A 57,671-nucleotide genomic window follows, 5' to 3' on the forward strand; every position below is an offset into this window, starting at 1 on the left:
GGGTTTAAACAAAAACTGCAGCAAATCATTGATGAACCTTATCTGATCGACGGAAATCCTATCTCGATCAGTGCCAGTATAGGATACGAACTCTTTAACGGAGCTAATGAGGCACGCTCCTACAATCAAATCCTAGACGTTGCCGATAGCCGAATGTATGAAGAGAAAAAGCAACGCAAACGCAGATAGGCCTGAAATTACAAAAAATCGCGCAAAAAACACAACCCGAAAATAAAAAAGCCAGTGAGAAAATCTTACTGGCTTTTTATTTTCAAGGCGAATTAAGAATTACAGTGTAAACACTTCAAAGCCATTATCTTTAACCATATCGACCATGGCATTATTGGTCAAAACGGCATAAGAGGCTTTACTCTCATCGAAATAGCGTTCCGCGAGTTCACGCAATTCATCAATTGTCGTTGAAATCACGCCTTGACGATAAGCCATACGAATATCCAAGCTTCTGCCATATAGCTGCTGGAAAAACGCTTTTTGCATCTCACCTGCCGGAGAACCCGGTTTATCCATGGCACTGATCACGTTGAGAATCGCTTCATCCACTTTGGCTTGCGTGGCATCACTGCCCATCAACCATTCTTTAGCGCGAGCAAAATCACTATAGGTTTCCATTAAACGGGGGTCGCGATACGAGTAGAAGACAAAGCCGCTGGCTTCAGCGTTATAAGCCGCACCGCCACCGTAGGCACCACCCTTTTCACGAATTGCCGAGTGCAAGAAACCGTTTCGTAAACACGCACCCAGTACCGCCAGTTTTGGCGCATCTGGGTGATCCGACATAACCGCAGGAAAAGCCATGGCACAGAAGTTAACCTGAGTACTGGTAACCCAAGCTTGCTTGACCGCTTGCTGATTAGCCGCAAAACTAAACGCGGATTGATTAGCATCTGCTGCCGCTTCATTGCCCCAAACACGGTTTAGTGATTCGAGTGCCGTTGGCATTCCTGCTTCATCACTGATCAAAAGCCCTTGCTTATTGGCTTGGCTGATTTTGCCTTGAATCGAGGTTAAATTGGCAGTCAACTCATCCATTGCCGTGGCGTTTTCTTTGAGCGACTCATGCAATTGCTTGATTGTTTTGATGCCGGCAAAACCGCTACGGGCAAATTTCCAACTTGCAGCCGGAGTATAGTTCTGCAACGCCGCCATCATCGCATGGCCGTGACCGTTACCGGTAATACCATGATCGATTGAAGAACGAATTTGCGATAACAGGTCTTTCAGACGCTGTGTTTCATCAAACCGAGGAGATTTCAAAGTTTCATCCATTAACTCGGTCATCGCCTGTTGATTGCGATGCAAAGCCTTCGAGGACAACATAAAATGACTGTGACAGCCATTTTTATCACCCACTTTGCTATGAATGCTGGAACGCGCCGACAACCCACCGGTCACTGCCGCTTGATGCGATTGTGTCTGCATATAATCGCGATCACCGCTACCGACCTCGGTCAAACAAGCGTTGAACAGCGGCATAACCGCCTGTTCACTGTCGCTGAGTGCCGGTAAATCGATAATCAACTGCTGGTAGGTCAAACCGTTGGTACCGCACTGGTAACTGCTGACCGGCATATCGCCAACCTTAACCGGCTCGGCATCATAATGCTTGATAGTGGTTGGAATATCATCCTTGGTGACTTCCGGCAAAATACTCGGGTCATCATGCTGCGCTTGACGTTGCTCCAAAGCAACCGCCTGATCAATAATGGCTTGTTTCTCATCATCGCTCAACCGAGCTTGAATCTGCTCAAGCTTGGCTTTTTCTGCGGCTTCATTGTTATCCGCCAGCTCGGTATCCGGTGACATCACATAACGTACACGATGCGGGTTATCAAGCAACAGCTTTTTAATCAGATTAGGAACGAAGTCGGCCGATTGGACTTCATCTTCCAGGTGTTTCAAAGCGCTATCGGTATCCAATAACGCAATCGGGTCACCATCATGCAAAGCACCACCAAGGGAATGTAAGATCAACTGCAAGCCATAAGGGTAGCTATCACCGCCTACCTCTCGTTGCGACAGTTCCAATTGATGCAACATCGCTTCGACCTGCGACTGCTCGACACCCTTATCGGCAATGCGCTGCAATTCACTGAGAATCATCTGCTCAACGGCATCGGCATGCTCGACTTCCGAACCCTGCACACCGACCACAAAAGCCATCTCTTTATTGGATTCCTCAAAGCCGCAAAGTGGTGATGGCGCATCCGCCAATTCGGTATCTTCCAGAACCTTGCGTAAAGGTGAAGCGCTGTTATCAAGCAGTACCGCAGATAGTAGGTGACCGCGCAATACATTCAATGGATCCTGGTTTTCACCCAAAAGCCACCCCAAAACAATATGGGTCTTTGCCGTGGTATCTTCTTCATCCAGCGCATAAACACCATTGATTTTTTTCGGCTCGCTATAGCGTTGCTCCAAACCGACATGAACCTGCTCAACCTTATCCTGAAAACGCGCCAAGGCGAGCTCTTCAAACTGGGTTTGGTGCTCGAGCGCGGAAATATCACCATAGGTCATGAATACCGCATTTGACGGGTGATAGTGATTTTTATGGAAATCGACCAGCTGCTGGTAGCTCAGATCAGGAATATCCTTCGGATCACCGCCGCTGTTGTAATGGTAGGTATTGGTCGGATAAAGCTCCGCCGAGAAATTCTGCCAAAGTGTCGCAATCGGCGAACTCATCGCCCCTTTCATCTCATTGAACACCACACCCTTATAGGTCAATGGCGAATTCGCATCAGTCATATCCTCAAACTCGAAACGATGTCCTTCCTGTGCGAAATCCAACGGGTCCAAATTCGGGAAAAATACTGCATCCATATAGACTTCAAGCAGATTCTGGAAATCTTTACGGTTTTCGGTCGCAAACGGATAAGCGGTCCAATCACTGGAAGTAAACGCATTCATAAAGGTATTCAATGAACGGCGGATCATCATAAAAAACGGATCACGAACCGGGTATTTTTCACTGCCACACAAGGTGGTGTGCTCTAGAATGTGGGCTACTCCGGTCGAATCCATCGGCACAGTGCGCAAGGCGACCAGAAATACATTCTGTGGATCGTCCGCCGCCAGATGGTAGTGTGCCGCTCCGGTTGTCTTATGTTCAAAATGCTCTACCGTTAAATTCAATGATTCAATGGCGTGAGAACCTTTGAATTCAAAGGCAGGATGACAGTTTGTCGAAAGCTTACTCATAATGACTCAGTTTGTTTTGATCTGTTTTGGCATAAACCTAAGGCTGTTCATACCGAAAAAAAAGGCCATTATAAAATGGCCTTTATAGGAGTTGTAGTGTCAAATAATGACTCAATCTTCAAATTCAAGATTAAAGCTTATTTATCCGCTTCAACCATAGATAGTTTGACACGGCCCTGCTTATCGACATCGATCAGCTTGACGCGAATTGCCTGTCCTTCTTTCAAGTACTGGTTAACATCTTCAACACGCTCTTCAGCGATTTGCGAAACGTGAACCAAACCTTCACGACCCGGCATATAGGCAACAAAAGCACCGAAATCGACGATTTTCTTAACTACCGCATCATAGGTTGTACCGATTTCCGGTTCAGCGGTAATCTCGGCAATTCGCGCTTTCGCCGCTTCAGCCGAAGCATCGTCAGTTGCCGCAATCTTAACATTGCCGTCGTCATCGATTTCAATCACACAACCGGTTTCTTCGGTTAAAGCACGAATAGTCGAACCCCCCTTACCGATGATTTCGCGTACTTTCTCCGGTTTAACCTTAATGGTGAAGAAACGTGGTGCAGTCCCGGCTACCGATTCATTCGGTGCCGAAATAGCCTTGGCCATTTCTGCCAAAATATGCAAACGGCCTTCTTTAGCCTGCTCCAGAGCAATACTCATAATCTCTTCGGTAATACCGGTGATTTTGATATCCATCTGTAGAGCAGTGATCCCTTCATCGGTACCGGCAACCTTAAAGTCCATATCACCCAAGTGATCTTCATCACCCAGGATATCCGACAATACCGCAAAACCGGATTCTTCTTTGATCAGCCCCATGGCAATACCGGCTGCAGGAGCGGCAACAGGTACACCGGCGTGCATTAACGACATAGAGGTACCACAAACCGATGCCATAGAACTGGAACCGTTAGACTCGGTGATTTCAGAAACCACGCGGATTGTGTATGGGAATTCTTCGTCAGTCGGCAACAGTGCCGCCACACCACGACGTGCCAGCATACCGTGACCGATTTCACGACGCCCCGGGCTACCGGTACGACCGCACTCACCTACCGAGAACGGAGGGAAATTATAGTGCAGCATAAAACGGTCATGATAAGCACCGGTTAATTCATCAACGATTTTCGCATCACGCTCGGTACCCAGAGTGGTGACCACCAATGCCTGAGTTTCACCACGAGTGAACAATGCCGAGCCGTGAACTTCCGGCAAGACACCTACCTGACAGTTGATGGCACGAACTGTCTTGGTATCACGACCGTCGATACGAGGTTCACCGGCAATAATACGGCCACGCACGATATCTTTTTGCAGCTTACCGAACATGCCTTCAATGTCTTTTGCATCAAAGCCGTCCGCATTGGTTTCGCTTACGGCTAGCGATTCAATCGCCTTTTGCTTGGCGGCATCCAAAGCCGCATAACGATCCATTTTGTCAGCAATGCTATAAGCCGCTTCCACATCAGAACGAATCAAGCCGAATACCGCATCTTTAAGTTCGGTATTTTCCGCAGCAGGCTGCCAATCCCAAGTAGGCTTACCGGCATCGCTTGCAAACTCTTCAATCGCTTGGATTGCCGCCTGCATCTGCTGGTGACCGAACATTACCGCACCTAGCATTTCAGACTCTGAAAGCTCTGCCGCTTCCGATTCAACCATCAACACTGCATCTTTAGTACCGGCAACCGACAGCTCCAAATCGGACATCTCAAGTTCTTCAGGACTTGGGTTCAACAGATATTCACCGTCGCTGAAACCGACAATCGCGGCTCCGATTGGCCCATTGAACGGAATCCCGGAAATCGCCAATGCCGCAGAAGTACCCAGCATCGCCGCCACTTCGGTACCCACTTCCGGGTCCAGCGCAACCACGGTGGCGATAATTTGCACTTCATTCAAAAAACCTTTTGGAAACAAAGGACGAATCGGACGGTCGATCAAACGTGATGTCAGCGTCTCTTTTTCTGATGGACGACCTTCACGCTTTAAAAAGCCTCCCGGAATCTTACCGGCCGCATAGGCTTTTTCCTGGTAGTTAACTGTTAGAGGAAAGAAGTCCTGACCTTCTTTAGCCGATTTGGCAGCAACCGCGGTCACCAATAAACGGGTATTACCCATTCCAATCATTACGGCACCGTCGGCCTGACGTGCGATTTCACCGGTTTCTAAAGTAACCGTGTGTTTGCCATACTGAAACGTCTTTGTAAATTTAGCCATTGATCTTCCTCTGTCATAGCATTTTGATTTCAAACGGATTTATAAAGTCTTATGCTGTCTGAAACCTGAATCCCTAAATAGCCTTCGACCGGCTCCATAATTCTTATCGAATCGCTTGCTACTTAGGGATTCAGGCTAAACGGTTAAAGCCAACTTTTTGCTTTATAAACGAGCATCCATTCTACTCTGAATTACTGAGCAATTAAAACTAATAGATGGGTTTTTATCTAAAATTCAGGCAAAAAAAAACCCTGCCAGGCAGGGTTTCTTTTGGAAAGCACTTGGATTACTTACGTAGACCTAGGCGCTTGATAAGATCTAGGTATCTCTGACCGTCTTTACGGTGAAGATAATCTAGTAACTTACGACGACGGCTAACCAAACGAAGAAGACCAGTACGAGAGTGGTTATCTTGTTTGTGGCTCTTGAAGTGCTCAGTCAAGTGCTTGATACGAGCAGTTAATAGAGCTACCTGAACTTCAGGTGAGCCAGTGTCATTTTCGCAAGTTGCGTATTCTGCAACGATTTCAGCTTTTTGTTTAGCGTCAAACATTATCTTAATCTCCATTGGATCGGCCTTAATCAAAATCCATTTCCACAGCCGATGATAGAAATGAATTTGTGCATTTTACTGATTTAGCAATCAAATACAAGCGTTTATCTTGTTTTTCGTTAAATAATCAGTGTTTGCCAAAACCATGCATATAGTGGCCAAGTGCTGAAATATCATCACCCATGTGGCGCACAAGGTTATCTAGGCTAACAATCGCGTTTTCCAGAATATTTACCGCAATAAAAGGTTCTTCAACTTTTAGACGGTCATACATAGGACGAGTCAACAACAAACATTTAACCCCTTTCTTACCGGCGGTTAAGCGTAAGTTACGCGGCTTGCGGTCAAAGAAAGACATTTCTCCAACCAATGTCCCTTCGGACTGTTTACCGACTTCGGTAGTGTCTTGACCGTCATTACTGGTCAACTTCACCTTGCCTTCGATAACATAGGCCAGGAAATCACCGATTTCACCTGCATCGGAAATAACCTCACCATCTTCATAACTCTTCTCTAACAGATAATGTGTCAGCTTTTCTACTTCACCAATAGTCAAAGACTCACAAATGTTATGCTCTTTAAAAAATGTTAACAACTCTTCAGCTGACATGTTAATCATTAGTATTCTCCTCATCGCACGCCGGATTGCGTGTTCTCTTCAATAAATATCCATTCAATTTCGAATTTAGCGCCGCAGTGATGTTTTTATAATGGCTTACGCGCTATAAAACTGGCGACCGGACGCCCGTCCGCCAATGTTTCTATTCTATCAACAATTATTTCATAGCCTGCAAAAACTTTTGCCAATTCATTTTTTTGCAAAATGAAGTTAGGGTTTTTCGGTGAGCCGAAAGCTTCAACGCCTTCGACAAATGTCTGCACCAACACTATGCCGCCAGGCTTCACGTGACTCTGTATATAGCCAAACAGTTCACGATTAAGGAAACGAATCATCAATATAATATCGCTGCCCTCTACAGGCAGGCAGTTGTCTTTTTTGACATCACAACATTTGAACTTAACACTGGCACCGGACTGCGTTGCCAATTGTTTGGCGCGTTTAAGCACCTTCTGCTCATGATCGATAGCCAGTACATTCATACGCTGTTTAGCCAGAAAAATGGCATCGCGTCCACCACCGCAGCCGATATCCAAAACCTGCGCGCGCTGCGAAGGTTGCAGAGGCAACTGTATGACTTGCTGCTCCAGCATCTCCACCAGATCTTTCACCAACGGACAGGGTTGCCATAAAGTCCTGCTCTGCTTGCCCGGTTCAAAGGCATCCGGCATGCTCTGCATCCACTGCTCGATGGCAGCGGCAGAATCCAATACCATCGAGCCGATAACCTGATAGTTTTTACTATCGAGTAAAATGCTCGCCGCTTCGATTTCGTCTTTGCTGCCAACCAGATACAAACTTGCCGGTGGTGCCGGTAATGCATTCAGGCTTTGCGCTAAATCGTTCCACGCCAACCAGGTCGAATTTTTAATATGCCCGGCGATAAAATCGGCACGAGAACGTAAATCCAAAATGCCGTCGGCTTTATCAAATACTCTCATCAATGGTTTTCCGCCCCAGAGGCCTGTGCTGCAGCAGTATCAAGGTTAAATACGCGCTTTGGTTTGAGCACGTGTTTATCATGCATCCACTCACCGACGGCAATACAGACATCATCAAAATAAAAACGCACCAAATCGGTCTTCGGTTGCGGCAATGCCAATTTACCACCATGACGAACCAGATTGGCTTGCTCGGCATTTAAATCGATACGCTGCAAATGACTTATGGCGATATCGATCGGCTGTAAACAATTATCCAACTGCTCTTCAATCTGCTCCAGACTGAGCATCTGGTCACCACTAATGGTACCGGTTTGGGTACGGTGTAGCGCGGTTAAGTGACCGACCGTACCCAATGCTTTGGCGATATCCTCACCCAAAGTACGCACATAAGTGCCTTTCGAGCACTGCACATCAAACACGATCTGATCGGCGCTGAATTCAACCAATGCCAACTGATAGATATGAATGGCGCGAGGTGGTCGCTCAATTTCAATTCCCTTGCGGGCATAATAATAAAGCGGTTTACCCTGATACTTGAGTGCCGAATACATCGGAGGAATCTGTTCAATATCGCCGAGGAATTTTGCCAAGGCTTGTTCAATCAATGGCTTGCTTAACTGCGGAACCGCCAAGGTTTCAACAATTTCACCTTCGGTATCACCAGTATCGCTACGCTCGCCCAGTTTTAAGGTGGCGGTATAGCGTTTATTGGAGTCCAACAACAAACTGGAAACCTTGGTGGCCTCACCCAAGCAAATTGGCAATAAGCCGGTGGCAAACGGATCCAGTGCCCCGGTATGCCCGCCTTTATTGGCGTTAAAAGCACGAATCACCTGCTGCAGAATGCCGTTGGAAGAAACGCCTGCCGGCTTGTTTAGCAATACGATACCGTTAACGTGACGGCGCGGCTTACGGCGTCTAGGCATTTGCTTGGCTTTTTTGGTCGGCTTTGTCGCCACAGCCGAGACCGGCTCATCAGAGCCGTTCTGATGCTGTTCAGAGTTCATATTTTCAGATTCAATCATAATCAATTGCGAATTAGGATTTCAGCGCCTTATTAATCAAATCTTCAATATACTGAGCATTCTCCGGCACTTCGTCATAATAGAAACGAATCTGCGGCACAATGCGCAAACGTAAACGGTTGCCGATTTCGGAACGGAAAAAGCCTTGTGCTTTCTGCAAAGCGGCCAAAGTTTCCTGCACCTCCGGATCGTCTTTTTTATGCCCCATCAATGCAAAATGGATTTTAGCGATACTTAAATCCTTACTGATTTTACAATCGGTAATACTCATTTTTTTAAAACGCGGGTCTTTCGATTCATGCACCAACAATTCGGCAATGGTACGGCGAATCTCTTGCGCCACGCGAGTTGGGCGACTGACACTTTGATTACTCATAAATTTACTTCTCTTAAATCAAAAAAGCCCCATTGATTGTTTGGCAATCAAGGGGCTGGAACAAACCCATAAACGGGTTCGCTAGTGTTCAAAGGTTAATTAATCCAATGTACGCTTAACTTCAACGCGCTCGTAACACTCGATCTGGTCTCCAACCTTAACATCGTTGTAGTCCTTAACCCCGATACCACACTCGATACCTTTCTGTACTTCGTTGACATCGTCTTTAAAGCGGCGAAGTGACTCAAGCACACCTTCGTAGATGACCACGTTATCACGTAATACACGGATAGGGTTGCTACGCTTAACAAGACCTTCGGTGACCATACAACCGGCAATCAAGCCGATCTTAGGCGCCTTAAAGACGTCACGAACGTCAGCCACACCAACAATGCGCTCTTGAACTTCAGGAGCCATACGACCTTCAATCGCACGTTTCACTTCATCAACGATCTCGTAGATGATGCTGTAGTACTTCAACAGGATACCTTCGTTATCGATAATGCGCTTGGCAGAGGCATCGGCACGAACGTTGAAACCGAAAATCAAGGCTTCAGACGCTAACGCCAAGTTAGCATCGGTCTCAGTGATTCCACCCACACCAGATGAGATTACGTTTACACGTACTTCATCGGTAGACAGTTTCGTTAACGCATCAGCAATCGCTTCGATAGAACCTTGTACGTCCGCTTTCAGAATGATGTTAACGTTCTGAATATCGCCTTCGGCCATCTTGTTGAACATGTTCTCAAGCTTCTGCTTCTGTTGACGGGCAATTTTCAATTCTTTGAACTTACCTTGACGGAATGAAGCCGCTTCACGCGCTTTACGCTCGTTCTCAACGGTGATCATCTCATCACCGGCAACCGGCACACCAGATAGACCCAACAACTCTACCGGAATAGATGGACCTGCTGATTCAACGTTTTCACCCGAATCACCGATCAAGGCTCGAACACGACCGTATTCCATACCACAAAGCACGATATCGCCTTTGCGCAAGGTACCCGACTGAACCAGTACCGTTGCGACCGCACCACGACCCTTATCAAGACGCGATTCAACCACGACACCTTTAGCATGACCTTCAACCGGCGCTTCTAGTTCAAGAATTTCCGCCTGTAGAGAGATCGCATCCAATAGTTCATCGATACCCATACCGGTTTTCGCCGATACCGGAACGAACTGGACATCACCACCCCATGCTTCTGGAACCACCTCTTCGGCAACCAGTTCTTGCATAACGCGATCCATATTCGCGGTCTCTTTATCCATTTTGTTAACGGCAACCACAATACCGACACCCGAAGCTCTAGCATGCTGGATCGCTTCTTTGGTCTGCGGCATTACACCGTCATCGGCGGCAACTACGATAACCACCACGTCAGTGATTTCGGCACCACGTGCACGCATGGCGGTAAACGCGGCGTGACCCGGAGTATCGATAAAGGTAACACCACCCATATCGGTATCGACATGGTAGGCACCGATATGCTGGGTAATCCCACCGGCTTCACCGTGAGCAACCTTAGCTTTACGGATATAGTCAAGCAACGAGGTCTTACCGTGGTCAACGTGACCCATAATGGTAACGATTGGCGAACGCTTAACCGTTTCACCGTCGTATTCCTGGTTAACCACTTCGTCTTCGACCGTGACTTCGTTGAAAGCGACCGGCTTATGCCCCATCTCTTCAACAATTAACATCGCCGTTTCCTGGTCAAGCACTTGGTTGATGGTCGCCATAGTACCAAGCTCCATCATCATAAACTTGATAACTTCACCGGCTTTAACCGCCATTTTTTCTGCAAGTGAAGACAAGGTAATGCTTTCAGGAACCTTAACTTCGCGAACAACCGCTTCGGTAGGCTGTTGGAAACCGTGCTGGTTTTCAGCTTGCTTGGCAAATTTCTTATTACCGCCACGACGCATTTTAGGAGTACGGTTGTCATCAACAATACTACGTCCTTTGCCCTTGCCAGCAGCTTTTTTATGACCGCCTTTTGGTGGGCCGTCATTGCCATCATTTACCTTGCGGGTTTCATGATGTTTCTTATCTTTTGCCTTTTTGGAGGCATTCGAATGATCTTCTTTCGGGGCCTTCGGCGCAACATCAACGATGTCCTTGCTATCGACCTTGCCGTCTTTTTTAGCGTCTTTGCTATCTGTCTTTGCAGCAAAAGCTTTATCTTCGGTTGCAGCAACAACCGCTTGTTCAACAACCGGTGTTTCGACAACCGTTTCTTCAACGGCTACTTCTTCTACCGGTGTTTCTTCAACAACTTCTTCCGCCACTTCAGGCTTTTTCACGTAAGTACGCTTCTTACGTACTTCAACATTAACGGTTCGCTTACCGCTACCTGAACCTGCTGATAGATTCAAAGTCTGCTTACGGCGTAAAGTCACCTTCTTAGGCGTGTCCTCTGCCTTTTCACCGTGCAAACCTTTAAGGTAGCTTAAAAGTGTACGCTTTTCTTCTTCAGATAAAGAATCGCTTTCTTTCTTACCTTTGATACCTGATGCGTCCAGCTGTGAAACCAGTTTTTCAACAGAAAGGTTGAGAGTCTCTGCAAATTTTTTTATTGATACTTCGGCCATTACTCTTCCTTTTATTGTTATTCAAACCATGGTGCACGCGCTTTAAGAATCAATTCTCCAGCAGCCGCTTCATCCATCTCTACGTATTCTAATAATTCATCTGTGCCTAGCTCAGCCAGGTCTTCTTGAGTAATCACACCGTTTTTAGCTAACTGCTTAGCCATTTCCGGGGTCATACCTTCTAATGCCAACAAGTCTTCTGCCGGCTCAGCCATCGCGGCCTTTTCTTCTTCGGCAATCGCTTGAGTCAACAAGGCGTCTTTGGCACGCTGCTTCAATTCAGTGACCAAGTCTTCATCGAAACCGTCGATTTCCAACATTTCCGCTGCCGGAACATAAGCCACTTCTTCAATGGTTGTGAAACCTTCGGCAACCAATACGCTAGCGAAGTCTTCATCAATATCCAAAGCGTTGGTGAAAACATTGATCTGATCCTGAGATTCGGTTTCATGTTTTTCAGCCATTTCCGACTGAGTCATCACATTCAGTTCCCAACCGGTCAGTTCCGATGCCAAACGGATGTTCTGACCGTTTTTACCGATCGCCTGAGATAGCTGTTCGTCTTCGACCGCCAAATCCATGGTGTGCTTATCTTCATCAACCATGATCTGCGTCACTTCAGCAGGCGCCATCGCATTGATGACGAACTGCGCATCGTTCACATCCCAAAGGATAATATCGATACGTTCACCAGACAATTCATTGGTAACGGCCTGAACACGACCACCACGCATACCGACGCAAGCACCGATTGGATCTAGTCGAGGATCGTTGGCACGCACCGCAATTTTCGAACGGAAACCGACATCACGCGCCGCACTCATAATATCGATCAAATCATCACTGATCTCAGGCACTTCGATCTTGAACAATTCTATAAGCATTTCATTACAAGAACGTGACATAAACAGCTGAGGGCCACGTGGACGGAATTCTACGTTCTGCAGATAAGCACGGACGCGATCGCCGATGCGGAATGTCTCACGACCAACAAGTTGGTTACGGGGGATAATCGCATCAACGTTATCGCCCATATCCAAAATCACATCACCACGGTCAACACGTTTCACCTGACCGGTTAGGATTTCGCCTACGCGCTTCTCGTAAATTTCAACAACCTTCTTGCGCTCGGCTTCACGAACCTTCTGGATAATAACCTGCTTGGCCGTCTGAGCACCGATACGACCGAAATCAATCGATTCCATCGGTTCTTCGATATATTGACCTACTTCGATATTTGGATCGATATCCACCGCATCCATTTCACGGATGTACCAGCCAACGTTGTCTTCGATCGCTGTATCGTCTTCGATAACTTCCCAACGACGGAAAGTCTCGTAATCACCTGTGTGACGGTCAATGACGACACGAGCGTCAAGTTCATCGTCATGGCTTCTGCGTGTCGCAGTTGCAAGGGCTGTTTCAATCGCGTCAAAGATAATCTCTTCATCGACACCCTTTTCGTTTGCCATAATCTCTACAACAGCTAATACTTCTTTGCTCATTTCAGTCTCACTCTAAAATCTAGTTATTTTGTGCAAATATTCTTTTAAAATTTCGGTACCACATTGGCCTTTTCGATCAGGTCAAATTCTATTGGATAGATTTCACCGTCGACTTCTAACTCTATACCGCTTTCGGTCACCTGAGTCATAATGCCTTTGAAACGTTTACGACCTAGTACCGCAATGCTACTGCGAACTTGAACTTCCGAACCTTGGTAGCGTTCGAACTGTTCCGGAGTGAACAATAAACGGTCCATCCCCGGTGAAGACACTTCCAAACGGAATTCACTGCTAATAATGTCTTCAACATCCAATACAGCACTGATTTGTTTACATACAGCATAGGTCTCATCCGAGTTAATGGTGCCGTCTTCTTTTTCGATAAAAATACGCAATAACGTATGTCTACCTGCCGGAAGATACTCCATACCCCACCAAACAAAGCCCATGCCTTCTACTGTAGGCTGTAAAGCATTTTGAATTTTTTCTTCAATTGTCACTGAATTTGTCTACCAATAATTCGAAGTTTAAATAACAAAAAACCCCGTAAAAACGGGGTTTTTAAAAATTCAGGCCACAGCTAAATGACTTGATTTAGCTATCCCTGAGAAAACTTTTTAAAAAATCTGCGGAAATTGTAAAGCCTTTTCCCGTTTTGTCAAGGCTTATCATGCGCAGGACAACCCTTACCGCAAACAAAAAACATTATATTTTAATAACTTAGAAAATAACAAGGATTAAATAAAATATAAAATTCACGCTTTTCTGCTGAAAACAGGTTTATCTTAACCCCATCTTTTGCAGTTTAACAAAAATCAACGCCGTCATTAACGCATCATTAGCGGCGTCATGCTGGCCGAAATTCGGCAGCTGCAAATGCTTTAGAATGCTATCAAAACGCAAATCGATATTCGGTTCTATACAGCTGCGCTTAGCCTCCCGTCTGGCATATAAATAATACAGCTCGGACACTTCTATTTTAGGGTTGGGCAGCTCAATACCGAGCCAAGGCTTAATCACGCGATTGACCATAGCGACATCGAATTCCAAATAATACCCCACCAGTGTCGCACCGCGAATAAACGCCAAAAACGCTTTGATCGCATCTTGCTCGGTTGCATAAGCACTCTTGCTATCCTCAACATCGATATTACGAATCTGATGCACCAAAATGCTTTGCTCGGCAATTTCCTGTTCTTGTTTAACCACCAGATTCAAACCTTGACTGGTAAGAATTTCATCGCCAACGATTTTCACCGCACTTAAAGTGATAATACGGTCATTATTGCGATCTAAACCGGTGGTTTCGCAATCAAAGCAGACAAAGCACCCAGCTTGAGCCGGTTCAAACAGATAAGCGTAGGCATCATCTTTTAGCGCGGCCTTTTGTTGATTGAGGCGCCGTTCATTTAACCAGGACTTGATCGTGTTGAACATTACATCATGCTCTCAAGCTTAAAGTGCTGAACAATGCGCTTTTTAAAGACATCAACCACCGCAAAGCTTTGCTTAAGGATATCCTGCTGGCGATGATTCAAGCTCGCCAAGCGCACTTTGTTATCCGGAATTTCCACACCTTCTGCGACCTGCGCCAACATCGACTCTAAACGCAAGGTATTCAGGTAGTTAAGGGTTTCCCCAAGCTCGATACCGAACTCCTGCTTGAAAATCCCCCTATCCATCAATGCCTTGATGCGCCAATGGGTATTGGTCTGCTCAATCCCGGCTTCCAGCGCATAACAACGTACCCCATGGACTATCGGGAAAATCCCGCCTTTTTTAATATCGATCAGATTCTGTTCGCGATCTTTACCGCTATCAGCCTGCAAGCCACCAAAAAAACCCACCGGAGTATTAAATTGCAAAGCGCCTACGGCAAAATGGCGTAAAAAAACAGGATAGTCTTCCTGTTTTTGTCGCAATGTCTGCTTTATTTCGGTTAACCACTCGTGCTGCCCATAAACCGCTTCACCATCCAACAAAATGGCTGCATACATAAAATTGGTGTCCGAGGGGTTCTTGAACCAGTTTTCGACTTTGAGCTTAAAATCGCTGATACTCATACGCCATTCGGGGTTAGACAACATGATATTGCCCGGACAAGGCGGAAAACCGATTTTCTGCATCGCCGCAGTAAAATCGGCTGCAAATTGGTCAAGCAACGACAACTGATCTGCAGCCAAATCGTCACTGTAAACCAAGGCGTTATCCTGGTCGGTGCGAATCACCTGCTCGGAGCGGCCTTCACTCCCCATGACAAAAATACAAACCTCATCTTGCAAAACTTGCGGCAGTAAAATCTCAATCAGTTTATGAATCATCTTGCGATGCAACTCGTTGACCAGCTTGGCGATATAGTGCGTTTTAATACCCTTACGGTTCAAACTGTTAATCAATTCGTCAATCTGTGGGCCGATGACCACCAAATCATCAATCGATTCGACCTTCTCGACCTTAAGCAATACTAAGCCAGGCTGATTGGCAAACAGCGTCATTAAATCTTTCTGATGCAAAAAACCGGCAAAGCCATCATCGCGTCGCACCACCAAACGGTCGATTTGGTAACGGGTCATTTTTAATAACGCATTAAACAGGTAATCGAATTCATGCACCGAATGCACCGGTTTATTAGCGATTTTACCGACCACACCGGGTTCGGTTAACAAGCCATGGGGTTCGCAGGCAACCATACGTAGGATATCGGCATTGGTGACAATTCCCACTGAACCATCATCATATTCCACCAAGCAGGCATCGGAACGCACCGCCAGCATTTTTTGCGAAACCTGCAAAATCGTGGCTTGTTCCTTAACACTGACGTGCTTTTGAATCGGAGCATTGCACACCGTATTCATCATCATTTCAGTGGATGCTGCCGCTTGCATGGTTTGGTGAACACGATTAAGTTTATCGACAATCGAAGTATTGAAGAAGCCGCTGAACTTAGCATGGCCTTCAAGGTTTTTTAAAAAAATGGCCGCAGGCATTTTATAGGCAATGGTTTCTTCCAACACTTCATAAAAAACCTTTTTATCGGCTTTGGCGAAAATCTCCGCATCACCAAAAAAACCGCGCACACTGTAATGCGAAATAATCGCACCATCCCTTATTTCGGCCACCTTACCTTTGATAATGATATACAGATAACCGCCATGCGCTGAAGAGGTTAAATCAATTTTGCTATGTTCAGGAAAATAGCTGACATCCATGCTGTCGGCCAGCTTGTATAAATCGGCTTGCGGCAGTTCGTCAAAAGGTGTGATTTGGGAAAGAAAATCGCGTTGTTGTGCTTGAGCCATCCTAACCTCTTTGTCCGTAACAATAGACCAATCATAACGTGAAACGATTTTGTTAGGGTAAAAAAAAAAGGGTGCCGAAGCACCCTCTTTTTCATCAGATAATAATCGAGTGATTATTTTCCGTGAGCTTTCGCCATGAACTCTTCTGTGTCACCACGATCACTTGTCATCAAGCTGACAACAACAGTAACCAATACCGCAGCAGGAACAGAATAAAGTGCTGGGTTAACCAGTACGTCTAGTCCTAGCATTGTTGTTTCACCGAAGAACTTACTGAATGTGAACAGTAGAGATAGAACAAGACCAACAGCCATACCCCAGATAACAGCTTGGCTAGTTAGCTTCTTCCACCATACAGCAAATACCAGAGCCGGAGCAAAAGTAGAAGCGGCAATACCGAAACACATACCAACAAGCATCGCTACGTTTTCAGACTTCAACCATACAGACATCGCGATAGCAACGATTGCCAGGAAGAAAGCACCCATTTTAGCGAACTTAAGTTCTTGCTCATCAGTTGAATCAGGGTTGATAACACCTTTATATAGGTCGTGCGCCAACGAAGATGTCGCAGAAATCAATAGACCTGCAGAAGTGGAAAGCATCGCTGCCATCGCACCGGCTGCAATCACACCCATCAGGATCTGACCACCCAACATGTCACCCAACATAGGCATTGTCATGTTTTTCGCTTTACCAACTTCACCCGCAGCAATCATTTTTAGTAGCTCAGGGTATAGCGCATACATAGCGATCAGACCTACGAAGAAGATAGCTGCATAAAAGATCGCTAGACCCCAGATAGTGATTTCAGCTGATTTACGAGCTTCAGTCGCATTAGATACGGTATAGAACTTGATCAGGATGTGAGGAAGACCCAACACACCCAAGAACAATGCAAGCACCAGAGACGCTTGGTTAGCGAAGTCACGCAGACCGACACCCGGAGTTACCGCAGAAGCCGCTTCTGGCATCAATGCACGAACTGCATCTACCGCTGCACCGGGATCAGACGCTGCCGCCGCTGCCGCTACTGCTGCTGGGTTAGCTGCTGCCAATTTAGCTGGAACCATGTGCTCAGACGCTTCGATAACACCCGCTGGGTTACCACCGAATAGGTGAATAATACCGAATATCAATAAGAACAGCATCGCACCGAAAAGGATCGCGCCCTGAATCGCTTGGTTATAAGAAGTCCCTTTCATACCACCAACGATTACGAATAGCGCCATCAAAGAACCTGTTACCAATACAGTCGGCAGGTAATCCCATCCAAGTAGTAGACCAAACAGGTGACCGGCACCAACGATCTGAGGAACAAGATACATTACACAAAGTACTAATGTTGAAAGCATGGCAACAGTACGGATTTGCTTGGCGTTATTACCGAAACGCGCATTCAGTACATCTGCAACGGTAAATTTACCAACGTTTTTCAACGGGCTGGAGATCGCAATCAAAACCACAATCCAAGCCGCGAAGAAACCGATAGCAAGCCACCAGCCATCTACACCAGACAACGCAACCGCACCGGCCACACCCAAGAAACTTGCCGCAGAAGCATAGTCACCCAGCATAGCTAGACCGTTAACTTTTGGCGAAAGTCCGCCCCCAGCAACATAATAGTTAGCTGTTGAAGCCGTAGAACGACGGTGATAAAAACTGATGTAGACAGATAGTAAAATACCCAGACCTACAATGGTCAATGCAACCAAATTTTCCATTAGTTAGACTCCTCTTCATCCATCTTTTTCAGATAAAGACGGGTAATGATGACACCTGTGACAATCACCACCAGGCCTCCCCAGATTGCTAGTGGAAGACCAGCAACATCAGCCGCTGCAACATCTTTGAAGCTAGCACTTACCATCAGCGCAACCCCAAAGTACAGGACTGTGTAAATAGCCAATAAAATGGCTCCATACTTCACTTTACTTTGCATAAAGCTCCTCTCCTCGTAAACAATTGTTTTTATAGTGATTAAGTCCATCAATCAGCCTTCAGGGCATTACCCCAAAAACCAATGGACGCACTTAAAGACCATACAATTATGGCTTTTAAAAATACGTAGTTAAAATAAGTATTTTTAATCTATAGATATATCCGGCATCGGAAAATTTACGTAATCCACCAATTTAGGATATAACAGCTCAAACCCGCCTGTATGCACAGGCAGATTCTTGCATTCTTTTGACAGCTAAAGACGTTACTCTCAAGCTATTAGGAAATCTCCTACTTTTGAAATTGTTCCAGAATGGATGGATCTTCTAAAGTAGAAGTGTCTTGCGTGATCTCTTCGCCTTTGGCGATAGTTCTCAGCAGACGTCGCATGATTTTACCGGAGCGCGTTTTCGGCAAGTTGGTACCGAAACGGATATCATCCGGTTTAGCAATCGGACCAATCTCTTTGGCAACCCAATTGCGTAGTTCTTGAATCAGTGCATCACGTTCAGCGCCTTTTGGGATATCGACATTCAATACCACAAAGGCTGCAACCGCTTCACCTTTCACATCGTGAGGTCGACCCACTACCGCCGCTTCCGCGACCTTTTCATGGGCAACAAGTGCCGACTCGATTTCCATGGTTCCCAGACGGTGACCGGAGACGTTCAATACGTCATCGACACGACCTAGAATCCAGAAATAACCGTCCTCATCCTGGTAAGCGCTATCGCCAACCACATAATAAGGCACGTTTTCCAACGGGAAATAAGTCGATTTATAACGTTCAGGCTGACCCCAAACGTTACGAATCATTGATGGCCATGGTTTTTTGATAACCAATAGACCACCTTCACCACGGCCCAGCTCATTGCCCTCTTCATCAAGAATAGCGGCATCGATACCTGGTAATGGCTGCGTACATGAACCTGGTTTTAACGGTGTGACCGGGAAAGGGGCAATCATATGAGCACCGGTTTCCGTCTGCCACCAAGTATCGATAATCGGACATTCACCGCGTCCGATAACATCGTGATACCACATCCAGGCTTCAGGGTTGATTGGCTCCCCTACCGTACCAAGCAAGCGCAATTTAGACAGGTCATACTTGTTCGGCAGATCGGCACCGAATTTCATCAAAGCACGAATCGCAGTTGGCGCTGTATAGAAAACCGTCACATTATGGTCTTCACAGACTTGCCAGAAACGGCCTGCATCAGGATAGGTCGGCACACCTTCGAAAATCACAGTTGTCGCCCCCACAGACAGAGGACCATAGGCAACATAGGAGTGACCGGTAATCCAGCCCACATCGGCGGTACACCAGAAAACGTCATCGTCTTTCAGGTCAAACATCCATTCATTGGTCAAATGGGCATTTAATAAATAACCACCGGAACTGTGCTGAACACCTTTTGGTTTACCGGTAGAACCGGATGTATAAAGTAGGAACAATGGATGTTCGGCATTGACTGGAACCGGATCATGGTAGTTGCTCATACCGGCTTCGGCTTCCATCCAATCCATATCACGGCCTTCTTGCATCGGCACATCCAGATCGGTACGGCGATAAACGATCACCTTCTTAACATGGTCACAGCCTTTTTCCAAAGCTTCATCAACCGCGTCCTTCAAAGGAATTGTCTTACCACCACGCAAACTGGCGTTAGCGGTAATCACCATTTTGGCACCGGCATCTTCAATACGGTCACGCAAGGCTTCAGCGGAAAAACCACCGAACACCACCGAATGGATCGCACCGATACGCGCACAAGCCTGCATAGCGAATACGGCTTGCGGGATCATCGGCATATAGATGACAACGCGATCACCTTTTTCAACGCCCTGCGCTGTCAAAGTGTTGGCAAAACGGCAGACCTGATCATGCAGTTCTTTATAGGTATAGGTTTCCACGCCGCCCTGATCACCTTCGAAGATAATCGCGTTCTTGTCGCTCTTGGTAGCCAAGTGGCGATCGATACAGTTATAGGAGACGTTCAGTTCACCGTCAGTGAACCATTTGAAAAAAGGAGCTTCGGATTCATCCAATCCGACTGTGAAAGGTTTTGTCCAAGACAGTTTTTCTTTAGCTAAATCCGACCAAAAACCAACATTATCCTGTTCAGCTTTGGCCCTCATTGCCGCTAAGGTGTCTTCATCTATCGCGACCGTCTGTTTGACTTTCTCATTTGGCTGAAAAAGACGAGTTTCGGTTAAGATCGATTCAATATTAGACATGGGGTCTCCTGCAATAATTATTCTTATATGAGACCAGCAAGAAATATCGAAAGAGGAGATTGGTAGCAGTCTAAGTTACACCACCGAATACCCTATTATAACCACTCGACTATTCTGTTAGCGCCGAGCGTTATATCCTTCAACGTCTCAGTGCTAAGTCTCCTAATTATATTTAGGATACTCGGACCAGCTACTTAGGACTTGGAGAATCACTTCAAATTGTAATGCGTGATTAATTGGCTTTTTCGCCAAAAATTTAACTTCACGCGAAATTAGTGCAAAGTTTACCATCGAAAATTTAAATTGAAAGAGCAAGCCGCGACTTTCTCCCTGTTAATTCAAGGCTTTTCAACAAAAATAATTTATCCGCTAAGAAAACTTTTTAAGTCCAACCGCCAAACTTTTTGTTGATTAGCCTTTATCTCGACCATAAGTAAGTTATCATTTATTGCATTAACCCCATGATTCAACTAGCTTTAAACAATCTTTAAACGACTAAAACACTGCACTTCCAATTAATTATCAGTAAAAAGAGTTCAGGATTTTTTATGCGTTGCTTTATTGCCCTACCCATTGACCCTAACACCCGTGGCACTTTGCATAATTGCTCCCTGCGACTGCAAACCCAACCCTGGGCACACCATATCAAATGGTTCAACGCCGACAACTATCATCTGACTTTACAGTTTATCGGTAGCAAGGTTACGGCTGATAAAGTCGACCAAATCACGCAAGCAATGGATAACTGGCTAGAGAACATTCCCGCCTTTGAGATTCGCATTAAGCGCATCGAGCTGTTTCCCGATAACAGCGCCCCGCATACCATTACTGCAACAATTGAAAACAATCCCCGCTTGAACCGGCTCGCCAAATTAATCGCAGACAAACTCTCCACCATCGGTTTACAACCAAGCCAAAAAAGCTTTCGTCCGCATATTAGTCTGGGACGAATAAACACTAAAGCCGGTAGCAAAGACTTTTTGATTCCGCCAGCGCTTAATCAAGTAAGCCAATTTGATTTAGCCTTAAGAGTCGATACAATCACCCTCTATCGAAGTGAGCTGACGCAAACAGCGCCAATTTACACCGAACTGAAAAGCATTTATTTAAACAACCATTAATCAACAAAATCATTAGGCCTATATCCATGAATGTTAGCCAAGCCATCAAACAACGTCACTCCTGTCGCGCCTTTACCGAACAAAGCGTTGCTATTGATACCATTAAAACGATTATCGATACCGCCAAATACGCGCCATCCGGTGTTAATACTCAGCCTTGGCAGGTAGCGGTGTTAAGCGGTGAGAGCAAACAAAAGCTGTCCGAAAAAATGGTCGAGGCGTTTCGCAATAAACAAACCGAGAGCATGGATTATCACTATTACCCGCAAACCTGGACCGAGCTCTACAAAAAACGTCGTGTCGCCACCGGTATCAAACTTTATGAAGCCTTGAATATTCAACGAGAAGATAAAGCGCGTAGATTGACGCAATGGGAAGCCAACTATCGCGCTTTCGATGCCCCGGTGATGTTATTGTTCTTTATCGACAAATCACTCGAGACCGGCTCTTATCTGGATTACGGTATGTTTTTACAGAACATTATGCTACTCGCCGAAGAACAAGGCCTAGCGACTTGCCCACAAGGTGCTTTAGGAGAGTTTCCAAGCATTGTCAAAGCGCACTTGGAGATTGCCGAGAACTGGAATCTTTTAGGCGGCATGGCATTGGGTTATGAAGATAAAGAACATCCGGTCAACTCTTATCGAACCGATCGTGTCGAATTGGAAGAGTTTTGTCAGTTCTTCGAATAAAAAGTAAACCTCTTAAACTTCTCTTTTTATTTTTTAAGGAAAAACAATCGCCTCACACAGTTTGAATTTATTCGAGAAATTTGATGAAATCGAGGTTAGCAGCCTGTTTTTTTATATCAAAAAAACGATTTATCTGCATCAGCGTAAATTCCATTTAAATAAACTGGGAGTTTAAAGATGAGCAAAAAATCAACCCTTAGCAACCTTCAAAAAGCTTTATCAATGGAGTTAACTGCAGCACACCAATATCAGTTACACGCCAGCGTTTTATCTGATTGGGGAATTGATATCCTCTCTGAACAGATGCGTAAAGAGATGAGCGAAGAGCTCGGACATTCAGACGCATTTATGGAACGCATCATGTTCTTGAAAGGCAAACCAGTTCTCAAAATGGCGAATACACCTGTTATGGCGGAATCTCTGGTTCAGATGTTCAAGACCGATTTAGCGGATGAAAAAGAAGCGATTAAGTTTTACACCAAAGCCGCACAGCAAGCTGCCGAAGAAGGAGATATCGGAACAAGAACCCTGTTTGAAAAGATCGTCATGGATGAAGAAGGTCACATGAGCTGGTTAGAACTACAGCTAGACCTAATCAAACGCATGGGTGAGCCGGCCTATATAGCTAAACATATGTCGGCTATAAACAACCATTAGACATAGTTGTGAAGCCCTTTAAAACTTAGACACAACCACTAAGTTAATCTAACGGGCTTCTCCTTACCTTTTCTCGATTCTTCAGCCGAGTTCGTTGTTTGGTCACTTTATTTGGGCAAACAAATAAAGTAACGTGAAGCCTATTCGGTTCAGCTAAGACAAAGAAAGAAAATTAAAAAAGACTTCGCAACCAACACACCAAATTTAATTGTACTCTTATCCTAATTGTCTAAGTTCGTTGCGAGGGCTTTTTAATATTTTTAGAACCTTGATTTTATCTAAAGCCCTCACCTTACTTTGTTGCTTGTCCAACAAAGTAAGCAAAAAAAGACACCCTGCTCCATAAATAGGCAGGTTCTAAAACTCATTCACTGAAAATCCTGAACTCGCTTCGCTCGGACAGCAGGATTTTTAATCGTTCATTTCATTAAGAACTCTGCACTATTTATTCCAAAGGGACGAGGTCGTCAAAGTCATTTTTCTTAGACGGTTAAAAACCAACCAATCCAAAACCCATGATGAAATAAATGACGTTGAACCAAAATTGAGTGCGAGGAAACGGGTCCCCTTTTGTAAGCAATCGTCATTTCACTTAACGTAGGGCGCGTTTAAGAAATCCTGCTGTTTGAGGCGAACTTGTTCGCCGAGTTCAGGATTTTCAGCGAACAAGTTTAGGGAAATAGACTGTGTCAGCAGGGTGCCCTTTTTGTGGTTACTATTTTTGGGCATGCAAAAATAGTAACGTGAAGCCTATTGGATAAAAATTAAGGCAACGCAAAAAATTTAAAAAGGCTTCGCAAATAGCGACTCAAGTTTTATTTACAATAAAACCACCGTCAACTTTAGCATTAATTAACGAAGGCACTGAACCATCTTTTGGTACACATACAACCCACACACCTTTGTATTCAGGAGTTTTAATAAAGGTTGCGTGCAACTCTAATAACTCTCTAGCTTCATTAATCGTGCGCTCAATTTCAGAAACAAGGTTTTGAGGATTTTTATTATTATCCCACGGATTATCAGCATGAAGGAATTTACCAAGTCTGTCGTAGATTTTTACAAAACGTTTATCAGTTAAATAATCGACTGCTTTTCTATCATAATGCCAAGTACCATCACCTTTTTGTATAGCTGGAATTAAGGGCAAAGGATAAAAATCAACATTTATACGCTTAAGCGCTTGGAGAATGCTTGAAGCCTTATAATCTTTTTTATAATCATTCTGTTTTTCAGCATTCGATCTGAAAGCTTGGTATGCATTCTTATTTGGAGCAATCGATGCATAAGCAAGGGCTTCAAGCGCCTTTCTTAATTGAAGGACACATGAATCAAAATCCATTTCATTATTACTTTTTTTATAAGCATCCAGAAATACCAAAACGGCATCACATCTTTTAGTTACCTCTTCCATTTGCCCGAGATAAATTTTATGTAGTTTTGATTCTGTATTTATCATAGGCATCTAACAGATTTTTAAACCACCACCGGATTCCAACTATGCGCATTCAGCGCTTCGAGCAGATCATCATCCGGGAAATACTGAATATCTCCACCGGTTTTCATCTGCACCGTCGCCTGCTGATTAGTGTAATCAATCACAATCGGCAAACCGATATCGCCGGCAAACGGCGTCAATAACTGCTGTAACTGGCTAATCGCCTGATTATCCAATTGACGTTCGCTTTGATTGACCATCAATTTAATCGCGCGCGCTTTTTCAACTCGCGCTTCGGCAAGCGTGACCACCATTTTGGCATCCATCTTAATACCGCCGTTAAAGGTGTCCTCGGCGACCTCTCCTTTAACAATCACCACCGTATCCGGACGCAAGGTGTCTTTGATCTCTTCGTAGACGCCCGGCCCCATTACCACTTCTAGACGACGGGTTTTATCGTCAATCGCAGCAAAGCCCATGCGTCGACCGGTTCTAGTGATTTTGGAACGCAATTCCACCACCAGACCTGCGGCCATGACTTCTTTGTATTTTTCCGGTTTCAGGCTGACCAGCTTATGGCCGACCAAGGTTTCCAGCTCTTTCTCGTACATATCGATCGGATGACCGGTGACATACAACCCAAGCGTTTCCTTTTCACCTGACAGACGAATTTTCTCCGGCATTTGCGGTACATCCAGCAACTTGGATTCGCCGGATTCTTCCACCGATAACACATCGCCAAAGAGGTCGTTTTGGCCGACTTCATCATTTTTCTGCTGTTGTTCGGCCTGCTGCATCGCCATCGGAATACTCTCCAACATGGCATTACGATTATCGTGCAGCTTATCGAAAGCACCGGAGCGCACCAAAGCCTCCATAACACGACGATTGACCTTTTTACCGGCACGCAAACAGAAATCGAACAGGTCCTTGAATTCACCATTAGCGTTGCGTTCTTCAATGACACCGACAAGTGCGGCCTCACCAACGCCTTTAATGGCTCCGAGACCATAATTGACAGTGCGCTCTCCGGCCGGTTTGAAATGCACCTGACCGGTATTGATATTTGGCGGCAATACCGTCAAGCCCATCGCATAACATTCATTAACCATATGCACGACTTTTTCGGTGTTATCCATATCCGATGAAATCTGCGCGGCCATAAACTCGGCCGGATAATGGGTTTTCAGCCAAGCCGATTGATAAGAGACCAAGGCATAGGCGGCTGAGTGGGATTTGTTGAAACCGTACCCGGCGAACTTTTCCACCAAGTCGAAGATCTTCATCGCCAACTCGCCATCGATACCGTTATTGATCGCACCCTCTTCAAATACCGAACGCTGTTTGGCCATCTCTTCGGGTTTTTTCTTACCCATGGCTCGACGCAACATATCCGCACCACCGAGCGTATAACCCGCCAGAATCTGCGCGATCTGCATAACCTGTTCCTGGTAAAGGATAACCCCGTAGGTCGGTGCCAAGGTTTCTTTCAACGATTCATGCTGCCAAGTGGCATCCGGATAAGAGACTTTTTCCTTACCGTGCTTACGCGCGATAAAGTTATCCACCATCCCCGATTCCAATGGCCCCGGACGGAACAGCGCCACCAAAGCGATAATATCTTCAAAACAGTCGGGACGCAGACGGACGATCAAGCTCTGCATCCCGGAGGATTCGAGCTGGAAGACCCCGGTGGTCTTACCGGTTTTGATCAGATCAAAAGTCGGCGCATCGTCCAATGGGATACGCGCGATATCGACGAAACCTTCATCTTCTGGGTTTTTATCACCGTTGATTGATTGCAATGCCCAGTCGATAATGGTCAGGGTTCGTAGACCCAAGAAGTCGAACTTAACCAGACCGGCGGTTTCCACATCGTTTTTATCCAGCTGGGTGACCACACTGGAACCATCCGGTTCACACAATACCGGACAGAAATGATCCAAAGGTTTCGGCCCGATAACCACCCCACCGGCGTGCTTACCGGTGTTACGTACCGTACCTTCAAGCTTCAATGCCAAATCCAATAGCTGGCGCGCGTCTTCATCATTATCGTATTTGTCTTGCAGGTCCTGTTCCTGCTCCAAGGCGCCGGATAGTTTGATCCCCAATTCATTCGGAATCAGCTTAGCGATACCATCCACCACGCCGTAACCCAAGCCCAATACTCGCCCGACATCACGCACCACCGCTTTGGCGGCCATGGTACCGAAGGTAACGATCTGCGATACATGGTCGCGGCCATAGTGACGCGAGACATAGTCGATGACCTCGTCTCGGCGGTCCATACAGAAATCGACGTCGAAATCGGGCATGGAAACACGTTCCGGGTTCAAGAATCGTTCGAAAAGCAGGTCGTATTCGATTGGATCCAAATCGGTGATTTTCAGCGCATAAGCCACCAAGGAACCGGCACCGGAACCACGCCCAGGCCCGACCGGAATACCGTGGTTTTTACCCCATTGGATAAAGTCGGCAACGATCAGGAAATAACCCGGGAACCCCATCTGCAGGATAATATCGAGCTCGAACTTGATACGCGCGTAATACTCGTCGCGCTTGGCTTGCTGCTCTTCGGCAGACAGATGACCGAACAGAAACGCAAGACGCTCATCGAGACCTTTATGACTCTCCTCAACAAAGAACTCGTCTATAGTCATGCCTTCCGGCACCGGAAAATCCGGTAGGAAATAAGTTCCCAGCGTCAAGCTCAGAGTACAGCGACGGGCGATTTCAACGGTGTTTTCAATCGCTTCGGGAATGTCGGCAAACAGCTCGATCATCTGCTCGCTGGTTTTAAAATATTGCTCTTCAGAGTAACGTTTCGGACGATTCAGATCTTCCAGGACATAACCATCATGAATACAGGTACGCACTTCATGAGCTTCAAAATCTTCGGCCTTGGCAAAACGTACATCATTGGTCGCGACCACGGGGACTTCGTAACGTAACGCCACCTCAATCGCCTGAGCGATATAACGCTCTTCATTGTCTCGGTTGGTACGCACCAGCTCAAGATAAAAGCGATCGGCAAAATGTTCTTGCCACCATTTGACACGCGAGGCGACCAAGTTCGGCTTTTGCGCCAGAATCGCACTACCGACATCCCCCTCTCGGCCACCGGACAGCGCTATCAGACCATCATTAAATTCGGCCAGCCATTCGCGTTTGATCAGGGCGTTATCGTCGTTATCGTAAAGTTTCTGGTTGCGCAGATAACCTTGAGAAATCAAGTGTGAAAGATTCAGGTAGCCTTGGTCGTTCTGACACAATAAAACACAGCGAAACACCTCGCCGTTATCATCTTCGATATAGACATCGGCACCGATAACCGGCTTGATGCCAGCTGCCATCGCCGATGAATAGAATTTAACCAAGGCAAACAGGTTGCTTTGGTCGGTCAATGCCATAGCCGGTTGCTGGCACTCTTTGACTAGTGAGATCAGAGGTTTAATACCCAGGGTTCCATCAACCACCGAGTATTCAGAGTGAACATGTAAATGAACGAATTGGCTCATGTATTCTTAAGTGCTTCTTAAATAGGTTTGAATTCTGTGTTTAGCGCGTTGAATCTTATCGTTGGATTTGACATAGCGTCTTGACGTTTTGCCAACAAACAACCAAGCCTTTAGGCATTGGATAGCGGCTCAATGAAACAGCGCAAAGTATTCGCTTATTCTAGCCCATCTGAAAAACTCTAGGGGAGTAGTTACGCAAAAACTTCTTGGCTTTGAATTAATAACTTTTAGGCTCTCTAAACGACAAAGCACGTCACTTTTATCGGCACTGTTCTATAATGCTAAGTATCCGTTATTGATAAGAACTTCATAACACAGACAAAGAACGCAAATGACGCAGCACAATATCACCATGCCGTTTTGGCTGGACCCACAACCGGTCTTTTTCCCGCCGACTCATTTGGCGATGATTGAGCCAGATGGACTGCTCGCGGTTGGTGGAGACTTGACGCCGGAATGGCTGTTACACGCCTACAGCAAAGGGATTTTTCCGTGGTTCAATCCGGAAGAACCGATTCTCTGGTGGACCCCGAATCCACGCAGCGTTTTGTTTCTTGACGATGTCAAATTACGTAAAAGCCTGAAAAAGCGGCTCAGACAACTGCTGAAAAATCCGGGCTTTAGCGTCAAGTTTGATTGCAATTTCAAAGAAGTCATGTCGCAATGCGCGCAAATGCCACGCCACGGACAAGACGGCACCTGGATCAGCAACGCCATGATCAAAGCCTATGAAAAACTGCATCAGGCAGGCCATGCGCATAGCGTTGAGGTTTATCTTGATGATCAATTGATTGGCGGCCTTTATGGCGTGGCGATCGGCAAGATGTTTTATGGTGAATCCATGTTTGCCAAACAAACCGATGCCTCAAAAATCGCCTTGATTGTCCTGGCAAACCAACTCAAGGAATGGGGGTTTCGTGCTATCGACACTCAGGTTGAGACCGCCCATCTGAACAGCCTTGGGGCACAATGTATCAGCCGCCTCGCATTTGAGGGCTTGATTGCGCAACAGACCGCAAAGCCGTTTCCTGCAAAAAAATGGCATCTCGATAGTCAGTGGCATCAAAAACTACTGGGTTAAGGGCAGCAAGCTTAGCCTATATCGGTTAGGCAAAACACGATAACCAACGGCGATAAGCATTAGCATTTACTTTTATGCTTTTTTTTCTTTGTGAATTAGCGTTAGAATGTTGCTTAACACTACGACCGCCGCTAAGGGTTTTTAACCTAGGGAGTGACCATGTATCAACACCCTGATGACCGACCTCGCTTCTTGAGTCTGACAGCTTTTCGCTTTCCGCTGAATGCCAAACTTTCTGCCGGACACCGAATTACCGGCGCCCTGTTAATCGTTTGCCTTATCAAGATACTGGCACTGACCCATCTTCTAATTCTCAGTCCCGACTTGGACTTTTATAGCATCCAGCAACACTGGATAACCCAAACACTGATCAAAACCTTTTGGGTTTTACTGGCGTTTCACTGGCTTTCCGGGCTGCGCCACTTGTTGGCAGAACATTTTATCGATGCCAAACCCTATGCCATTATCAACCAAACAAGCATCAGCTATCTGCTGATCGGCTTGTGGTTGGTGATCACTCTATTGATATTGCTTAGTTAAGTTACAAACCATCTAAAAGAGGTCGTGCAATGAATTTAACCGGAGTCAAAGCGCATAAATGGCAACGCATCAGCGCGGTTTATCTATTGCTGTATTTCAGTTTTGCCATTTTCACGCTTTATTTTCAAAGCAGCGCCCATCAATTTATTCATTTTAACGACTGGTTCAGCCAGCAATTCAATTCGCTTTTCGGTCTTTTCAGCTTGATTGCCGTACTACTGTTGCTGGTGCATGCCTGGGTGGGCGGACGCGACATTATGATCGATTATTTACCCAGAAAGCGACTCAAGCTATGGTTGAAACTCTATCTCGGTTTTTTATGGCTGATCGCCATTGATGTTATCTGGCTTGCCAGCCGAGTATTAGCTTAGTTCAACTGATATCGACAACACTGACAAAGACAAAGGGTCACCCTATGACAACAACGGATCCATTTAGCTCCAATGCTCTGCAATCAACCAGCTTTGATGCCATTGTAATTGGTGCCGGTGGTGCCGGTTTAAGGGCTGGCTTGTTATTGGCCGAAGCCGGTCATAAGGTAGCGATTGTCTCCAAGGTCTTTCCCACCCGCTCCCATACCGTAGCGGCACAAGGAGGCATCAACGCCGCTTTGGGTAATGTCACACCGGATAATTGGCAATGGCATATGTATGACACCATCAAGGGCAGTGACTATTTAGGGGATCAGGATGCGATTGAATTCATGTGTGAACAGGCATCCCATATAGTCAGAGAGCTGGAACATTTTGGCGTGCCCTTCTCGCGTTTGGAAAACGGTAAAATCTATCAACGCGCCTTTGGCGGGCAAAGCCAGAATTTTGGCGAAAAACAGGCACATCGAACCTGCGCCGCCGCCGACAGAACCGGGCATGCCATTTTGCATTCACTTTATCAGCAGAACATTCGCCTCGGCACGACCATTTTCGATGAACATTATGCTATCGATCTACTGCATAACGATGGCGGAGCGATCAATGGCGTGGTGACCATGAATATGCAAAACAGTGAATACCAGATCCTGCAAAGCCCGCACATCATGCTCGCCACAGGTGGCGCCGGCCAAGTATTTAGAACCAACACCAATGCCAGCATCAATACCGGTGACGGTCTGGGCATGGTGGCAAGAGCCGGTTATCCCCTACAGGACATGGAGTTCTGGCAATTCCATCCGACCGGTGTTGCCGGCAAGGGCATGCTGATTTCCGAAGCGGCGCGTGGTGAAGGCGGCGTGTTGCGCAATGCCGAAGGCGATGCTTTTATGAAAAAGTATGCCCCCAATGTCAAAGACCTCGCCTCTCGCGATGTGGTATCAAGAGCGATTGCCATTGAAGTCAATGAAGGCCGCGGCTGTGGTCCCAACAAAGACCATGTACTGCTTGATTTGACTCATTTGGACGGCGACATCATCAAAAAACGTCTGCCGGGGATTCGTGATATCAGCATGACCTTTGTCGATATCGATCCGGTTGAAGAACCCATACCGGTATTCCCGACCTGTCATTATATGATGGGTGGCATCCCCACCAATATCAACGGCGAGGTATTAACGCAAAATGCCGAAGGCCAAAGCGAAGTGGTTCAAGGGCTTTATGCGGTGGGTGAATGCGCTTGTGTTTCGGTGCATGGCGCCAATCGTCTAGGTGGTAACTCGCTATTGGATATAGTGGTTTTCGGACGTCAGGCGGCAAAAGTGATCAGTGAAAAGCTCAGTGACAACCCGGCACAGGATCTGCCACAAAATCAAGACAGCCTGCATAAGGTCTACACCCGAATTAAAAACTGGTACAACGCTAGCAATCGCAAACACGGCAGCACTGATGACGACATCTATAAAATCAAACATGATTTGCAACGTATTATGGAGCAAGGCTGTGGCGTGTTCCGCGAACGAGAATCCATGCAAAAGGCCTTGGGTGCGCTGCCAGCGATTGAAGAACGTCTGGAAAGGGTCGGGTTAAAGGATACCAGCAATATATTCAATATTGAACGCCTTGCCGCCTTTGAACTGGAAAACCTAGTACCGATCGCCTATGCGACCATCGCCTCGGCTTTAGCCAGAGAAGAGAGTCGCGGCGCCCACTCTCGCATTGATTTTGAAGAACGCGACGATGACAACTGGCTGAAACACAGTTTGTATTTTTATCAAAACCGTCAACTCGACTTCAAGGCGGTTAACCTGCAACCGAAAAGCCATGAACCGTTTGAACCGAAAAAACGTGTCTATTAAAAGCATGTCAAAGATGCATCGCCATAGCGCCTAAGGAGCGATTATGAAAATTATCATTCAACGCTACAACCCGGAAACCGATCGCGTACCTTACGATGAATTGTTTGAAATCGATGACGCCCAGATTCAACACGACACCATGTTGCTCGAAGTGTTATTGATGTTAAGAGAAAACGACAGCACCCTGGCATTTCGCTCCTCTTGCCAGGAAGGCGTTTGCGGATCAGACGGTATGAACGTCAATGGCAAAAACCATTTGAGCTGCATCACACCAGTATCGTCATTAACGCAGCCGATTACTATCAGGCCTTTACCGGGCTTGCCGATTATCAGAGACTTAATTATTGATTTGAACCTGTTTTATCAGCAATACCAATCAGTCAAACCCTATTTGCAAAGCGAACCGCTTGATAGCGAGCACGAACACCTGCAAACACCCGAGCAACGTGCCCAACTTGATGGCAGCTACGAATGCATTCTCTGCGCCTGCTGTTCGACCAGCTGCCCTTCTTTTTGGTGGAATCCCGACCAGTTCGCCGGTCCTGCGGCGCTTTTGGCGGCGCAACGTTTTGTTATCGATTCACGAGATATCAAGCATATCGACCGTTTGCAAGAACTCGACAGCCCAACCAAGACCTTTCGTTGCCGCCATATCCAAAATTGCACCGATGCCTGTCCTAAAGGACTGAACCCAAGCCGAGCCATTCAAGAACTGAAATCCATTATGGTTAAGGAACTGCCTTAAAACCGGTTATGACAAACAACAAGCAACATCTGAAAACCGAACAGTTTGAGCTTTGGCGCAAACGAATTCTCTGGCAATGCAAACGCGGCAATCTGGAAACCGAGTTATTGCTCGATCACTATATCAAACAACTAGAGCCCATTGCTCCGCCACAACAGCAGTTGATCGAACAGCTGCTGGCCGAATCCGAACAAGATCTGTTCCATTGGTTAATTGGCGAGCATGCCGCCACCTCTCGCCAAGATTGCCCCCGCTCTCAGGTAGCAACCGTTATAAAAAGCCCGATAAAAACTCAATATTTGCCACTTATCGCCGATATAAAAGCTAGTTACCAATAATTTTTTAATGCATTTGTGCCTGATTTTAAGACAACGGGTCTGGATTTAAGCCTTAGCGGTTACCGGCAAACAACTTATCGGCAAACCTCACCCAGAGACAACCCGTTTAATTGCGTAATTTATGGGTTCAACTATTGATTCAATTTGACAACAAAACAAAGTCCATAACAATCAAATGGATAATTATTTGAATTTAAAAAGTTAATTTTGTTATAATCCGCGCACAAATTTTATCTAGAAAGGGTTTTTATAAGCTTATGGGAAAACAAGACGTAATTGAATTCGATGGTGTGGTACTTGAGACTCTACCTAATACTATGTTCAAAGTAGAGTTGGAAAACGGCCACCAGATTTTGGCGCACATCTCTGGACGTATGCGCAAAAACTACATCCGAATTCTTGCCGGTGACCCAGTTAAGGTTGAGTTGACTCCTTACGATTTGACTAAAGGTCGTATCACTTACCGCGGTAAGTAAGCGCAGACTGATTGCTCTAATCAGCAAACCTTTCTAAACAAAAAAGCCCCGCCAGTTGAACCGGCGGGGCTTTTTTATTGCCGCTAACAAGCAAAACCGCTTACTTTTCAATACTGAAAGTCAGCGCATCCTCCTGACAATCAATCAATACCTTGCCGCCTTGTTGTAAATCACCGAATAACAAACGTTCGGCCAAAGGCTGTTTAAGTTTTTCTTGCACCAAACGCTCCATGGGGCGCGCACCCATTAAAGGATCATAACCGTTGGTCGCCAGCCATTGACGGGCGGCATCGGTTAAAGTGATGGAGACTTTTTTATCGGCCAAAGCGTTTTCCAATGCATAAACAAACTTGTTGACCACCGAGACCATCGAATCTTCCGATAAACGGTTGAAATGCACAATGCCATCCAAACGGTTGCGGAATTCAGGGGTAAAGACCTTTTTCAATTCCGACTCGAAATCCAATGAATGGTCTTGAACGGTAAAGCCCATACTGCTGCGCGCCATCTGTTCGGCTCCGACATTCGACGTCATAATCAAAATGACGTTTCTAAAGTCGGCCTTGCGACCGTTATTATCGGTCAAGGTACCGTTATCCATCACCTGCAATAACAAGTTGAAAACATCCGGGTGCGCCTTTTCAATCTCATCCAGCAAGACCACCGAATGCGGGTTTTTCGATACCGCTTCGGTCAACAACCCACCCTGATCATAACCGACATAACCCGGAGGTGCACCGATCAGACGCGATACGGTGTGACGTTCCATATATTCGGACATATCGAAACGCAACATTTCCACGCCAAGGTGATTTGCTAGCTGCTGGGTAAGCTCTGTTTTACCGACCCCGGTCGGACCGGCGAATAAGAACGATGCGGTCGGTTTATTCGGGTTATTCAACCCCGAACGTGCCAAGTGAATCGCCGCGGTCAGTTTCTCAACTGCTTTATCCTGACCGAAGACCACACGTTTCAGATTGGCTTCCAAATCGTGCAGCTTGTCTTTTTCTTTTTGGGTAATCTGCGATACCGGAATACGGGCGATGCTTGCCACAACCTGTTGAATCTCACCGACACCGATCTGCTTTTTACGGCGACTCACCGGCATTAGAGCTTGCTTGGCGCCGGCTTCATCGATAATATCAATCGCCTTATCCGGCAGATGACGATCGTTAAGATAACGTGCCGATAAGGCAACTGCCTCCTTAATCGCCGGTAAGGTGTATTTGACCTGATGATGGCTTTCGTATTTTGATTTCAAACCTTTAAGGATTTCGACCGTCTCATGCTCTGAAGGTTCACGGATATCGACTTTTTGGAATCGGCGCGCCAAGGCACGGTCTTTTTCAAACACGCCACGATATTCTTCATAGGTCGTCGCACCGATACAGCGTAACTTACCTGAGGATAATGACGGCTTCATCAAATTCGATGCATCCATAGCGCCGCCTTGAACCGCACCGGCACCGACAATGGTGTGAATCTCATCGATAAATAAAATGGCGTGATCTTGCTGTTCAAGATCTTTTAACAGGGCTTTAAATCGTTTTTCAAAATCACCACGATAGCGTGTTCCGGCGAGTAACGCCCCCATATCCAAACTATAGACGACGGCGTTTTCTAACTGCTCCGGCACCTTGTGATGGACAATCTGATAAGCCAGCCCTTCTGCCACAGCGGTCTTACCGACGCCTGGCTCACCGACCAATAATGGATTGTTTTTACGGCGACGGCTCAAGACTTCAAGCGTACGGTTTAATTCCCAATCACGACCGATAATCGGATCGATTTTGCCATCCATCACGGACTCGTTGAGGTCGGTGGTAAAGCGCTCTAAAGGAGACTGTTTTTCCTGTACATCCTGTTCGCTTTCTTCTTGAACATTACCACTGCCCCCGGCTTCTGAAGGCAAAAAACCATCGGCGTCTGCGGCAGTCACACCATGCGACAGATAACTTAAGACATCAACACGTTCGACACCGTTACTTTCCAGCAAATAGACCGCCTGAGAATCCTGTTCGGCATAAAGAGATGCCAACACATGCACCGCGGTGACTTCGGTATAACCGTTTGACTGCACCAGATAGATGGCGCGTTCGATAACACGCTGAAAACTCATGGTCGGCTGCAGCTCATCCGGCTTGCGTGAAACCATTTCCGACTCAAGGAATTTTTCCAGGCCTTCTTCAATGACACCAACATCCACACCACAAGCCTGAATCACTTCACGCACGGACGGTACACCCAATAGTTCCAATAATAGGTGCTCCAGCGTGACAAACTCATGCTCATACTCATGGGCAACACTGAATGCGTTGCTCAAGGTCATTTGTAGCTCTTTACTCAACATTTAAGCCACCTCTAGCTGACACATCAACGGATGTTTATTTTGTCGTGAAAAACTGTTCACCTGCTGCACTTTCATTTCTGCCACCTCGCGACTGAATACGCCACAAACGCCTTTTCCTTGATGATGCACGGCAAGCATGACCGCATTGGCTTTCGCCTCATCCATAGAAAAGAAACGCTGCAGTACCTCAACAACAAAATCCATCGGCGTGTAATCATCATTCATCAACACCACCTGATAACGTTTAGGTGGTTTAACTTTTGGTTTGGCTGTTTCTAGCAGCAGATTACCATCATCATAATCTGGTGAATAAGGCATTCAGGTTACTCTATCAATTCTTTAATCTTTACTATATATATCGGCACAACAGGCAAAATTCAAGCCGCTGCATCGATAGCAAACACTCTGTTAAAGCAGTGTTCAGCTTTTTTATTTCTGTTAGGTTTATTTTACCCACAATAGAACAAGAATTCTGGCTGAAACAGAAATTATTCATACTTTTGTCAAAATAGCGTTAAGCTTGGCTGGAAAGGTTTTCTGATATGGGTTAATGGATTCAAGGCTTATGGCCACACAGCACCGATGCGCCATTGATAACCATTAAAAACCCACCGCATAATGCGACTGTAACGAGAAAAAATTAGCCCAGCAATAACCGGGCGTAAAAATCCCCGGCCTTATGCTCTTCATCGGCAGGCAAGCCCATGCCTTTTATTTTGATGAATTTTTCCGCACTGTAGTTTTTCGGCACTACGACATCAAGTTTGCCTGCAACCGTATCCAAGCTGATTTTTTTACCCGGTTGAAGCATTGATTTCGGCACCACAAAAGTGCCGTAAATGTCGCCTTGATCGAGCTTATATCGGCTGCTGTCGATTTTGATATTGAATTTCACCAGATAATCGCCCGGAACACCGCCAAACAATCCACTGTAGCCCTTACCTTCCAATCTAAAGGTTTTTTCATCGAATGCCTGGCGGTTGAATTTCATTTTCACCTTTAAGCCGGGAATATAAAAACTGCCTAAATTCAATAGGCGGATCGCGTAACGCAAGGTCAAAGGATAAGTAATGACCCGGTTCTTGCCGTTAATCGGTTTTTGATATTTAAAGGCTGACTGGTAATCACTTGAAGAATACTGATATTGCTTGCCGTCATCGGTTTGTTTATCGGCATCCTCAGCATACTGCTTTTGTTCAGTTCTGGATGATGTTTTCTGGTTCGCCGAAGAACGCTTATGGCTATCGGCTTGGGTATGAGTTTTATTACGCGGAGAGGCTTGTTGGTAGCCGGTTCGACGACGCTGCTGATTTCGCCTTAAATCAAACTCACGGCAATAGGCATCGCGATATTTACTGAGAATTTCATAGGCGGCGGCGATTTCCTGAAAACGTGCTTGCGCATCGTGAATTTTGGAGACATCAGGATGGTAACGCCGTGCCATCTTACGATATGCTAATTTTACCGTTTTGGAGCAAGCACCATAATGTACTCCCAAAATGGCAAAATAATCGATATTGATATCGTAATTAGGTCGCAAAATTTTCTCGTATTGTTGAGGGATTTTTAATGAATAAAAAAATCAATTTCGGCTTCAATTCTACTCTTATCCCCTATAAAAAAAAAGCCTCAAAATATAACTATTAAACACCGTAAAATTACCCGTTGACCGATAAAAACAAAAGTTATCAAAACACAATAAACATAATCCAATAGTTATGACAAAAACCGATATTTAGTTCATAATAGTGGGCTTTTATTTTGACCCGGCCTAGTCAGTTAGGCTAACTTGGTTATTTTCACCGCAAGAGGACAAAGATAATGAGTGTAGAACAGGACTTAATCGAACGTAGTAACAACCAGTGCGAACTATGTTCAGCAACAGAGGCTCTTGAGGTATTCGCGGTCGAACCGAGTGATGGCTCAGCAGAGCAATCGATTCTGGTTTGCGGCAATTGTCGTTCTCAGATTGAAAACCCTGAAACCATGGACAGTAACCACTGGCGCTGTTTGAATGACAGCATGTGGTCACCGGTTGCTGCCGTGCAAGTCATGTCATACCGTCTACTGCATCAATTGCGTCACGAGGGCTGGCCAATGGATCTGCTTGATATGATGTATCTGGAAGACGATACCCGTAAATGGGCTGAAGCAGGTATCAGCGAAGAAGAAGAGCGCACACCAACCTTAGACAGTAACGGTACAGCTCTTAACGAAGGTGATGATGTCACCTTGATCAAGGATCTGGATGTTAAAGGGGCTAACTTTACCGCTAAGCGCGGTACTATGGTGAAAAACATTCACCTGACCGACAACCCTTTACATATCGAAGGCAAAGTCAATGGCACTCAAATCGTGTTGGTTGCCGCCTACCTGAAAAAGTCTAATTAATCGATTTAAATTGCCAGCCCGGTTAGTCCGCTGGCCAATTGACTTTACCCCAACCCGCAACAGACCCAAGCTCTACTATTAAGGTTGGGGCGCGGGTAAATACTCCTGCGGAGACTCAAACAGGCTTTTGCGTTCTGGGTCTGTCAGGCTGTGAATGGTGATCACTCTATAGCCAATGGCTTTATAGTCATTGAGTTGCGCCATACCTGAATCGGAAAAACTGACGAATTCCGGAAAATCCTCTTTCGACAACTTGCCCAAACCGGCTACCGCGCCACAAACATGGACGCTCACCCCTTCAGAATCCACCAACTTGCTGAAATTACTGTGTAGCTTAGAGTATTGTTGTTGGGCCTGCTTTTGTAAGGCAAACTCTTCCACACCATGACTGACAATGGCAATATCGACATCGGGAAAAGTCTGTTTTAACCGTTTGACCTGAAAACTGACATAACCCGCCAGACCAGACAAGGCATTTTTATCCAGCGTTTCAATATCGAAAACAATGCCATCGGGTATATCTTCGCCTTGCAATAAGGCTTCGACCTGAGGATGAACCCCCATTTCATGATGAGTGCTTTGCGATTCGGCCAACGCCAGCGAAAAAATGGCGCTCACCAGCCATACAATCAACCAATGGAAGCTATGGAAAGATTTCAACTGAGTACGCATTAGATAACTCCTTTAAGAGTAATTTCTGCAACCAATCAAACACCCAAAGTCACGGTCACGGCTTCAACCAAATCAATGCGATGGGTTGTTTTCCACCGCTGCACTTTGCTCTTGTTCGGCGATTTTCTGCCTTTCCGCCTTACTGATATAGGGTTCTTTTTTATTTGGGTTCAGTTTTGCACGAGCCTTTTTAAGCCGCGCAGTGACTTTTTGTCTAAGTTTCTTTTGTCTATTCATATCTCTATTGTGCCACTAATTTAGTCGAAACATGATTTTATCTTGGTGAAAAGTAGGCATTTTTGGTGAAAAGCCTCCTATCAAAACGCGGAATTGTGTAAAATTTACGCTTTCAAAAATCTCAATGGAGCAAAACGATGGGAAGAGCCTTTCAAAACCGTAAAGAGTCGATGGCGAAAACCTCTGATCAAAAAGCTAAGGTTTATAGTAAATACAGCCGTGAAATCTATGTATGTGCTAAATCCGGTGGTGCGGAAACCTCAAGCAACCTGGCACTAGCCGGATTAATCGAGCGCGCTAAAAAAGAACAGGTTCCTGCCCACGTTATCGATAAAGCCATTGATAAAGCCACTGGCGGTGCCGGTGAAGATTTTGCTCCAGCGCGATACGAAGGTTACGGGCCGGGAAACACCATGGTGATTATCGAATGTTTGACCGATAACCCGAACCGTACTTTTGGTGATGTACGCCACTGCTTCACTAAACACAACTGCAAAATCGGTACACAAGGCAGTGTCGCGCACATGTTTGACCACTCTGCGATTTTCGTTTTCAACGGTGAAGATGAAGAAGCGGTTTTGGAAGCTCTGCTAATGGCTGATGTTGAAGTCAATGATATCGAAGCCGAAGAAGGCAAAATCAGCGTATTCACACCACACACAGAATACGCCAAAGCGAAAAATGCACTGCTCGAAGCTTTTGAAGGTATTGAATTCGATGTTGATGAAATCCAGTTCCTGGCAAAAATGACCAAGCCACTGGAAGGTGAAGAGCTTGAATCCTTTGAAAAGTTCCTTGCCATGGTTGAAGATTTGGATGATGTGCAAAACGTCTATTACGACGCCGAATTCTAATCCTTGCTCTACAAAGCCATGTTTCAGGCATGGCTTTTTTCTCTTATTTCCTGTCTGAACCTGTTAACCCGGCAAACAAAACGACTTTTACCTACTTTGGCTTAGTCTTTCCTCCCTTTGTCTTTTAGAATATCTACCATTGATTCATAGCACAAAATTTAAAAACGGTTATCACAATGCTAAAAAACAACCATGTCGACAGTAAAAAGCTGATTAGCGAACTAGAGCAGTTGCTGGACGATATGCACCGTTACTCGACCACTGTCGATCGTTATGTCATCACCTCATCAACCGATATTCACGGTAAAATCACCAGTGTTAGCCAAGCTTTTTGCCAACTGACCGGTTATAGTGAAAAAGAGCTGATCGGCAACAAACACAATATCTTACGCCACCCTGATACACCGACTGAGTTCTTCGCAGAGATGTGGCAGACCATTACTTCCGGTCAATCATGGCGTGGTGAGCTCAGAAACATCAATAAATCGGGTGAATGTTTCTGGGTCCAACTGCAGATTGATAGCATTCGTGATGAAAAAGGCAATACCGTAGGCTATATCTCGATTGAGCAGAATATCACCGACCGCAAATATATCGAATTGCTTACCATTCGAGACGAGCTCACCGGAGCCTTCAATCGTCGACATTACAATCATGTATTGCCGATCGAGATTGAGCGCGCCAAACGTGATAACAAACAGCTCTGTTTTATGATGATTGATGCCGATAATTTTAAAAAATATAACGATACTTATGGTCATCAGGAAGGCGATGAGGTGTTAAAAAACATCGTCGCCACGCTGAAAAACACCTTCAAGCGAGCCGATGATTTCATATTCCGTTTAGGCGGCGAAGAGTTTGCTGTACTCTACCGCGCCGAAAATGAAAGCTATGCACAAAGCATCGCTGACATTTCTCGCAGCAAGATCTATGATTTGAATATGCCCCACTCCGGTAACCCTCCCTATGGTCGCGTTACCGTTTCATCGGGCGTAATGATACTCAAGCCGGATCAACAGTACATTTTAGAAGAAATCTATAAGTACGCCGATGAAGCACTCTACAAAGCCAAACACAACGGCCGTAACTTCGTGTCATTCCACGATACTGAGGATGATATCGAGCTTTTCTGATTGGAACCTTAAGCGAGGGTTTGCAGAAACGCTTTGACCTCTTCTGCGGTTCCAACAAAACTCACTTTTCGTTGATGTTTTTGCATCTGATAGTCATACATAGGGTCATAGTATTCTTGTAACAGCGTGGCGATCCAACCCTGATGAGCTTGAACCCCACCTTGCGACAACTGCTCTTTCATGGCACTGTCAAACTGCTCAAGCACTCTTTTTTGACGTTCGCCTCCCAAACGCTTGGCGATACGTGAAAAAGCATTATGCATGAACTCCTGCCAGGATTCGATATCCGGATACTCTTGCTGCGCTTCGATCACATACTCTTGCAAAGTAATATCTATGCGCTCCTCAATCGGTGTATCCAGCACCACCCGCAAATCATTTTTAAGCTCATCAAACAACGGCTTCGGTAAATTCACCGAGCCGATATTACGCCCTTCATCCTCGACCACTAAATAATTAGGCTGCTGTTCCAGCAGCCGCATAAACGCCATGGACAGGTTATTTTCAAAATCGATTTGTGAGGGTTGAGGACTATAGTGTCTGCCAAACGCCGAACCGCGATGATTGGCCAGACCTTCCAGATCGATTTGATTATCCAGCTTGTGCAGCAACTGCGTTTTCCCCGAACCGGTGCGCCCGGCAATAACAACCGAACGTACGCCCTGCTCACCGATCAATCCCGGTAGCTTATCGAGGTAATCGATTAAAAAACGGCGAAACGCTTTATAACCACCTTTTAAACGGACAATATCGGTACCGTGATCAGATAACCACTGCTGGGCAATCTTCGAACGCATACCACCACGAAAGCAGTACAGCATCGCTTGCGGATGCTCGGCGATAAACTGCTGCCAAGCATGGATACGGGGTTCTCTGATGATCTCGTTGACCAGTTGATGACCTAACTTGACTGCAGCTTTATTGCCGCGCACCTTATACTCGATACCGACTTGGCGACGTTCTTCATCATCCATTAAAGGCAGGTTGATACTGCTATCAAAAGCACCTTGCTCAAATTCAACCGGAGCACGCACATCAATCAGCGGTATCTTTTCTATAACGATATGCTTAAAATCATCGCTCAAAGCCAGATTATCATTAAATTCCGTTAACAATGACTGTTTTTGTCGCATGATCATTAGACGACCTCTATCCAATATTCGGGCTGTTGAGTTGTCGCTAACGCTTGGGTTGAACCTATCGCCTGCAATTCAAGCCCTTTGGCAGAACAGAGTGCCAAAAACTCATCCACCGAGTCTTTATCCACCACCGCCAATAGCCCACCCGAGGTTTGCGGATCACATAACAAATGACGTTGGACATCATCAAGCTGCTCGCCGTTTTTGATCTTATGGCCATAGCTGGCATAGTTGCGTTCAGTACCACCCGGCACACAGCCTTGTTGCAAATAGTGCATGACATTTGCCAATTGCGGTACCTTGGCAAATTCGACCTGCGCCTGAATACCACTGCCTTCACAAATCTCGATCAGATGGCCAAGCAGGCCAAACCCGGTGACATCGGTCAAGGCACTGACACCTTCTAACTGGGAAATCTCGCTACCGATCTTATTCAAGGTGGTCATCGCATCAATCGCGTTCTGCAAATCTTGTGGTGCCACTTTTTTCTGTTTTTGCGCGGTGGTCAAAATCCCGATGCCTAACGGCTTGGTCAAAAACAGCAAACTGTCTTCACGCGCCGAGGCATTGCATTTGAGATGTTTGTTGTCGGCTAAACCGGTGACCGCCAAACCGAAAATCGGCTCGGGAGCATCGATGGAATGGCCGCCTGCCAGCGCGATGCCGGCATCCTCACATACCGAACGCCCACCTTCGATTACCTGCTGACCAACTTCAGCCGATAGCTTGTCGATCGGCCAACCGAAAATCGCTATCGCCATCAACGGCTTGCCGCCCATCGCATAGATATCGCTGATGGCATTGGTTGCGGCGATTTTTCCAAATGTAAACGGATCATCGACAATCGGCATAAAAAAATCGGTGGTGCTCAATACAGAAGTGCCATTGCCCAAATCGTAAGCGGCGGCATCGTCTTTGGTGTTATTGCCCACCAATAGATTCGGTTGTGGTGCCAATGTCAATTGTGACTGCAACAGACTATCGAGTAATTGCGGCGAGATTTTGCAACCGCACCCGGCGCCGTGGCTGTATTCGGTCAATTTGACGATTGAAGAGAAATCTTGGCTTTGAGACATTTTGATTATTTATCCGTTTTGCATAGCAAGAATGCTTTGAATATTAATAGGCTGAGGGTAATCGGTGAAATCGGTCTGTTGCTGAGCGACCGCATACATGGACATGCGATCCGCCAATTCATTGCCTTCAACACCGACGTGACCGTTTACATGCAGAATTTGGATATCGCCTTTTAGGGTTTGATACAACTTGAAAATGGCTTGGATCAAATCGAGGTTTTTGATTTCACCACCGGATTTTTTCCAACCGTTTCTTTGCCAGTTTTGCGCCCATTGGGTAATACATTGAATGGCATATTTGGAATCGCAAAAAATAACCACACTCAACTGTAGCGCAAGCAACTCTTGCGCCTTGATCAACGCTTGATGCAAAGCGTTTAATTCAGCCGAATTGTTGGTGCCTTGAGGATTATAAAGCCCGTACCATAGGCTATGAATCTCATCATTTCGATAGATTGCCATGCCCGAACCGGCCTGGCCGGGATTCGGTTCACAAGCGCCATCGGTAAAAATCTTGATATCCGCTTGCAGATTCGAAACCTCGTCCGCGCTATAGGTTTTTATGCCGTTTTTTGCTGGCGCTTTTGTCTTACTGGAGCGCTTAGCAGTACCACTAACACTGCCAGAAAAAGCGGCCTGCGCTTCAGGCAAAGTTTTAAACGATTTGTATTTCGCGCCAGGAAATTTATCCACCTGCGCCAGAGTGCTCGGCCAATCCTGGTAAACACCGGGCTTTCTGCCTTGCCAAACCACATAAAACTTTGTTGCCATTGAGTTACTACCACCACCTTAAATTAGCTGACTATGATACACCGACCGGCCTTTACTTGCACAGGATTAGCCGCAAGCCACATCAGCAAATTATTCGCTTGGCAGTCCACAAAGGTTTTGCAGGCCAACCATGAACGGCGTAGAATGAAATCAGACCCATAAATCAGCCAAAGGAGATCTCCTATGGATGTACCTGCTCACGACTTACCTGCACTATTTGCCCAATTGGGATTGGCTGATAGCGCAGCCGAAATCGAACAATTCATTATGCTGCATTCGCCATTAAAACAGAGCCTGCTACTGCATGAAGCTGAATTTTGGAATCCATCGCAAGCGGCCTTTTTAAAAGAAGCGGTCGAAGAGGATGCGGACTGGGTAGATGCGGTTAATCATCTCGATACACTGCTAAGAGCCCAACCCGACGTTTAAATGAAGCATGGCGAGCAAATTACTCAATTAAATCGCCATAGCCTTTATATTGCTGTTGAAATGCCTGCTTACCGCTCTCAAGGAACTGCTGGTAATCCCAGGCATAATCTTCCAACAGGTCATTGAACTCGGCTTTCCAAATATAGCATTGTGCCTCGACCTGACTGCCATCCGCTAACTCTACCGTCACGGCCTGTCTTTGGTATTGTTCACCCTCAAACCGATCCAAGCGCTGCCAAGCCGTTTCGGTTATACCGCAATACAATACTCCACCGACCTGTTGATCGGGCTCGACAATTAGCGCCGGATAATGCTCATTTTTAATGGCAAAACGTTGATAACCGGTTAAGTTGGCTGGCTGACAATCAAAGCTGGCACCGCTCACCTCAGTCATCACCTCATCACACATTAAACTGCCATAGGTTAATAAACAATTGGTCGTGTTCACTTCGCCCCTCTGATAAACAATGGTTAGATTTCATCATAGCCGAATGCAAAAGAGCCTTAAAGACTTTTCGATTTAAACCAAATAACCAAAGCGATACCACCCAAAACACAAACCGATGCCAGCCAGAAACTCCACGTTAGTGATTCTGATAATAGCAGCCATCCACCTAAGGCGGTGATGACCGGTACACTTAATTGAATGGTCGCGGCATGGCTGGATTTCAACCATGGCAACGCCAGATACCAAACGGCATAGCCCATACCCGAAGCGATCGCACCGGAGGCTATCGCATAGATTACACCTTGAGCATCCCAATTCAGCTGCCCAGCTGTTAGCGATAACAAAACTAACGCAAATGGCACGGCACGTAAAAAATTACCACTCGTTTGTGCTAATGGCGGTACTTTGCTGCGAGCGCCCAATAAAGAATAAACGCCCCACGCCATACCGGCAAACACCATTAATAACGCTGCATGCCAAGGTGGTGATTCAACGCCGGGTAACAATAAAATCAATAGGCCAGCAATCGCTAACAACAAGCCTAACCACTGTAATAAACTAAAACGCTCGCCCTGACTGAATCCATAAGCGATCATCGACAACTGCACCACTCCAAACAGCAATAAAGCCCCGGTAGCAGCGGTGAGCTCGATATAAGCAAACGAAAATGCCGCCGCATAACTAAACAAAGCCAATGCGCCCCACCAGCTACCGTTTGCAAACAGTGCTTTAATACCGTTGTTTTCGTTGTTTCGTGATAGTTGCCAGATCAATAACAATAGCAACATTACCGCACCCGAAAACAAACGAATCATAGTAAAGCTCGCGGCATCAATCGCGGTATTGTCCAAAGCCACACGGCACAATACCGAGTTGGCGGCAAAGGCGAGCATGGCGATAGAAGTAATAAAAATCAGACGAAAACTAGACAATTCACAGCCCTAAATAAGATTAAGTAACTATGCCTACTTTAAAATAAACTAGAGATGAATACATCAGAACAAAACGACTTACTTAGAGAATAATTGCGAAGCCCCTAAAAACTTAGCTACTCCCTCTGTATTTATCTATTGGGCTTACCCTTACTTTGTTGCTTGTCCAACAAACAACGAACTCGGCGAAGAGCCGAGAAAGTAAGCAAAAAAAGACACCCTGCTCCATAAATAGGCAGGTTCTAAACTTATTCACTGAAACGAAGAACTCGGCTGTAGCGAAGCGGAGAGACGAGAAATTCCTGAACTCGCTACGCTCGAACAGCAGGATTTTTTCTACCCTCAAGGGGCACCTAGATCGTTCACTTCGTTAAGAACTCTGCACTATTTATTCCAAAGGGATTTTTGGTGTCAAAGTCACTTTTCTTAAATCCATTAACTTCCTATTTAAATAAAACTTACGGTGAAATGAATTACTTTGTACCAAAATGGCGTGCGCGTAACAGGTCCCTTTTGTAAGCTTTCTTGATTTCACTTAGCGAAGGATGCGGTCAAAAATTTTCGCTGTCCGAACGAAGCTTGCGCAGTGAGTTCGGGAATTTGAGCAGACAAGCTTAGTGAAATAGAAAGTGTCAGCAGGGTGCCCTTTTTGTGGTTACTATTTTTGGGCAAGCAAAAATAGTAACGAGAAGCCTGATAGAACAATCCAAGGATATACGAAAGTTCAAAATGGCTTCTCAACATGAAACACTCATGATTTTCAACTATCTCCATGATCTCCCGCTAGTAGTAAAACGATAAGATAAAGCAATGACTTAACCTTAACCTTACACTTAAACTTAATCACTTTTTTAATATTCATTATTGAGTTAAACCTATAAAAATAAAGTTAACCGAAAGTCTAAATAAATATAAAAAGTGAAAACTCGATTAGAAATAATCGCAAAGCGAAATTGAAATTTAAGATACAAAAAAACCATAAAAGAAAACTTCTATGGGCTTGATTGATAAGCTTTGATTTCAAAGCAGAATATCATCCTTCACCTGTCACAGGATCAATAATAGTCTTAACTTCAAATATCCGTTCTACTGGAAAACCACTTCTTTTTGCGTGCTCATGGATTAACTCTTCATTTTCCGCCAAATAGACACAGAACGTTTTATCATCGGTTGCATAGGAATGCTCCCACTGAATATTTTTTCGCTCCGCTTTCATTTCAGCAAGCACCTTATTCGATTCTGAAGCGGCACCACAAAGCTCCTCGTGGTTCGACGAACCAATTCCGGGAACATTTCTTTCAATAACATATCTTGGCATAATTTCCTCCTTTGGTTGAGTAGGAGTCAAAATACTGCCCTTTTCATTATACGCTTAGCCACTCAAGTGAACTTTTAATCGTTATAGGTATTTTTTCTAGTTGGCTATCCAAAGAAATAATCATTCGATATAAAAAAAGCCCGCAAAAGACTAACTCTTTCAGGCTTTTAAGGACTTAATTAATTTCTAAATTAAGTTTTAGATCGCATCGATAATCGCATTTAAAGTTGCGCTTGGACGCATCACTTTAGCGGCCAGGTCAGCATTAGGCTGATAATAACCACCAATCTCAACCGCACTACCTTGCACTTCGTTAAGTTCGCCAACGATCTTGTCTTCATTGCTGGTCATGGCTTCGGCAACCGGTGTAAAGCGCGCTTTTAGTTCGGCATCCTTGTCTTGTGCCGCCAATTCCTGTGCCCAGTACATCGTCAAATAGAAGTGGCTCCCACGGTTATCTATTTCACCGACTTTACGAGATGGCGATTTATTGTTATCCAATAATTTACCGGTGGCACGATCTAGTGTTTCCGCCAAGACCTGTGCTTTGGCGTTATCGAATGTGGTGGCCAAATGTTCCAGCGATACCGCCAATGCCAGGAACTCACCTAATGAATCCCAACGCAGATAGTTTTCAGATAGCAACTGCTGTACGTGTTTAGGCGCCGAACCGCCGGCACCGGTTTCAAACAAACCACCACCATTCATCAGCGGCACAATCGACAACATCTTCGCTGAAGTACCCAATTCCAAAATCGGGAACAAGTCAGTCAGATAATCACGTAATACATTACCGGTTACCGAAATAACTTCCTTACCGTCTTTAACGTGACGCAAGGTGAAACGTGTCGCCTCTGCCGGCGCCATAATATGGATTTCCAGACCAGACACATCATGGTGAGACAGGTAATCGTTCACCTTATTGATCAACTCATGGTCATGGGCACGTTCGGCATCGAGCCAGAATACGGCCGGAGAACCGGTGGCTCGGGCACGAGTCACCGCCAGTTTGACCCAGTCCTGAATCGGCGCATCTTTGGTCTGACACATACGGAAGATATCACCGGCTTCGACCGGCTGCTCAAGCATGGTTTCCCCTTTGCTGTTAACCGCGCGGATAGTTCCACTCGCTTCGGCTTGGAAAGTTTTATCGTGTGAACCGTACTCTTCGGCTTTTTGCGCCATCAAACCAACGTTTGGCACCGTTCCCATCGTAGTCGGATCGAAGGCACCGTAGTGTTTACAGAAACGGATGGTTTCTTCATAGACGCTGGCATAACAACGATCCGGAATGACCGCCATGGTATCTTGGGTCTTGCCATCCTTATTCCACATCTGGCCGGAGTTACGGATCATTGCCGGCATAGAGGCATCGATAATCACATCCGATGGTACATGCAGGTTGGTGATGCCTTTATCGGAATCGACCATCGCCATGTCCGGACCGTTTGCCATCGCCGCTTGCAGATCGGCCTCAATTTCCGCACGTTTGGCATCATCCAAAGTGGCAATCTTGGCAAACACATCCCCCAAACCGTTGTTGACGTTTACACCAGCCTTCGCCAAAGCGTCGGCATGTTTGGCGAATACCTCTTCAAAAAACACCGCCACCGCTGTACCGAAAATAATCGGATCAGATACTTTCATCATGGTCGCTTTCATGTGCAACGAGAACAACACACCTTGCTCTTTGGCATCGGCGATAGCTTGTTTCAGAAACGCACGCAAAGCCGACTGGCTCATTACCGACGCATCCAATACTTCACCCTGCAATAACGGCGCTGTGGCTTTTAACTCTTTAACCGATCCGTCTTCGGCAACGAATTCGATTTTAAAGGTATCGGCCTCGGCCATAGTCAGAGATTTTTCCGAACCGTAAAAATCACCTTCTGTCATATGAGCAACGTGTGATTTGGACTCTTTTGACCATTCTCCCATTGAGTGCGGGTTTTTCTTTGCGTAGTTTTTTACCGACAAAGGGGCGCGACGGTCAGAATTACCTTCACGTAATACCGGGTTTACCGCTGAGCCCAATACCTTGGCATAAGCGGCTTTAATTGCCTGTTCTTCATCATTAGTCGGGTTGGCCGGATAGTCTGGAACCATATAGCCGTGAGCTTGCAGCTCTTTAATCGCAGCACTCAACTGAGGGATCGAAGCCGAGATATTCGGCAGCTTGATAATATTCGTTTCCGGCATCTTCGCCATTTCACCCAATTCGCTCAAGGCATCGCCAATACGCTGATCTTCTTTTAAATATTGCGGGAAATTGGCAAGAATGCGTCCAGCCAGAGAGATGTCTCGTGTTTCAACGGCAACATCGGCAGCTTTGGTAAAAGCCTGAACCATTGGCAAAAATGAGTAAGTTGCCAACATTGGCGCTTCATCGGTAAGCGTATAGATAATTTTTGAATTTTCTGACATTACAATTTCCCGTATTGTGAAGACTGAATTTGAAAGTGCTAGAATACGCACTCAAAGAATGATTGCTATTTTATCACCAGCATGCAGCGGTACAAAGCCAAAAGCGCTAAATAAAACAAGATAAATGGTGATAACAATCGCTTTGCACAGCGTTCATCGTCAACTTAGAAAATGGTGATTTGCCTTAAGTGTCTGATAGTTCATTCAAAGTTAATTTGCCCCCGGTGTTTTTGGATCCCCTATGTCAAAAGTTTTGCTCTTCAATAAACCTTTCAATGTACTCTGTCAGTTTACCGATGAGGCGCAGTTTAAAAATGAGCGAGAGACTCTCGCCGATTATATCGATCAGCCGGGTTTTTATGCCGCCGGACGTTTAGATCGGGATTCTGAAGGGCTATTGCTATTGACCGATGACGGCAAGCTGCAGCAACAGATCGCCAACCCGAATAACAAACAGGCGAAAACCTATCTGGTTCAGGTTGAGGGCGCGATTGATAAAAAAGCGATTCAACAGCTGAGTAAAGGCGTTGAACTCAAAGACGGTCTTACTCGACCGGCCAAAGCGCGTATCGTCAACGAACCGCGCTGGTTATGGGAGCGCAATCCGCCGATTCGGCAACGTAAAAACATTCCCACCAGTTGGATTGAGCTGACTATCAGCGAAGGTAAAAACCGTCAGGTTCGCCGCATGACAGCAGCGGTCGGCTTTCCCACACTAAGGTTGATCCGTACCCAAATCGGCCCTTGGAAACTCGCCGACCTAGGCTTGGGTGAAAGCCTTCTGCTGGATAATCTGACGTTGTAACCCCCTCTCCCGATGCCTATTTTGCCGAGCATAGTGTTCGTGCGATTTTGCAGAGTCTGGTAGAATAATCACTATCAATTTTTAATAGATTTTTTATCAGCCAATCGGTGCCTTCGGGCTTTAAGCAAAACCGGTTTGCTGCTTTTGAAGTGGAAGTTTATGTCTCAGGATAATTCAAATATCAAAGTCATTGTCGGACTATCCGGCGGCGTCGATTCATCGGTTGCGGCCTTACTGCTTAAACAGCAAGGGTACGATGTAGAAGGCCTGTTTATGAAAAACTGGGAAGGTGACGATACCGAAGACTATTGTCCGGCTGCCGAAGATTTGAAAGATGTGATGGCCGTTGCCGAAAAACTCGATATTGCCGTGCATATCGAAAACTTCTCGCAGCAATATTGGGACAACGTTTTTGAACACTTTTTAGCCGAATACAAAGCCGGTCGCACACCAAACCCGGATATTCTGTGCAACAAAGAAGTCAAATTCAAAGCCTTTCTGCAACATGCCATGGAGCTAGGTGCTGACTATATTGCCACCGGCCATTACACACGAGTGATGCGCGATGAAAACGGTCAATGTCACCTTCTAAAAGGATTGGACGACAATAAAGACCAAAGTTATTTCCTTTACACCTTGCAGCAACATCAGTTACAAAAATCGTTATTCCCTGTCGGCGAGCTGGAAAAACCCGAAGTACGCCGCTTGGCAGAAGAAGCCGGCTTTATCACTCATGATAAGAAAGACAGTACCGGCATTTGCTTTATCGGTGAACGTAAATTCAAGGATTTTTTACAGCAGTTCATTCCGGCTCAGCCCGGTGATATCGTCGACGATAAAGGCGCAGTGATCGGCCGCCATGACGGTTTGATGTACCACACTTTGGGACAGCGCAAAGGTCTGGGAATTGGCGGTGGTCACGGCAAGGATAATTCACCGTGGTATGCGGCAGATAAGGATCTTGTCAATAACCGCTTGGTGGCGGTACAAGGTAAAAACCACCCGCTGCTGCAACACTCTATTCTGATTGCCAATACTCTGGACTGGGTATCGGGTCAGTGCCCGGCTTTGAATACACCTTTGAAAGCAAAAATTCGCTATCGCCAGGAAGAACAACCTTGTCAGATTATCGAAAACGAAAACGGAAAGGTCGTCGTGCAATTTGATGAAGCGCAAACGGCTATAGCACCGGGACAATCGGTGGTCTTTTATGATGGCGAAGATTGCCTCGGCGGCGGCATCATCGAACAGCGCCTACATAATCTTGATGAACGCCTTTAAGGTCTCTTTAAACTAAGATAATTAGCAAATTTTTAGGTTTGAATTTTTATGAGTGAATACAGCCAACAGGATAAAACACTGGCCTTGGTCGGCATCTATCAATGTGCGCAAATGGTTTATGAATTAGCCACCACCGGTCGTACCGATGATTTGAGCTATGCGACCAGCATCAATACTTTATTTGTGGAAAACCCGCAACAGACAATCGATGTCTATGGCGGCGATATTCAAAATCTGCAAATGGGGGTTAATACCCTGCTGTCACAGATGAGTACCGACCAAGCCGTACAGAACCGTAATATCGAAATTACCCGTTATGTACTCAACCTGATGGTGTTGGCGAAAAAAATCAAAGACGATGGTGAAGCCCTCAATCGTATCTTTAATACTCTAGAAACCGCGAAAGCACAAACCGAGCAATTTGGTGAATTCCATGAGAATGTCATTGCCACCATGGCTCGCGCCTATGCCGAAAATATCAGCCCAATGTCACCACGCATTATGGTCAATGGTCAACACGGCCATCTGCAGAACAACCGTGTCGCCAATAAGATTCGCACTCTGTTATTGGCTGGGATTCGCTCCGCATTACTTTGGTATCAGGTCGGCGGCTCGCGCTGGGGATTGCTTTGGGCTCGTAAAAAGTATTTGCAGAGCGCGCAAGCTATGCATCGCCCTGATAATAGTGACGATGACAGCTATTTTAAAAAGCATTAACAAATCAGATCTAATAGAGGATTGATTATTATGATTGAAGTCATTCACCAACCTAGTGATGCCGAGCTACAGCGACAAGGCATCTTCGACTGGCCTATTTGGGAAAAGGAAGTCTCCAAATTCCCATGGACTTATGATGCCAATGAGACTTGCTATATCCTCGAAGGTCACGTGACTGTGACCGCCGACAACGGTGAAAGCGTCGAGATCAAGGCAGGCGACTTGGTCACTTTCCCTAACGGCATGTCATGCACTTGGGATATTCACCAGGCGATCCGCAAACACTACAACTTCTTTTAAACGGCGTTGTTTTTTAAGCGCTCAGCTTTTTGAAGACAATAAAAAAGGCTAGCCGAAAATCTGCGGCTAGCCTTTTTTTTGTTTGCTTTATAAAAGCGTTTATTTAACGGTTTTATAAACCGCTTTTTTGACCACTTCAGAGTTTTCCTTTAGGCTCTTCAAACGCGCGGCCAATTCGGCACCAGCGGTCAATTCCGCAAACGCATCGTTTAACGGTGCTTTCTGTTCATCCGTTAACGCTTCGGTCTTCACTTCGCTAACCTGCATTAAAATGGTATCACCTGTAGCCAGCTTGAAATCTTGCCAGGTTGGCTTGCCATCAACCGGTTTCGGCGCCTTGAAAGCTTCGGAAATCATCTGCGGTAAAAGGTTTTGCGAATTACGGTTCACCCAACCAACTGTGTGCCATTCAACGCCGTCTTTCATAAAGGACTCCGGCTGTTCGCCCGCAGCCAGTTTTTCCATGATCTCAGCACCTAATTTTGACGCTTCTTCGATAGCCGCTTCACGTGTCAGATCATCTTTAATGCTGGCAGACACTTCATCCAACTGCTTCTGACGCTCGGCCTGATGGTTGTTGACACGAATCACCACGGCACGATTATTACCCAAATCGATTGATGTCGAATTCAAACGCGACTTTAACACCTCTTCTGAAAAAGCGGTATTGATCACTTTGGTATTGCTCAAAACATCACCCGCGCCACCCTGGCGACTGAACAGTTCCGAAGTTTCCACTTTCACACCGATGGCATCCGCAGCCGGCTCCAGACTGTCTGATTGCTCATAGGCAACCGTATTCAACTGTTCCAATAGTTCGAAATACTGACGTTCCGCTTCTAATGACTGGTATTGTTCCTTAACATCAGACTTAACCTGCTCATAAGGCTGAGACTGTTTAGCGGTAATGCTTTCCAACTTGATCAGGTGATAACCAAATTCGGTGCGTACCGGTTCGCTGATATCGCCAACCTTCATTGAGAAAACGGCTTCATCAAATTCAGGCACCATCATTCCCTGTTCGAAAGTCCCCAAATCACCACCGGCCGGTGCCGAACCTGGATCCTTAGAATAGGTCTTGGCGAGCTCTTCGAACTTTTCACCTTGAGCCAATTTTGCCTGAACTTCTTCTACGATTTGCATTGCCGCCGCATCGGCTGCATCGGTATTGGCATCAACGGTAATCAAGATGTGTTTGGCCTGACGCTTTTCCGGTAAAGTAAACTGCGCCTTGTGCTCTTCATAGAAACCTTTTAGTACTTCTTCATTGGTTTCGATGTTTTGCGCCAATTTTTTCTGCGACAATTCGATATAGTCGATCGACACCTTTTCCGGTTCGATATAACTTTGTGTATTTGCCTGATAGTAATCTGCAACCTGCTGATCACTCACGGTTACTGTTTTTAGGAAAGGACGCTGATCAACACGCAGGTAATTGATATTACGCTGCTGCCCCTGAAGAGCGGCTAGCTGATCGACTTCGGTCGAAGTCGCGAAAGATGATGCCAGTGTCAAATTACGATATTGCGATTCCGATAGGAATTTACGCTGTTCCATTTCAAAACGTGCGATGTTGTAGCCGTTTCTTAACAGCACTTCTTCATATAGCTTTTGTGAGAACTGACCTTTGTCCTGAAACACATCGGCGGCATGGATCGCGGCAGCCAACTGTTCATCACTGATTACCATACCGTTATCAGCCGCCCATTGACGAATCTCTTCAGCTTCGATTAACGCATCCAACACCTGATCTCGTAATTCCTCATCTTTCACCACCTGATCATAGAGATCGCCAAACTGCTGCTGAAGACGCTGTTGTTGTCGGTTGTATAGATTAACGAACTGAGTTGCAGAGATATCTTCACCATTAACTTCGGCAACTACCACCGCTTTATCACCACGAGCATATTGGTCGATACCAAATAGCGCAAAAGTAAGAACGATTAATCCGACAATCACCCAAGCAATCCAGCCTTGAGCCTGATCACGAATAGCTTGTAACATGAGGTTTCCTTTGTTTCCAGATAGCTATAAAAAATAGATTCCTATAATACCAAGCAATGCCTTGTGTTTCAGCTCTTTTGCGCAATATTTTGTAGAGAGTAAAACTCTTGTCAGAATTCATTGCATTGACTGTCTGGACAATTCTTTTTTGTTCATAATCATCCATTGCAAACGTCTATTGTTAATTGCACCCAATTCTGCATAGAATAGAGGTCTGGTCAAAATACTTAGTAAGCTTGTCACTATGTCAAAACCCGCCTGTAAAAAACTGCTTTATGTTGATGACGCCCGTTATATGCATCGCGTGCTCAAGCTTTCTCTGCCTGAAAACTATGCCATTGAATGCGTCGATAATGGCCTGTCCGCTCTGGAGATTATGCAACAACAGCGGTTCGACATTATTATCAGTGACATCAATATGCCCAATATGACTGGCTTGGAACTGCTCTCCAAGATTCGTCAACTGCCCAATTATAAAAAAACGCCGGTGTTATTGATGAGTGCCGAAGAAAACCCGGATTACCGTCAGCAAGGTAAAAAACTGGGCGCTGATGGATTCATTATCAAGCCTTTTAAGCCCGATCTCATCGAGCAATGCCTGACTACACTGCTTAACAAAAACAGCGATGCTTAAAAAACAAAAAAACCCTCGTTTAAGAGGGCTTTTTAAATGGTCAATCAAGCGCTTAGATTAAGCAAATGGGTCATTGATCACCAATGTTTCTGCACGATCCGGACCGGTCGATAAAATAGAAACCGGAACACCAACCTGCTCTTCCAAGAACTTGATATAGTCCTTGGCCTGCTGCGGCAACGCCTCCCATGATTCAATACCTACGGTTGATGTCTGCCAACCAGGCATGGTCACATAGTTTGGTTCACAGCTTTCGTATTCATCTGCACTTGATGGTGGTAGCAACAAGGTTTGACCGTCTTTATTGTAAGACACGCAAATCTTAACTTCAGCCAACTCGTCCATAACATCAAGCTTAGTCAGACACATACCGGTCAAGCCGTTGATCTGTGCCGAACGGCGTAAAGCCACCGCATCAAACCAACCACAACGACGCTGACGACCGGTTGTGGCACCGAATTCATGACCACGTGTACCCAGCTCTTTACCAATCGCATCCCCTTCATCAGCATCGCAGTCATAACAAAGCTCAGTCGGGAAAGGGCCACCGCCAACGCGTGTCGCATAGGCTTTGGTAATCCCTAACACATAATCGATATCGGTTGGCCCGATACCTGCACCAGGCCCCGCACCACCGGCAGTCGTATTCGACGATGTTACATAAGGGTAAGTCCCCTGATCGATATCCAACAGAGTCCCTTGCGCGCCTTCGAACATCAGGCTCTTGCCGTCGTTATTGAATTCGGCAATCAAGTTCGGAATGTCAGCCAACATCGGCACGATCATTTTCGCGTAACGCTGACACTTGTCCCAAAGCTGATCGAAGTCCACCGGCTTAACCTGATAGAAGTTTTCCAACATATAGTTGTGATATGTGAGGATTTCAGCCAATTTTTCCTTGAACTGATCCATATCCTTAAAGTCACCGGCACGTAAGCCGCGGCGCGCAACCTTATCTTCATAAGCCGGTCCGATACCGCGACCTGTCGTTCCGATCGCTTTATTGCCGCGAGCAATTTCACGGGCCTGATCCAAAGCCACGTGATAATCCAAAATCAATGGACACGCATCGCTGATTTTCAGACGGCTCTGAACCTGTAAGCCGGTTGCTTCCAACTGACCGACTTCCTTTTCTAAAGCGTCTGGTGCTAACACCACACCATTACCGATAAAACACTGAACATCTTCACGCAAAATGCCTGATGGAATTAGGTGTAATACCGTTTTTTGACCGTCGATAACCAGGGTATGACCAGCATTGTGACCACCTTGGAAGCGTACCACTGCGGCTACGCGATCCGTCAGCAAGTCAACAATCTTGCCTTTACCTTCATCACCCCACTGGGTACCAACGACTACAATATTTCGTTTTGACATAAAATACTTCTTAACAAATCACTAAATTAATTTGAGATACCTGAAACTCAGGCCTTCTTCAAAATCCATTGGTTATTTTCTTCAACCAAAACTTGGCTACCAGAAGGCAGGCTTGGCAGGTCAAAAGATTTTACGACTCTGTATCCTTGCGACTTATAGTGCGCAATCGCTTTGCTCAATTCGGCATTCGCTTGCGCCGGCGCATGGATAGTACCTTGAATATTCAACGGCACTTCAGGCAATAGATCCAAAGCGGAACGCAGATCCAAACTGAAACCGGTGGCAGGTAGTGCTAAACCGAACACTTCACCGATATTGTCATAACGTCCACCCATTGCCATCGGCTGTAAAGTCCCACCGCTATAAGCGGCAAAAATCACCCCCGTGTGGTACTGATAACCGCGCATATCGGCAATATCCAAATGTACCGCCACACCCTGGTTAACTTCCACTGCCGCGACAATTGAGGCCAAATCAGCCAATGCCGCATCGACCGCATCACTGGTACCGGTTAATAAGCTAGCGGCTTGTGTCAACACGGCTTGCGCATCACCACATAGATGAATCAATGCATTGAACTTTTCCTGTAAAGCGGCAGCTAAATTCATTTCGGCGACAAAAGCCTCGTACTCAGGAATCGCTTTACGCTCAAGAATATCAATCAAGGCTGCACGCTTGGCACCGGTTACACCGGCTTGATCTAATAGCTCGGTGACGATACGGATATGACCCAAGCTCATTTTGATATCAGGAAGAGCCAGAGTCTGCATGCTTTCCAGCATCAACTCGATAATTTCAATATCGCTTTCCACACCGTTATGACCAAACAGCTCGGCACCGACTTGAATCGGGCTACGCGAACCTTTCGCCTTATTATTGCGTGTCTTTAATACTTCACCGACATAACACAGGCGAGAGATACCTTCCGCTTTTAAACGGTTGCTGACAATACGCGCAACCTGAGGCGTCATATCAGAACGAACCCCCATCATACGTCC

Annotated in this window: 52 protein-coding genes (2 of these 52 cut by a window edge); 20 read left to right on the forward strand and 32 right to left on the reverse strand. The window is 45.9% G+C overall.

Annotated elements, in window-relative coordinates; translation table 11 throughout:
- Positions 1–189: the 3' end of a diguanylate cyclase domain-containing protein gene (locus tag FE785_RS06305; RefSeq protein ID WP_138564942.1), read on the forward strand. The gene continues 720 nt to the left of window position 1, outside the view; the window shows 189 of its 909 coding nt (coding positions 721–909); its start codon lies beyond the left edge, outside the window; the stop codon is at positions 187–189.
- A 99-nt stretch (positions 190–288) separates the two neighbouring features.
- Here FE785_RS06305 and FE785_RS06310 read toward each other — a convergent pair whose 3' ends face one another.
- From FE785_RS06310 to acs, 15 genes are all read right to left on the reverse strand, one after another.
- A complete protein-coding gene (locus FE785_RS06310; protein ID WP_138564943.1) occupies positions 289–3,222 on the reverse strand; it encodes an insulinase family protein in 2,934 nt (977 codons plus the stop codon).
- Positions 3,223–3,359: 137 nt separating this feature from the next.
- The gene (gene pnp / locus FE785_RS06315; RefSeq protein ID WP_138564944.1) at positions 3,360–5,450 is read right to left on the reverse strand and encodes a polyribonucleotide nucleotidyltransferase; all 2,091 of its coding nucleotides are present in this window, start codon (positions 5,448–5,450) and stop codon (positions 3,360–3,362) included.
- 286 nt (positions 5,451–5,736) lie between these two features.
- Positions 5,737–6,003, reverse strand: coding sequence for a 30S ribosomal protein S15 (gene rpsO / locus FE785_RS06320; protein ID WP_138565813.1), 267 nt, complete (start codon positions 6,001–6,003; stop codon positions 5,737–5,739).
- A 127-nt stretch (positions 6,004–6,130) separates the two neighbouring features.
- Positions 6,131–6,622 carry a Crp/Fnr family transcriptional regulator gene (locus FE785_RS06325; protein ID WP_138564945.1) on the reverse strand — a complete coding sequence of 164 codons (492 nt, stop codon included), beginning with the start codon at positions 6,620–6,622 and terminating at the stop codon, positions 6,131–6,133.
- Between the two features lie 86 nt (positions 6,623–6,708).
- Positions 6,709–7,563, reverse strand: a complete 855-nt coding sequence (locus tag FE785_RS06330) for a methyltransferase domain-containing protein (protein ID WP_138564946.1) — start codon at positions 7,561–7,563, stop codon at positions 6,709–6,711.
- Positions 7,563–8,591, reverse strand: a complete 1,029-nt coding sequence (gene truB / locus FE785_RS06335) for a tRNA pseudouridine(55) synthase TruB (protein ID WP_238696224.1) — start codon at positions 8,589–8,591, stop codon at positions 7,563–7,565. Before truB ends, FE785_RS06330 begins: the two co-directional genes overlap by 1 nt.
- 13 nt (positions 8,592–8,604) lie before the next feature.
- Positions 8,605–8,967 carry a 30S ribosome-binding factor RbfA gene (gene rbfA / locus FE785_RS06340; RefSeq protein WP_138564947.1) on the reverse strand — a complete coding sequence of 121 codons (363 nt, stop codon included), beginning with the start codon at positions 8,965–8,967 and terminating at the stop codon, positions 8,605–8,607.
- Between the two features lie 99 nt (positions 8,968–9,066).
- Positions 9,067–11,565: a translation initiation factor IF-2 gene (gene infB, locus FE785_RS06345; RefSeq protein ID WP_138564948.1), complete on the reverse strand. Its 2,499-nt coding sequence runs from the start codon at positions 11,563–11,565 to the stop codon at positions 9,067–9,069.
- A 17-nt stretch (positions 11,566–11,582) separates the two neighbouring features.
- Complete coding sequence (gene nusA, locus FE785_RS06350) at positions 11,583–13,070, reverse strand: transcription termination factor NusA (protein ID WP_138564949.1); 1,488 nt, start codon at positions 13,068–13,070, stop codon at positions 11,583–11,585.
- 44 nt (positions 13,071–13,114) lie between these two features.
- Positions 13,115–13,570: a ribosome maturation factor RimP gene (gene rimP / locus FE785_RS06355; protein WP_138564950.1), complete on the reverse strand. Its 456-nt coding sequence runs from the start codon at positions 13,568–13,570 to the stop codon at positions 13,115–13,117.
- Between the two features lie 280 nt (positions 13,571–13,850).
- On the reverse strand, positions 13,851–14,507 hold the full coding sequence (locus tag FE785_RS06360; protein WP_138564951.1) for a 3'-5' exonuclease: 657 nt from the start codon (positions 14,505–14,507) through the stop codon (positions 13,851–13,853).
- A complete protein-coding gene (locus FE785_RS06365) occupies positions 14,507–16,369 on the reverse strand; it encodes a DUF294 nucleotidyltransferase-like domain-containing protein (RefSeq protein WP_138564952.1) in 1,863 nt (620 codons plus the stop codon). The genes FE785_RS06360 and FE785_RS06365 overlap by 1 nt, the downstream gene beginning before the upstream one ends.
- Before the next feature lie 113 nt (positions 16,370–16,482).
- Complete coding sequence (locus FE785_RS06370; protein ID WP_138564953.1) at positions 16,483–18,093, reverse strand: sodium/solute symporter; 1,611 nt, start codon at positions 18,091–18,093, stop codon at positions 16,483–16,485.
- Positions 18,093–18,311, reverse strand: a complete 219-nt coding sequence (locus tag FE785_RS06375) for a DUF485 domain-containing protein (protein WP_138564954.1) — start codon at positions 18,309–18,311, stop codon at positions 18,093–18,095. Before FE785_RS06375 ends, FE785_RS06370 begins: the two co-directional genes overlap by 1 nt.
- Positions 18,312–18,601: 290 nt before the next feature.
- Positions 18,602–20,548, reverse strand: coding sequence for an acetate--CoA ligase (gene acs, locus FE785_RS06380; protein WP_138564955.1), 1,947 nt, complete (start codon positions 20,546–20,548; stop codon positions 18,602–18,604).
- Between the two features lie 548 nt (positions 20,549–21,096).
- On the opposite strand from acs, the gene thpR reads away from it, so the two are divergent.
- From thpR to FE785_RS06395, 3 genes are all read left to right on the forward strand, one after another.
- Positions 21,097–21,669, forward strand: coding sequence for an RNA 2',3'-cyclic phosphodiesterase (thpR, locus tag FE785_RS06385; RefSeq protein WP_138564956.1), 573 nt, complete (start codon positions 21,097–21,099; stop codon positions 21,667–21,669).
- 26 nt (positions 21,670–21,695) lie between these two features.
- Positions 21,696–22,361 (forward strand): nitroreductase, encoded by a 666-nt coding sequence (locus tag FE785_RS06390; protein ID WP_138564957.1) that lies wholly within the window; start codon positions 21,696–21,698, stop codon positions 22,359–22,361.
- Positions 22,362–22,538: 177 nt separating this feature from the next.
- Entirely contained in the window at positions 22,539–23,018 is a 480-nt protein-coding gene (locus FE785_RS06395) for a bacterioferritin (protein WP_138564958.1), read from the forward strand.
- 808 nt (positions 23,019–23,826) lie between these two features.
- Here the strand turns inward: FE785_RS06395 and FE785_RS06400 are convergent.
- Complete coding sequence (locus FE785_RS06400) at positions 23,827–24,477, reverse strand: hypothetical protein (protein ID WP_138564959.1); 651 nt, start codon at positions 24,475–24,477, stop codon at positions 23,827–23,829.
- A gap of 17 nt (positions 24,478–24,494) precedes the next feature.
- Positions 24,495–27,974, reverse strand: a complete 3,480-nt coding sequence (gene dnaE, locus FE785_RS06405) for a DNA polymerase III subunit alpha (protein WP_138564960.1) — start codon at positions 27,972–27,974, stop codon at positions 24,495–24,497.
- 331 nt (positions 27,975–28,305) lie between these two features.
- Between dnaE and aat the strand changes: the two genes are divergently transcribed.
- The 7 genes from aat (at position 28,306) to infA (ending at position 33,381) form a co-directional block, all read left to right on the forward strand.
- The gene (gene aat, locus FE785_RS06410; protein WP_138564961.1) at positions 28,306–29,055 is read left to right on the forward strand and encodes a leucyl/phenylalanyl-tRNA--protein transferase; all 750 of its coding nucleotides are present in this window, start codon (positions 28,306–28,308) and stop codon (positions 29,053–29,055) included.
- A 159-nt stretch (positions 29,056–29,214) separates the two neighbouring features.
- On the forward strand, positions 29,215–29,595 hold the full coding sequence (gene sdhC / locus FE785_RS06415; RefSeq protein ID WP_138564962.1) for a succinate dehydrogenase, cytochrome b556 subunit: 381 nt from the start codon (positions 29,215–29,217) through the stop codon (positions 29,593–29,595).
- A 29-nt stretch (positions 29,596–29,624) separates the two neighbouring features.
- Positions 29,625–29,966, forward strand: coding sequence for a succinate dehydrogenase, hydrophobic membrane anchor protein (gene sdhD / locus FE785_RS06420; protein WP_138564963.1), 342 nt, complete (start codon positions 29,625–29,627; stop codon positions 29,964–29,966).
- 44 nt (positions 29,967–30,010) lie between these two features.
- A complete protein-coding gene (gene sdhA / locus FE785_RS06425; protein WP_138564964.1) occupies positions 30,011–31,822 on the forward strand; it encodes a succinate dehydrogenase flavoprotein subunit in 1,812 nt (603 codons plus the stop codon).
- A gap of 43 nt (positions 31,823–31,865) precedes the next feature.
- Complete coding sequence (locus FE785_RS06430) at positions 31,866–32,567, forward strand: succinate dehydrogenase iron-sulfur subunit (protein WP_138564965.1); 702 nt, start codon at positions 31,866–31,868, stop codon at positions 32,565–32,567.
- 8 nt (positions 32,568–32,575) lie between these two features.
- Complete coding sequence (locus FE785_RS06435; protein WP_138564966.1) at positions 32,576–32,905, forward strand: FAD assembly factor SdhE; 330 nt, start codon at positions 32,576–32,578, stop codon at positions 32,903–32,905.
- Positions 32,906–33,162: 257 nt separating this feature from the next.
- Entirely contained in the window at positions 33,163–33,381 is a 219-nt protein-coding gene (infA, locus tag FE785_RS06440; RefSeq protein ID WP_138564967.1) for a translation initiation factor IF-1, read from the forward strand.
- A 100-nt stretch (positions 33,382–33,481) separates the two neighbouring features.
- Here infA and clpA read toward each other — a convergent pair whose 3' ends face one another.
- The 3 genes from clpA to FE785_RS06455 all read right to left on the reverse strand — a co-directional run bounded on the left by clpA (position 33,482) and on the right by FE785_RS06455 (position 37,271).
- Entirely contained in the window at positions 33,482–35,731 is a 2,250-nt protein-coding gene (clpA, locus tag FE785_RS06445) for an ATP-dependent Clp protease ATP-binding subunit ClpA (RefSeq protein WP_138564968.1), read from the reverse strand.
- Positions 35,732–36,049 (reverse strand): ATP-dependent Clp protease adapter ClpS, encoded by a 318-nt coding sequence (clpS, locus tag FE785_RS06450; RefSeq protein ID WP_138564969.1) that lies wholly within the window; start codon positions 36,047–36,049, stop codon positions 35,732–35,734.
- 322 nt (positions 36,050–36,371) lie between these two features.
- The gene (locus tag FE785_RS06455; protein WP_238696225.1) at positions 36,372–37,271 is read right to left on the reverse strand and encodes a DnaJ domain-containing protein; all 900 of its coding nucleotides are present in this window, start codon (positions 37,269–37,271) and stop codon (positions 36,372–36,374) included.
- A 281-nt stretch (positions 37,272–37,552) separates the two neighbouring features.
- On the opposite strand from FE785_RS06455, the gene FE785_RS06460 reads away from it, so the two are divergent.
- Positions 37,553–38,122 carry a PhnA domain-containing protein gene (locus FE785_RS06460; protein WP_138564971.1) on the forward strand — a complete coding sequence of 190 codons (570 nt, stop codon included), beginning with the start codon at positions 37,553–37,555 and terminating at the stop codon, positions 38,120–38,122.
- A 78-nt stretch (positions 38,123–38,200) separates the two neighbouring features.
- On the opposite strand, the gene FE785_RS06465 is transcribed toward FE785_RS06460, so the two are convergent.
- Both FE785_RS06465 and FE785_RS06470 read right to left on the reverse strand, forming a co-directional pair.
- On the reverse strand, positions 38,201–38,794 hold the full coding sequence (locus FE785_RS06465) for a DsrE family protein (protein ID WP_238696226.1): 594 nt from the start codon (positions 38,792–38,794) through the stop codon (positions 38,201–38,203).
- Between the two features lie 72 nt (positions 38,795–38,866).
- Positions 38,867–39,031 (reverse strand): DUF2986 domain-containing protein, encoded by a 165-nt coding sequence (locus FE785_RS06470; protein WP_138564972.1) that lies wholly within the window; start codon positions 39,029–39,031, stop codon positions 38,867–38,869.
- 137 nt (positions 39,032–39,168) lie between these two features.
- On the opposite strand from FE785_RS06470, the gene FE785_RS06475 reads away from it, so the two are divergent.
- Together FE785_RS06475 and FE785_RS06480 are read left to right on the forward strand one after the other, a co-directional pair.
- On the forward strand, positions 39,169–39,885 hold the full coding sequence (locus tag FE785_RS06475) for a YebC/PmpR family DNA-binding transcriptional regulator (RefSeq protein ID WP_138564973.1): 717 nt from the start codon (positions 39,169–39,171) through the stop codon (positions 39,883–39,885).
- Between the two features lie 176 nt (positions 39,886–40,061).
- The gene (locus FE785_RS06480) at positions 40,062–41,018 is read left to right on the forward strand and encodes a sensor domain-containing diguanylate cyclase (RefSeq protein WP_138564974.1); all 957 of its coding nucleotides are present in this window, start codon (positions 40,062–40,064) and stop codon (positions 41,016–41,018) included.
- An 8-nt stretch (positions 41,019–41,026) separates the two neighbouring features.
- On the opposite strand, the gene mnmH is transcribed toward FE785_RS06480, so the two are convergent.
- Genes mnmH through FE785_RS06495 form a run of 3 tightly spaced genes read right to left on the reverse strand, consistent with a single transcriptional unit; the run spans position 41,027 to position 44,004 of the window.
- Positions 41,027–42,157 (reverse strand): tRNA 2-selenouridine(34) synthase MnmH, encoded by a 1,131-nt coding sequence (gene mnmH / locus FE785_RS06485; RefSeq protein WP_238696227.1) that lies wholly within the window; start codon positions 42,155–42,157, stop codon positions 41,027–41,029.
- A complete protein-coding gene (gene selD / locus FE785_RS06490) occupies positions 42,157–43,233 on the reverse strand; it encodes a selenide, water dikinase SelD (RefSeq protein ID WP_138564975.1) in 1,077 nt (358 codons plus the stop codon). Before selD ends, mnmH begins: the two co-directional genes overlap by 1 nt.
- 9 nt (positions 43,234–43,242) lie before the next feature.
- Positions 43,243–44,004, reverse strand: a complete 762-nt coding sequence (locus FE785_RS06495) for a ribonuclease H1 domain-containing protein (RefSeq protein ID WP_138564976.1) — start codon at positions 44,002–44,004, stop codon at positions 43,243–43,245.
- A 183-nt stretch (positions 44,005–44,187) separates the two neighbouring features.
- On the opposite strand from FE785_RS06495, the gene FE785_RS06500 reads away from it, so the two are divergent.
- Positions 44,188–44,433 (forward strand): DUF2789 family protein, encoded by a 246-nt coding sequence (locus tag FE785_RS06500; RefSeq protein ID WP_138564977.1) that lies wholly within the window; start codon positions 44,188–44,190, stop codon positions 44,431–44,433.
- Positions 44,434–44,452: 19 nt separating this feature from the next.
- Here FE785_RS06500 and FE785_RS06505 read toward each other — a convergent pair whose 3' ends face one another.
- The 4 genes from FE785_RS06505 to FE785_RS06520 all read right to left on the reverse strand — a co-directional run bounded on the left by FE785_RS06505 (position 44,453) and on the right by FE785_RS06520 (position 49,555).
- A complete protein-coding gene (locus tag FE785_RS06505) occupies positions 44,453–44,881 on the reverse strand; it encodes a gamma-glutamylcyclotransferase family protein (protein ID WP_138564978.1) in 429 nt (142 codons plus the stop codon).
- Positions 44,882–44,937: 56 nt separating this feature from the next.
- Positions 44,938–45,813, reverse strand: coding sequence for a DMT family transporter (locus FE785_RS06510; RefSeq protein WP_138564979.1), 876 nt, complete (start codon positions 45,811–45,813; stop codon positions 44,938–44,940).
- A gap of 1,033 nt (positions 45,814–46,846) precedes the next feature.
- Entirely contained in the window at positions 46,847–47,131 is a 285-nt protein-coding gene (locus FE785_RS06515; protein WP_138564980.1) for a DUF4242 domain-containing protein, read from the reverse strand.
- Positions 47,132–47,329: 198 nt separating this feature from the next.
- Complete coding sequence (locus tag FE785_RS06520) at positions 47,330–49,555, reverse strand: NADP-dependent isocitrate dehydrogenase (RefSeq protein WP_138564981.1); 2,226 nt, start codon at positions 49,553–49,555, stop codon at positions 47,330–47,332.
- Positions 49,556–49,796: 241 nt separating this feature from the next.
- On the opposite strand from FE785_RS06520, the gene FE785_RS06525 reads away from it, so the two are divergent.
- The 4 genes from FE785_RS06525 (at position 49,797) to FE785_RS06540 (ending at position 52,658) form a co-directional block, all read left to right on the forward strand.
- Complete coding sequence (locus FE785_RS06525) at positions 49,797–50,360, forward strand: rRNA large subunit pseudouridine synthase E (RefSeq protein WP_138564982.1); 564 nt, start codon at positions 49,797–49,799, stop codon at positions 50,358–50,360.
- A 159-nt stretch (positions 50,361–50,519) separates the two neighbouring features.
- Positions 50,520–51,641 carry a tRNA 2-thiouridine(34) synthase MnmA gene (gene mnmA / locus FE785_RS06530; protein ID WP_138564983.1) on the forward strand — a complete coding sequence of 374 codons (1,122 nt, stop codon included), beginning with the start codon at positions 50,520–50,522 and terminating at the stop codon, positions 51,639–51,641.
- Positions 51,642–51,689: 48 nt separating this feature from the next.
- Positions 51,690–52,358 carry a high frequency lysogenization protein HflD gene (gene hflD, locus FE785_RS06535; protein ID WP_138564984.1) on the forward strand — a complete coding sequence of 223 codons (669 nt, stop codon included), beginning with the start codon at positions 51,690–51,692 and terminating at the stop codon, positions 52,356–52,358.
- Positions 52,359–52,388: 30 nt separating this feature from the next.
- Positions 52,389–52,658: a cupin domain-containing protein gene (locus FE785_RS06540; RefSeq protein ID WP_202978287.1), complete on the forward strand. Its 270-nt coding sequence runs from the start codon at positions 52,389–52,391 to the stop codon at positions 52,656–52,658.
- A 99-nt stretch (positions 52,659–52,757) separates the two neighbouring features.
- Here the strand turns inward: FE785_RS06540 and FE785_RS06545 are convergent, their stop codons facing one another.
- The gene (locus FE785_RS06545) at positions 52,758–54,662 is read right to left on the reverse strand and encodes a SurA N-terminal domain-containing protein (RefSeq protein ID WP_138564985.1); all 1,905 of its coding nucleotides are present in this window, start codon (positions 54,660–54,662) and stop codon (positions 52,758–52,760) included.
- Between the two features lie 244 nt (positions 54,663–54,906).
- Here FE785_RS06545 and FE785_RS06550 point away from each other — a divergent pair, with 244 nt between their 5' ends.
- Positions 54,907–55,296: a response regulator gene (locus FE785_RS06550; RefSeq protein WP_138564986.1), complete on the forward strand. Its 390-nt coding sequence runs from the start codon at positions 54,907–54,909 to the stop codon at positions 55,294–55,296.
- A 57-nt stretch (positions 55,297–55,353) separates the two neighbouring features.
- On the opposite strand, the gene FE785_RS06555 is transcribed toward FE785_RS06550, so the two are convergent.
- Both FE785_RS06555 and FE785_RS06560 read right to left on the reverse strand, forming a co-directional pair.
- Positions 55,354–56,673 (reverse strand): adenylosuccinate synthase, encoded by a 1,320-nt coding sequence (locus FE785_RS06555; protein WP_138564987.1) that lies wholly within the window; start codon positions 56,671–56,673, stop codon positions 55,354–55,356.
- A gap of 47 nt (positions 56,674–56,720) precedes the next feature.
- Positions 56,721–57,671, reverse strand: partial view of an ATP phosphoribosyltransferase regulatory subunit gene (locus tag FE785_RS06560; RefSeq protein ID WP_138564988.1) — the 3' portion only. It continues 219 nt past the right edge of the window; only the last 951 of its 1,170 coding nucleotides appear in the window; its start codon lies beyond the right edge, outside the window; it ends in the stop codon at positions 56,721–56,723.

Origin of the sequence: Thiomicrorhabdus sediminis (genome assembly GCF_005885815.1) — a bacterium.
GTDB lineage: Bacteria > Pseudomonadota > Gammaproteobacteria > Thiomicrospirales > Thiomicrospiraceae > Thiomicrorhabdus > Thiomicrorhabdus sediminis.

What these genes read in the sequence shown, in the direction of transcription:
- FE785_RS06545 (WP_138564985.1), bottom strand. Translation starts at nt 54,662, where the DNA reads ATGTTACAAGCTATTCGTGATCAGGCTCAAGGCTGGATTGCTTGGGTG.
- FE785_RS06475 (WP_138564973.1), top strand. Translation starts at nt 39,169, where the DNA reads ATGGGAAGAGCCTTTCAAAACCGTAAAGAGTCGATGGCGAAAACCTCT.
- FE785_RS06500 (WP_138564977.1), top strand. Translation starts at nt 44,188, where the DNA reads ATGGATGTACCTGCTCACGACTTACCTGCACTATTTGCCCAATTGGGA.
- truB (WP_238696224.1), bottom strand. Translation starts at nt 8,591, where the DNA reads ATGATTGAATCTGAAAATATGAACTCTGAACAGCATCAGAACGGCTCT.
- FE785_RS06395 (WP_138564958.1), top strand. Translation starts at nt 22,539, where the DNA reads ATGAGCAAAAAATCAACCCTTAGCAACCTTCAAAAAGCTTTATCAATG.
- FE785_RS06550 (WP_138564986.1), top strand. Translation starts at nt 54,907, where the DNA reads ATGTCAAAACCCGCCTGTAAAAAACTGCTTTATGTTGATGACGCCCGT.
- dnaE (WP_138564960.1), bottom strand. Translation starts at nt 27,974, where the DNA reads ATGAGCCAATTCGTTCATTTACATGTTCACTCTGAATACTCGGTGGTT.
- clpS (WP_138564969.1), bottom strand. Translation starts at nt 36,049, where the DNA reads ATGCCTTATTCACCAGATTATGATGATGGTAATCTGCTGCTAGAAACA.
- rpsO (WP_138565813.1), bottom strand. Translation starts at nt 6,003, where the DNA reads ATGTTTGACGCTAAACAAAAAGCTGAAATCGTTGCAGAATACGCAACT.
- acs (WP_138564955.1), bottom strand. Translation starts at nt 20,548, where the DNA reads ATGTCTAATATTGAATCGATCTTAACCGAAACTCGTCTTTTTCAGCCA.
- sdhD (WP_138564963.1), top strand. Translation starts at nt 29,625, where the DNA reads ATGAATTTAACCGGAGTCAAAGCGCATAAATGGCAACGCATCAGCGCG.
- rbfA (WP_138564947.1), bottom strand. Translation starts at nt 8,967, where the DNA reads ATGAGTAATCAAAGTGTCAGTCGCCCAACTCGCGTGGCGCAAGAGATT.
- FE785_RS06555 (WP_138564987.1), bottom strand. Translation starts at nt 56,673, where the DNA reads ATGTCAAAACGAAATATTGTAGTCGTTGGTACCCAGTGGGGTGATGAA.
- FE785_RS06330 (WP_138564946.1), bottom strand. Translation starts at nt 7,563, where the DNA reads ATGAGAGTATTTGATAAAGCCGACGGCATTTTGGATTTACGTTCTCGT.
- mnmA (WP_138564983.1), top strand. Translation starts at nt 50,520, where the DNA reads ATGTCTCAGGATAATTCAAATATCAAAGTCATTGTCGGACTATCCGGC.
- FE785_RS06460 (WP_138564971.1), top strand. Translation starts at nt 37,553, where the DNA reads ATGAGTGTAGAACAGGACTTAATCGAACGTAGTAACAACCAGTGCGAA.
- aat (WP_138564961.1), top strand. Translation starts at nt 28,306, where the DNA reads ATGACGCAGCACAATATCACCATGCCGTTTTGGCTGGACCCACAACCG.
- pnp (WP_138564944.1), bottom strand. Translation starts at nt 5,450, where the DNA reads ATGGCTAAATTTACAAAGACGTTTCAGTATGGCAAACACACGGTTACT.
- FE785_RS06520 (WP_138564981.1), bottom strand. Translation starts at nt 49,555, where the DNA reads ATGTCAGAAAATTCAAAAATTATCTATACGCTTACCGATGAAGCGCCA.
- FE785_RS06365 (WP_138564952.1), bottom strand. Translation starts at nt 16,369, where the DNA reads ATGGCTCAAGCACAACAACGCGATTTTCTTTCCCAAATCACACCTTTT.
- infB (WP_138564948.1), bottom strand. Translation starts at nt 11,565, where the DNA reads ATGGCCGAAGTATCAATAAAAAAATTTGCAGAGACTCTCAACCTTTCT.
- selD (WP_138564975.1), bottom strand. Translation starts at nt 43,233, where the DNA reads ATGTCTCAAAGCCAAGATTTCTCTTCAATCGTCAAATTGACCGAATAC.
- FE785_RS06390 (WP_138564957.1), top strand. Translation starts at nt 21,696, where the DNA reads ATGAATGTTAGCCAAGCCATCAAACAACGTCACTCCTGTCGCGCCTTT.
- thpR (WP_138564956.1), top strand. Translation starts at nt 21,097, where the DNA reads ATGCGTTGCTTTATTGCCCTACCCATTGACCCTAACACCCGTGGCACT.
- FE785_RS06495 (WP_138564976.1), bottom strand. Translation starts at nt 44,004, where the DNA reads ATGGCAACAAAGTTTTATGTGGTTTGGCAAGGCAGAAAGCCCGGTGTT.
- mnmH (WP_238696227.1), bottom strand. Translation starts at nt 42,157, where the DNA reads ATGATCATGCGACAAAAACAGTCATTGTTAACGGAATTTAATGATAAT.
- sdhC (WP_138564962.1), top strand. Translation starts at nt 29,215, where the DNA reads ATGTATCAACACCCTGATGACCGACCTCGCTTCTTGAGTCTGACAGCT.
- sdhA (WP_138564964.1), top strand. Translation starts at nt 30,011, where the DNA reads ATGACAACAACGGATCCATTTAGCTCCAATGCTCTGCAATCAACCAGC.
- FE785_RS06515 (WP_138564980.1), bottom strand. Translation starts at nt 47,131, where the DNA reads ATGCCAAGATATGTTATTGAAAGAAATGTTCCCGGAATTGGTTCGTCG.
- FE785_RS06470 (WP_138564972.1), bottom strand. Translation starts at nt 39,031, where the DNA reads ATGAATAGACAAAAGAAACTTAGACAAAAAGTCACTGCGCGGCTTAAA.
- FE785_RS06360 (WP_138564951.1), bottom strand. Translation starts at nt 14,507, where the DNA reads ATGTTCAACACGATCAAGTCCTGGTTAAATGAACGGCGCCTCAATCAA.
- FE785_RS06525 (WP_138564982.1), top strand. Translation starts at nt 49,797, where the DNA reads ATGTCAAAAGTTTTGCTCTTCAATAAACCTTTCAATGTACTCTGTCAG.
- hflD (WP_138564984.1), top strand. Translation starts at nt 51,690, where the DNA reads ATGAGTGAATACAGCCAACAGGATAAAACACTGGCCTTGGTCGGCATC.
- clpA (WP_138564968.1), bottom strand. Translation starts at nt 35,731, where the DNA reads ATGTTGAGTAAAGAGCTACAAATGACCTTGAGCAACGCATTCAGTGTT.
- FE785_RS06435 (WP_138564966.1), top strand. Translation starts at nt 32,576, where the DNA reads ATGACAAACAACAAGCAACATCTGAAAACCGAACAGTTTGAGCTTTGG.
- FE785_RS06310 (WP_138564943.1), bottom strand. Translation starts at nt 3,222, where the DNA reads ATGAGTAAGCTTTCGACAAACTGTCATCCTGCCTTTGAATTCAAAGGT.
- nusA (WP_138564949.1), bottom strand. Translation starts at nt 13,070, where the DNA reads ATGAGCAAAGAAGTATTAGCTGTTGTAGAGATTATGGCAAACGAAAAG.
- FE785_RS06370 (WP_138564953.1), bottom strand. Translation starts at nt 18,093, where the DNA reads ATGGAAAATTTGGTTGCATTGACCATTGTAGGTCTGGGTATTTTACTA.
- FE785_RS06325 (WP_138564945.1), bottom strand. Translation starts at nt 6,622, where the DNA reads ATGATTAACATGTCAGCTGAAGAGTTGTTAACATTTTTTAAAGAGCAT.
- FE785_RS06430 (WP_138564965.1), top strand. Translation starts at nt 31,866, where the DNA reads ATGAAAATTATCATTCAACGCTACAACCCGGAAACCGATCGCGTACCT.
- FE785_RS06540 (WP_202978287.1), top strand. Translation starts at nt 52,389, where the DNA reads ATGATTGAAGTCATTCACCAACCTAGTGATGCCGAGCTACAGCGACAA.
- FE785_RS06480 (WP_138564974.1), top strand. Translation starts at nt 40,062, where the DNA reads ATGCTAAAAAACAACCATGTCGACAGTAAAAAGCTGATTAGCGAACTA.
- infA (WP_138564967.1), top strand. Translation starts at nt 33,163, where the DNA reads ATGGGAAAACAAGACGTAATTGAATTCGATGGTGTGGTACTTGAGACT.
- FE785_RS06400 (WP_138564959.1), bottom strand. Translation starts at nt 24,477, where the DNA reads ATGATAAATACAGAATCAAAACTACATAAAATTTATCTCGGGCAAATG.
- FE785_RS06375 (WP_138564954.1), bottom strand. Translation starts at nt 18,311, where the DNA reads ATGCAAAGTAAAGTGAAGTATGGAGCCATTTTATTGGCTATTTACACA.
- FE785_RS06465 (WP_238696226.1), bottom strand. Translation starts at nt 38,794, where the DNA reads ATGCGTACTCAGTTGAAATCTTTCCATAGCTTCCATTGGTTGATTGTA.